Source organism: Winogradskyella costae (genome assembly GCF_013403865.1).
Lineage (GTDB): Bacteria > Bacteroidota > Bacteroidia > Flavobacteriales > Flavobacteriaceae > Winogradskyella > Winogradskyella costae.
Genome location: NZ_JABFDK010000008.1, coordinates 57,672 through 115,342 on the forward strand (window position 1 = coordinate 57,672; position 57,671 = coordinate 115,342).

Consider the following 57,671-nt stretch of genomic DNA (forward strand, 5'->3'; position numbering starts at 1 on the left):
AAATCGGATAGTAATCATCAATCAAAAAACAACAGAATTATGATCAATTTAGTAAAAGTAATTATCGAATTTATTATTGAAGTTGTATTTAGTTAATCAATCAATCAATCAATCAATCAATCAATCAATCAATCAATCAATCAATCAAATCAATCAAATCAAATTATGAAAAATTCAAACCAAACCAAACAAGACACTTTTCAAAAGCAATTGAAAACATTTGAAAAATTATTAATAGGAGCAAAAATGGCCAAGCTTTCGTCGTTTATCTTAATTGGAGTATCAATTGGGCTTGCCATTCGATACAGAGAAAATAACCTTTATGTTATGCTATTACTTATGGGCATTTTAGCCATAGTATTTTTTATAGATAAATTTTTATCCCTAAAAGATATTAAGCAAAAATCATATACACAAACCTCTTTAGTTTCAAGTATCTCTAAATTCAAAACCTATATGAACAATCGAAAAAAATATGAAATGTATTTTATCGCGTTTTGGGTGTTAACACTAATACCTTCAGCATCTATTCATTTTGACTCTAATGTTTCAGGTATTTTAAGTATATCGGCGTATATATCTTTCGTAGGTGTTTTTGGATATATATCATACAAAAAAACGGAAAAAGAAATAGCGTCGTTAGAAAGCACAATGGCATATGAACTACAGTTGCAATAAACACGTATTATCTCATATCTTGCAATTAATTATATCTCGGCTAAAGAAGAATAAATGAAGCTTATAACAAACCATAAATACTGGATTATTAATTTTTTTGGATGGATCTTGTTTGCACTTTTTATGCTCACTATAGACAAAATATCCTACGGAGATGGAGGTGAAGAATCAATTAATCGGGTTTATTACTTATTAACCGAAGGTGTCTTGTGTGGCTTATTAGGTTTTGTATTATCGTTTATTATACTATACTTTATCGAAAAGTACTTTAAAATAGGTGATTATTCTAAAAGTGATGTTTATAAACTTATAGCCGTAGTCGTAGGAACTCAAATTATTTATCATAGTGTACTTTGGCCTATGTTAATGATTCCTGCTAATTATTTTTTAAATGTCGATGTGGAATTAACCTTACTTCAAAAGTTAACAAACGTACCTCATTTTTTAGCCTATTTTGTGGTTTGGTTGTTTGTTGTTTTAACTTTGAAATTGGTGTATTACATTAATACCATTAAAGTAAAACAACTGGCGTTAGAAGCCAATTTAAAAGAAGCGCAACTCAACACGCTAAAAGGGCAGATTAATCCGCATTTTATGTTTAATAGTTTGAATAACATTCGTGGACTAATGCTAGAAGATGCAAATGTCGCCAGAAACATGTTGACCAATTTATCTGATACATTGCGGTATTCGCTAACCAAAAGTGAATTGAATTCTATTTCGTTAGAAGATGAATTAGAAATGGTAGAAAACTATGTTGAAATTTCTAAAATTCAGTTTGAAGACCGTTTGCAGTTTGAAACTCATATTGACGACGAATCCTTAAATAAACAAATTCCGCCAATGATTATTCAAATGTTGGTTGAAAATTCGCTTAAACACGGCATTTCAAATATAAAAAGTGGAGGTGAAGTTACTTTATCAACGGTTGTGTCGGATAATCAATTACAAATTGAAGTGACTAATTCTGGGAAATTACAGAAAAGCGAAAATTCTACACAGTTAGGTGTAAAGAACATAAAGAAACGTCTAGAATTGCTTTATGGTCAAAATGCTACTTTTACCTTAAAAGAAATAGAAAATAAAGTGGTTGCCACTATTAAAATGCCAATCTTATGAAAACACTAAAGGCCGTTATTGTAGAAGATTCACGTTTGGCTCGTAATGAGTTAAAAGAACTATTAAAAGTTCACCAAGAGATAGAGCTTGTAGGTGAAGCCGAAAATGTAGATGAAGGTTTTGAGCTAATTACTAAAGTAAATCCGGATTTGCTTTTTTTAGATATTAATATGCCTGAAAAGGACGGGTTTGAACTTCTCGAGATGCTAGATGACGTGCCAATAACTATTTTTACGACGGCTTTTGATGATTATGCCATTAAATCTTTTGAGTACAACGCATTCGATTATTTATTGAAGCCTATTAGTCAAAAACGGTTTTCGAATTCTATCACTAAGGTTATTGAAAAAAGCACTTCAGAACCTAATTCAACCGAAAAAAACGCAGGACTGCGTTTAGATAAACAGATTTTTATTAAAGACGGTGAACAATGTTGGTTGGTTAAAGTTCAGGATATTTCATTGTTTGAAATTGTAGGTAATTATACCCGTGTCTTTTTTGATTCAAATACCCCTTTAATTTATAAATCACTTGCGCAAATAGAAGAAAAATTACCTTCTGATGTGTTTTTTAGAGCCAACAGACAACAAATAATTAACATTAATCACGTTAAAAAAGTCGTCTCATGGTTTAATGGAAAACTAAAAATAGAAATGAATTCTGGAGAAGAAATTGAAATCTCCAGAAGACAATCCTATATTTTTAAAGATCAATTAAGTTTTTAGTCCACCGTAATTCTAACACCTTCACTATGACTACTAAATTCTGGTGCATACATACTCTGAATGGTGCTAATCCCATTACTCATGTCGCCAGCGTTATTAACACGTAAATCGTATTCAAACACATAAACCCCTTTTGGTAAATAATCCATAAAGAAATTGGTGGCAGCATCTTTTGTGCTTTCGTAATAACCCAATCCATCTTGCCATTTGTATTGCGATAGTACATTTACCGGTTCTAAACCAGCGGCACGCATATCTTTTAGATGTACAAATTCCATGGTACGATCGGTTCTTAATTCAATTCTAACTCTAATTAAATCACCAACCTTTAATTTTGAATTTGAAGTAATTTCAGTGATTTCTTCCCCTTTATCTGTATTCGATTTTAAGAACAATTTCTTGCTCAATTTTAATGGTGTCTCAGCTGAAGTTATTTTATCTAAATCCTCAAAATATTGCCAGTATAAGGCTCCCCAAGCAATACCTTCACCTTTTTTAATAACGGTAACATCGGCTTGTTCTGGTTTAATTTCAGAACCATTCCAAGACGTTTTATAATACCCAGTGCCAGCTTCTACTTTTACGTTTTCTAATGTTGAAGGTGAAATCGTTTCATTCCCTACTTTAACGTCCACTTGCTCTGTGACGCTTAGCCAATCGCTTCCTTGCAATAATAACGCATAAACGGCTTCGGTAGTCGCTTTAGTCGTTTTCCAACGATTCGTTTGCTTATTTTTAAGTAACCAAATTTTTAGGTTATCAATGACTTCAAGGTTCTTTGCTTCGCTCTGTATACGCGTTCCAACTTCAGAAAATACTTCCACCATTAAGGCTTGCGTTTCAATTGGTGCCTGGTACCAATGCCATGAGTTGGTGTTGGTTTTCCAATACATACCTAATTCTTCAGATGTGATACTGTTTTCCTTTAAGGATTTTACAATTTTACCAACCGTTTTAGCATCACCTGTTCTATGCATTGCTAAAGTCATTAAACCTTTCTCGTATAATGAACGCGATAACCAATACTTTTGAATCTGACCTTGGTAATACTCCATAATATTCTGAACTTCTTTCGAAGGTGTCATTTCAGGGTAAAAACTTCGTGTATATAAATAATGCAATTGGGTATGTGACAAATGATCTTTGCTTAAATCAGCGTCTTTGTTATATTTTCTGATGTCTTTATATTCTTGAACAAATTCAGCATCTAAATAGTCTATGGCGTTTTCGATCATAGTTTCTTCATCTGAAGTTGAAGAGACATTTAACTGTTTTAAATGTCCAAATCCAGCAATAATATGTTGGGTGATAAATCGATTATCACGACCGCCATTAAACCAAGGCCAAGCACCAGAAGCATGCTGATTATTCTTTAATTTACGAACAGCAGATTGCAATTCATTATTCATTTTATTAAGGTCGAATAATAAGGCAATACGTTTTTTCTGTTCGGTTTCGGATTCCGCATCACGCAACCAAGGTGTTTCTTGAATTAGTAAGGATTTTAATTCTTGGTTCTTTTCTAAGTTAGACAATAAAGCATCAGTCGATTTCCATTGATTGAAAACAGCTTCAATTCTTGGGTTTGAGCTAACAATATGTTGTGCTAAGGCATTCGCATAGTAACGTGAAAATGTCTGCTCATTACACTCATAAGGATATTCCATTAAATACGGCAACGCTTGTACCGCATACCAAGCTGGATTCGATGTCATCTCTAAGGTCAGCTTATGATGACTGAGCGTAGTCGAAGTATTATCTTTTAATTTATTTAAAGTAAATGTTTTAGTTTGGTTAGAACGAACCCACATCGGAAGTGTTTCAGTCACTAGCATTCTATTACTTAAAACAGGTAAGGCATTTTGCTCGCCATCACTAAAATCACCAGCTTTTGCAATCACTTTATATTGTACCGCTTGGATGTTTTTTGGAATATTCAAACTCCAAGATACTTGCGTATTGCCTTTCGCATCAACGACAAAAGAAGATGTGTTACTAGAATTTGAAAGTTCTGTATCAATCGATTTACCCGTCACAGCATCGGTCAAAATTAATTGAGCCATACCAGATAATTCATTGTCCGTAAGATTTGCAATTTTTGTACTAATAGTAATTTCGTCGCCTTCTCTCAAAAAACGAGGAGCATTCGGTATAACCATCAATTCTTTTTGCGTCACTGTTTCTAATTTCGTCACGGCACTTTCTAAAGTTTTAGTGTGTGCCAATAATTGTAACTTCCATTTGGTTAAGGCTTCTGGGGCTTTAAAGTTGAAGCTGACATTTCCTTCTTTGTCTGTTTGTAATTGTGGAAAGAAGAAGGCGGTTTCGTTTAGGTTTTTTCGGATTTTTACTTTTTGTAAGTCGCTAAGACCTTGGTTAGTTGTAATTATTATAACTCCGTTTTTACCTTTTTCGCCATATAGAGCAGTTCCTTCTTCAGCTTTTAAGATCGTATACTCTAAAATATCTGAAGCTTCGATAGATCTAAATTGTGTTTCTGTTGCTATGTTTCCATTGATTATAAAAAGAGGTTCACTGTTACCAGTTATAGATCCTGTGCCTCTCAAAATAATAGAGCTGTCGGATCCAGGTTGACCTGAACCAGATGCTATATTTAGTCCTGAAACTGCTCCATTCAAATTGTTCAAAGCCGTTTTATTTTCCGCAGCCTCACCATAACCAACAGTTACAACCTCTTCTAATTCTGCAGAATCTGAAACCATTGCCACAGCTTCGGGAGAAGAAAGCCTTTTGCTTTTACTTAAGTACCTGTAATTATTTCCAAAGTAAAATCCAAACCAATTTAATTCATCGTAACCTTGATATGGATATGTCACATCTGTATAAAAATTATTGAATACTCTAAAATTAGTGTTTCCGAAACTTTGTCTAGAATTTTTGCCTAATCGACCATGATAAACAGGGTTATTTATAGGATTAAAATTCCAATTGTGTGTTCTAAACTCGTCTAAAGAGGTGTCGTACATGCTAGCTAATAATTCAGCAGACACTTTATCTCCTTTAGAGCCCTTTATTTTAAAGCTCCAGGTTTCATCTTGTCCTGGTTGTAGTTTATCTCTAAACGTTGTGGTTTCAATATCTAAATCCGTTTTAGGATAAGGGACACTAACATTAAAACTCTGAGATTTAAATTCGTTGAACGCTGCAAAAGACGTATGAACAGCAAAACCTCCTACATCACTTGCTAAAACGGGAATTATAATTGTTTTTTTAGAATTATGAAGTTCAACTAATTGCGTCATTATAATTTTACCGCCTTTTTCAATTTCAACAGTAACGGTTATATGTTCTGCTGCAGAACCTAAAGTTAGTTTTGCCATAGAATTAATGTCGTAACTTTCTTTATCCAATTGCGCTTCATACAATTGATGGTCTGCAATCGTCTTGTCTTCAGTGCTAAAAACTAATGTAAAGACTTGATCCTTTATCGATTGTCCAAATTTATCTTGGCTTTCTGCAATAATAATATATTGACCAGAATCCCATTTGTGAAGACGTTTCAAGATAATCTCTTTTTCTTTTTCGGTATCAAATTCGGTGCTAAAAACCGCGTCACCTTGTTTCCAATTCATAAGTTGATGTTCATCATCGTAAGCGTCATGAGGAAATAACTTTTTAAATTCAGCTTCAGAAAGCGTTTGGTAATCTGGTGCTTGCCAAGGCCGTGTTCTTAAAACGCGATCTGGTGCCTTTAGTTTATATATTTTTAATTGTCCTTTTGCTGGTGTGAATTCACCATTAAGATTTTGTGATGCTAAAGTGAATTCTATTTCTTTTTGATCTTTATCAATTTTCTGAGAAGCCAGAATGTTGAGCGTCATAGCATGATAACCAACATTAACAATGGTAGATGTTGAACGTGTTTCACCGTTGATATCTGTAATGTCTGCTGTGATTTCATAATTAAAAACAGGAAGATTTTCTTTAGATACGCTTTCATCAGGAAGCGCTTTAAACGTAATTTCAAACTCTCCTTTAGCATTTGTTTTAGTCTCACCAAAAGTGATTTCTTGGGCTTCCACATTAAAATATGGACGTCTCCAATAATACCAACTCGGAAATTTCACATTTCGTTTTACACGATACACCACTTTAGCATCTGTAATAGTACTCCCAGCAAATGCGATTGCGGTTCCGTTTACTGTAATGCTGTCGTTTATTTTGTAAGTTTCTGTAATAGGTTGGAACTCTGGTTTAAATTTAGGGCGCTTGTATTCTTCCACAGAGATATTGGCATAACCATAAGTTTTACTATATACATTAATAGTGTAATTACCCGTTAATCCATCGTTTGGTATTATGAATTCCCCATGTAGTGAACCAAACTCATTAGTTATTAAATTTAGTTCTTTAACAACCTCTCCGTTTACATTCATTAATTTTACCGTTGCCGCAGCACTAGCTGAAACCGTTGTTTTTCCGTCTTTAGATTTGGTAGCAATACCTTTAAAATAAACGATTTGGCCTGGTCTGTAAATACTTCGATCTGTGAATAAAAAGTTGCGGTACTGCGTATCATTATTTTTATTTGGGTTGTAAGCTCTATTGATGTAATAATTACCAAAATAACCAGCATCGTCTTTAGAGTTGACTTCTATTTGAATGTTATTGTAATAGTTGTTGTCTTTTGTAAATTGAAATTTTCCATAACGATCTGTTATATATGATTTATTAAGTTGTTTGTTCTTATAATTAGAATAAGAGAGTTTTACTTTAGTATTAGCGTAAGGTTTACCGTTATGTCTATCAATAACTTGATAAACCTGCATATCATTTTCTAAACTCTCTACTAATGCTAAATTTGTAGCTTGTATATGCGCTGTAGCAAGAACATTTGTGTAATTGTTGTTACTGGTATTAGCTTTGATGATGTATAAACCATTATTTAGATTTGGTAATACAATTTCTGTACTATGTTTTTGGTAATCATTTTCTGTTGTTAAGACACTAGAAAAAGTTTCAACGGGAGTTAAACTTTTGAAGAAATCCTCTTTTTTATCAACTCTATAAATGTTATTGAAAAGCTCTAGTTGGTTTTGTGAAACTTTATAGACTTCAAAATCTAGATGTTCTAAGTTTTTATATGTCGCTAATAATTTTGAAGGAGAATTAATTCTAATAAATTCTTCAGTTTGAAGTTGTATGTCGGGTCTGCCAATTTGCGCTATTAAAAACTCGCATTTTTGAGCTCCAATACTATTTGGAAACCTTATCATTGCGGCATTGCATATAGCTACCGCTTCTTTAAGTTTCCATTGGTTTTTAGTGTTGCTCTCATTGTCAACTAGGGTGTGATTGAATAGGTTACCTTGTTTTTCATATACCTTAGCAATTTCATAATCGTATAACGTAGATAATTCTGAAGCCTGTAATTGTTTTGATTTAGATTGTAACGTCTTTAGAAGTTGGACTTCTAAATCGGAAAAGATGCCATGTTGCGCTACAAAATTTAAACGTTCAATATCTACATCTACAAAGGCTTTCGAAATTTTATCTTTACGATGAAATTTCAATAAACTTTGATAAATTTTTAAAGCATTGCGCTGCAGTGATAAAGTGTCTTTAGAAATTAGATTTGTGTTGATGAAAATGTCACTGTCTGCAATAAAATCATTGTTATCAATACTGAATTTATAGGCAGGTTGAGAAATGCTATTTTCGTCTGTCTTATAAAACTCTAAAGCGTTATGACTTAATAAATCAAATAATGTTGGACGATAATCTTTAGAGTTTTTAGGTTCATTTAAAAGTACTGAATAGTCATTTAATGATTCTTTTTGAAGTAAGTCAGTATTTTTAAGAGAACGTTGATAGTACATGTGTATTTCATTAAACAAGGTTTCTAAATCCCAAGTTCTAAAATCGTCACTGATTTTTTCAGACGTTTTAGTTCTGTTGTAAAATTGGTATCGACTTTGCTGAAAATATTGCCAATACATCGTTGCCAACATATTCTCTAAGATGTGTTTGGTAATCTCGCTTTTAGTCGCGTTGATTTCGCCTTTGTACCGATTAACAATAGAAAGTTGGGCATCTTCTTCTAATATGAGCATATACTTGCTGATATGTAATAATGCTTTGATGCGCTGCTGCGTATTGTCGGCTTCAACGGCATTTTTATAAATAGTTTCAACCAAATCGGCAGCACTTTTGGTGAGGCCGTTATATTCGAGTTTGCCCACTTCTTTCCACTGATCTTCAAAATCGTTTTGAGCATTAGAAAAGGAAATGATGCAAATTAGCATGAGTATAGATATATAGTTTTTCATAGTTTTGCCGCAAATGCGGTAATATTTTGATGAATCTGTTTCGATTAATATAAAGGTGAACACATTCTGTTAGCTATGCCAAAATACATTCAAAATGTATTCCAAAATAAGCATAATGAGTTAACGACTCATTTCGTTGAGTGAAGTTAACAATTTGTTGAGGAACCTGAGCGTTTAATAATTGTATTTTTGCTTAAAGCACCCACATTGTATGAATAGATTTTTGTTTATTTTGTTGTTATCGTCATTCTGTTTTTCTCAAACATCAATAGATAATGCAGAAGCATTTATTGCTAAAAAGGAATTTGTGAAAGCACAAACCGAAATGACACTGTTTTTAAGTTCTAATCCCAACGATTTAAAAGCTATCGAACTTTTGGGTGATGCCTATGGACATCAAAAGAAATGGGATGAAGCTATAGAACAATATCAGGTTTTAAAACAAAAACGTCCTCAGAACGCCAATTATCATTATAAGTATGGTGGAGCTTTGGGTATGAAAGCGTTAAGTATAAGTAAAGTTAGAGCACTTGGCATTATTGGTGATGTTAAAGATTCGTTTCACAAGGCAGCCCAATTAGATCCAAATCATATTGATGCCCGTTGGGCTTTGGTTGAGTTGTATGTATCATTACCAGGTATTGTTGGCGGAAGTTTCTCTAAAGCTTTAAGTTATGCTGAGCAATTAGAACAACTCTCAAAAGTAGATGGTTATTTAGCAAAAGGCTATGTTTACGAGTATGATGACGAACCAGAACTCGCTGAAAAGTATTATAGACTCGCCATAAAAGAAGGTGGTTCTGTAACCTGTTATGATAAGTTGACTAATTTCTACGAAGAACAAGAGCAACCCGAAAAAGCCATAGGAAATATTGAAGAAGCTAAGGATAAACACCAACGTAATGCCATGCATTATCAAATAGGTAAAGTTAGTGCAGATTATAATATTCAATTAGATAAGGGCGAAAAATGTTTAAAAGCATATTTGTCAAATCATTCCGCTAAAGATGGAGTGCCAAAAGAATGGGCTTATTATCGTTTATCACAGATTTATAAACATAGAAATAATTCTACAGAAGCGTTAGTTTGGATTAATAAGGCGATTTCTGGTTTGCCAGATATTGATGTGTTTCATGAATTTAAAGCGACGCTATAGATTAATTTCTGTTTCCGATGCATTTCTTCATTTTTCTTAACACTTCAAATAAATAAACATTCGAACTGATGCAGGTGATTAGTTTTATAAAATTGCTTTTGATTAGTATTTATGTCAGTTCGATTGATTTTTTCTTTTGAAAATCCTATCGAGAACCTTGTTCATAAATTCTCGTTTTAAAAAACTTATAGTATTTTTACATTACTTATTTTTAGAATACAATGAACGTACATTTTATAGCAATAGGTGGTGCCGCAATGCACAATTTAGCCTTGGCACTTCACAATAAAGGATATAAGGTCACAGGAAGTGATGATGCCATTTTTGAACCTTCAAAATCGAGATTAGATGCTAAAGGATTGTTGCCTGATGCTTTTGGTTGGTATCCTGAAAAAATCACCTCTGATTTAGATGCTATTGTTTTAGGAATGCATGCGAAAGCCGATAATCCCGAATTGCTTAAAGCTCAAGAACTAGGCTTAAAAATCTACAGTTATCCTGAATTTTTATATGAACAAGCCAAAAATAAAACACGAGTTGTTATTGGTGGAAGTCATGGAAAGACAACGATCACCTCTATGATTTTACATGTGATGCATTACCACGATCGTGATGTGGATTATATGGTTGGAGCACAATTGGACGGTTTTGATGTCATGGTAAAACTTACAGAAGACAATGATTTTATCGTTTTAGAAGGTGATGAATATTTAAGTTCACCAATTGACTTACGACCAAAATTCCATTTATATAAACCTAATATTGCCTTGTTGAGTGGTATTGCTTGGGATCATATTAATGTGTTTCCAACGTATGAGAATTACGTAGAGCAGTTCAGCATTTTTGTAGATTCTATTGTCACAGGTGGAAGTATTAATTATAACGAAGAAGATCCAGAAGTAAAGCGTGTCGTGGAAGCTTCCGAAAATCAGATTCGAAAAATAGCCTACAAAACTCCAGAATACACCGTTGAAAATGGTGAAACCTTATTAGAAACTCCAGAAGGGCCAATGCCAATTGAAGTCTTTGGTGCGCACAACTTAAATAATTTAGCTGGTGCCAAATGGATTTGCCAACATATGGGCATTGATGAAGATGATTTCTATGAAGCTATTTCTACATTTAAAGGTGCGAGTAAACGTTTAGAGAAAATTGCTGAATCTAAGACAAGTGTCGCTTATAAAGATTTTGCACATTCGCCGAGTAAAGTTGAAGCGACTACCAAAGCTGTAAAAGAACAATACAGCGACCGTACTTTAGTCGCCTGTTTAGAATTACACACCTATAGCAGCCTTAATGCTGAATTCTTGAAAGAATATAAAGGTGCTTTAGATGCCGCAGATGTAGCTGTCGTTTTCTATTCTCCACATGCTGTTGAAATTAAGAAGTTAGAAGAAGTTACAGAAGCTCAAATTGCCAATGCTTTTGAGCGCGATGATTTAATCATTTACACGAATCCAGAAGATTTTAAAAATTTCTTGTTCTCTCAGAAGTTTGATAACAAGTCATTGTTGTTGATGAGTTCTGGTAATTATGGTGGTTTGGATTTTGATGAGGTGAAATCACTTTTTTAAGTTCGCTATAATACTATTCTGTTTTCAACATAAAAAGGCCATCATAGAGAAGTGGTTCTATCATGGCTTTTTATAGGGTGACTTTAGAATTTTATGATTTATTTAGTCATTATAAATTCTAATAAAGTCTCCATGCATTTCAAACTCTAATTCAATACTGTTATTTAATTCAACTTGTTGGTGATTTAGTTCTAATTCCCAATCCGTAATAAAATTAGCCGGATAGTTAGTAGCCACATAACTTAATATGGCTTCTGGTATTACAGAATCTGGAAGTTGAGTTGCACTATCAATGTCAATAATTTCAAAGTTGCTATTAAATTCTAACTCAATATCTTCAGAAAGATAAATATCATAAGATGTGGTGTTGTTTTCCGTTTCTTGTTCTGCTAATACTATCGTACTAGAATCAAAATGAGTGGCAATGTATGTTTGAATAGCTTCAGGGATTTCTGCATCGCTTAAAATAATTTTATTCGAATTATTATCGTCATCACTACTACAAGATGTAAAGAATGCGAACAATGTTACAATTGCAAGTAGTTGTAAATTTATTGTCTTTTTCATAGTTATATAGGGATTAAATTAATTTGCCGTTTTTTGTGAACATAAGATTAAGTTCCTCTGTTCTGTTTTCTAATTCTACGCTATACGTGTCAATGTCATTTTCTATGATTTTTTCTGCATCATCGATATGGTAACCTGGATACTGGTTTTTAATAGCATTAAGGACGTCGATAGGTAAATCGCGTTGAGAAATTTCTAAGGTATATCGTATAAGCTTGCCAGTATTTGTAAACCAAGCCTCATAGTCGTTATCCCAGCCTATTTCAAATTCAACATTATAGCGGTCACCTTGTAATTCCCATTCTATATCATTGGCTTTAGGAAACTCTTTTTTAAAGGTGTTTAAAATTACAGACGGCACTTTGTGCATTGAAATGTCTTGTGCGGAAATCATACACGTACTTAATAGTAACACTGCTAGTAAAGGGATTGTTTTAGTCTTCATATTTATGATTTTTAAATTAATAATAGTACAAATGTAGAAGCCAAAACTGGAAAGAATTTGGAATTTAGTCGCGGGAGGTTATATTTTTAAAATTTATTTTAAAAGAATGTTGATTTTCTGAAAAAGAGTAAGATATATCACTAGCATAAGCATTGCAAATCGTCTTACAAATTGCTAACCCTAAACCTGTGCTGTTGGTTTTAGAAGCGTCTTTTTCAAAACGATTAAAAATAAGTTTAGAGTCTAATGAATTGGTCTCTCCTTGGTTGGAAATGATAAATTCTTGTTTGGTGATTTTTATAGTTATATTACTATGTTGCTTATTGTGAAAAATAGCATTTTTAATAAGATTTGAAATTAAAATTTCGGACAAAGCATTGTTCATATTAACAGAACACTGTTTGGTTTCTATAAACTGAACTGTAATCTGCCGATATTCTGTTAATTCTTTATAATGGGTGAGGAATTCTTTTGTAATCTTATTTATAGAAACAGTTTTAACGTCTAGGAACTGTTTATTTTCAATCTTAGCCATAAGTAATAAAGAATTGTTTAGCCGTTTCATTCTGCCTGCAATAGATATGACTTTAGCAATAGATTTTGCGTCATTTTCATTGAGGTATTCAGATTCTAATAATAATTCTAATTTATTAATGATTATGGCAATCGGAGTTTGAAGTTCGTGTGATGCGTTCTCTGTGAATTGTTTTTGAGAAATATAGGCTTTTTTAGAATGACGAAACAACGCATTGGATGCTTGTTGCAGCTGAATAAATTCTTTGGTTTTTGTTGGAATCATTAAGCTGGCTTCATCTTTGTCTAAACGGAATGTGTTTAAGCGTTCTAGAATATCATAGAATGGTTTCCATAATTTGCCGAGCACAATATTATTTACTATGAGAATACTGGCAATTAAAATGAGAAATAGCCAAATTATACTCCAAAACGAATCTTCAATTAAGTCATCTTCTTCAATTAATGAAGAGATAACTTTAAGGTGATAATAGTTGTCTTGATGCTCAAAAGCAGAGTGTAAAATCCGAACAGGTTCTAAATCATTTTCATTTAGCCTATACATTAAAGTGTCTTTGTATAAATCTCTAAATACAAGAGCTTTTTGTTTTGAAATAGGGTGGATTTCAAAATTATTTCCGCTAAACTCATCTTGGAAAAATAGAGAAGGATCTGTTTTTGTTTTCTGTAAAATCAATAACTTGTTATTATCTAATCCATCATCTATACTATCTCTTATTTCATCTTTTATATTAAAATAGAAAATAACAGACCAAATGCCAATAATCACTAGAAATGTTACTGATAAATACAGTAATGAGCGGTTAAGTAGTTTCATTTTTCACTCAATTTATAACCTATACCATAGATAGTATCTACAATAATTGAAGCTTCAGCGTTGTCTAGCTTTTTACGCAAATTTTTAATTTGATAATAAATAAAATCAAAATTATCAGATTCATCGATATGGTCTCCCCAAACATATTCAGCCAAGGCAGTTTTAGTAATAAGGCGGTTTTTATTAAGCAAGAAATAATAAAGGATATCAAACTCTTTTCTGTTGAGATGAATTAAGTTACCGTTTATAGTTAGTGTTCTGTCTTGGGTATGAAGTACAATATTGCCAAGCTCTATATAGTTTTTACCATCTAAATTATTTCTTCTAATCACAGCTTTTATACGCGCTGTAAGTTCTGCAATATGAAATGGTTTAGTCAAATAATCATCCGCTCCTAGTTCTAATCCTTTAATTTTATCACTAACCGAATTTTTAGCAGATATGATGATAACACTTCCGGATTTGTTCATTTTTTTTAATTCTTGAAGCAAATTCATACCACTTCCGTTAGGCAGCATAATATCCAGTAAAATACAATCGTAATCGTAGATTGTAATTTTTTCTTGAGCAGCATAATAATCTGAAGCCACTTCAACAGTATATTGTTCTTTTAGAAGTGATGTTTTTATTATGTTTTGTAATTCTATTTCGTCTTCAATTACTAAAATCTTCATAGAGCAAAAATAAACCTGAATTTTGGAAAGACTTGGGAATTTCAGCACTTATTTTTTAGCAAGTTTAAGAAAGGTAGTTGATGCAATTGTATAAATCTAAAGACTTATGAAGTTTGTGGGATTTTTACTCAAAGCAAAAATATACACGGAATTACTGAAAATTGAGCTTGATTTATGTGAAGTTGAAAGTGTATTATTATCATTATGCAACAAAGGAGCTCTGTTTAAAAGCTCCTTTGTCATTTAGTCTATATTTTTCTTTTTCAATTCATGCTTTATTTATAAGTCACCAAAACATCAGCTACCTTTTGTAAATCCGATTCTATAATTTCTGTTGTTGGTGCTAATGGAAATAATTGTTGACCAGGTCTGCTGATAAAGGCAGCTCTCCATCCTGCCCAAACGGCACCTGCAACATCCCAACCATGTGCGGCGATTAGCATACATTCTTCTGGTTTTATATTCATTTTACGTGCTGCCCATGCATAGGCATCAGTAAAAGGTTTGAATTTTCCTATATCTTCCACGCTTAGGCGTTCATCAAAAAAGTCGGTTAAACCGGCACTTTCGAATTGCTTTTTTACACCTGCGTTAGATGAATTAGTAAAGGACACTAATTTATAACCGTCTGCTTTTAGTTGCGTTAAGGCTGCTTTTACATCTGGATGTGCTGGTAATCCTCTCAAAGAATTTACGATGACGTTTCGAGCTTCTTTTTCAGAAATTGAAATGTCATTATTTGCGGCCACCATTTGTAATGCTGCTGCGCCAATATTACCAAAGTGTTCATATTGTCCACTTGCGGTAGTTACTAATGAATACTGTAACATTGTAGTAAACCAAAGCGATAATAAATCTTCTCTACCGTTTAGCGCCTCACCAACTTGCTTTTTCATTTGGGTAAGGTCTAAAAGTGTTTCGTTAACATCAAAAAATAATACTTTAGGTCTTGTTTGCTCTGTCATAATGTTTGTGTTTTCTTTTGTATTTCCTAATACTAAATTTGGCATCAACATTCCTGTTGTTCCCATAATTCCTAAGTTTTTAATAAAATTTCTTCTGTCGTTTTTCATTATCAAGCTTTAGATTGGTTATGCTATAAGTGTTGTGTTACTAATCGTGGAATTATAGTGCTGGTTGTTCAGCAATTAATTCAGAAAGCACTTGTTTAAAGGTGTCTACAGGTTGTGCTCCTGTAACTGCGCTTTTACGATTAAATACAATTGTAGGAACTGAATTTACACCTAATTCTTTCCAATAATTCTGTTTGTTTCTGATTTCTAATCGTGCTTCTTCGTTGTCTAATTTAGTTAAAGCTTCGTCTGCATTTAAGCCCACTTCTAAAAGAGCTTCTTTTAAAATGTCTTTTTTAGACACATCTTTACGGTCACTAAAAAAAGCTTTTGTTAATTGCATTTTCAGTTGCGTTTGCTTGTTAAAACCTTTAGCATACTCTAATAAAATATGAGCATCAAAGGTGTTTACCATACGCATCTCATCAAAATAATCGAATTTAAAACCTAGTTCTTCACCAGCATCTGCCATATGTTGTTGTGATGCTTTTTGCTGATCTAATGTTGAACCGTATTTTTCTGAAATATGCTCAATAACATTTTGACCTTCTACAGGCATATTCGGATTTAATTCAAAGGGCTGCCATTCAATGTCTATTTGATCTTCTAAACCTAATTCTGAAATCGCTTTTTCGAGACGTTTGTAGCCAATGGTACACCAAGGACACACCACATCGGAAACGATATCTATTTTTAATTTCTCTTTCATATTAAAATGGTATTAATTCACTAATTTGAAGTTCGGCCTCCACATTACTGTAATTTTTTACATCAGCAGCGAAGGTTGCTGCATGAGGTCCAAAAGCTTCTTGAAAAGTAGCAACATTATCAAAACGTAAATGTGCAATAGCAACATAAGGAGCAGATTCTCCAGGAACTCTACTTGCGATACCTAAATCTAATTCTAAACCCTTTAAGGAGCTCCCAATTAATTTTGCAACCATTGGTAAGTGCTTATTTTGGTAATAATCCGTATTAAATTGCACATCTTTATGGTTAGGATACATAACTGAAACTTTTATCATAATCGTAATTTTTAAAGATTAATAAACCTTCCGAATTAACGGAAGGTTTAAAGCTATTAATCAACCTGTGGTTTGGTTTATAGGGATTACTTAGCCACATTTTCTTTAGACCATTCAAACTTTTGGAATGGAGCGTCAACAGGTGTATGTGCAATATGGTTGACATAGTTACTTATTGTTTTTTGAGATAAGCCTAAGATGATTTCTAAGACTTGCGCTTCTCCATAACCAGCAGCATAAAATGCATCAAGATCATCTTGTGTAACGTAACCACGATTTCTAACAATAGTTAATGTCATAGTACGCAACGCTTCCAATTTTGAGCTTTCTAAGGGAGTTTCGTTACGTAATGCCTCTGTAATTGCATCATCAACATTCATCATTTTTGCGATACCTGTATGTGCCGGTACACAATAATGACACGCGTGTTCTACGTTAATAGTTTGCCATACAACTGTTAATTCATCTTCGTTAAATGACGAGTCCACAAATAGTTGATGTAAAGTTTGGTACGCCTCTAATATTTTTGGTGCTCCGGCTAAAACTCCATGTAATCCTGGTATCATACCAAAAGATTTTTGAGAGTTTTCTAATAGTGATTTGCTTCCTTCTGGTGCAGATTCAATATCGTGAATTTTTAAAGTTGTCATAATTTTTCTTTTTTATTATTAATATTTTTTTTCTAAACGTCCGTTTAGTTACTAGGTAAAAAAATTCGGTTATAAATTTTTGAAGGTCATTTCAATATAATCTTCAATTTCTTCTGTTGTATTAACACGAGCTGCAGCGGCTAGGCCATGCTTTGCTAATAGTAAATAATTAGCTTGTTTCATTATGGACGCTTCATCTTTCGAAGGATCCATTTGTAGTTTTTCTATAATCAAAGCTTTTAAATTACCCATAAAGGAAGTCATTTCTTCTTTTATCAGTTGGTCTTCATTCTCTGAAAATTCGTTGTAAGTATTAGTAACCAAACATCCTTTTTGATTTCCCAATTTAAAATTGGAACTGATAGTGTCGTAAAAAAACTGTTTAATGTCTTCAACTCCATTCGTACCGTTTTTAAATTTTAATAGCGTCGTACTGACTTTCGTTTTATAGTGTTTTAAACTTTTAAGAAACAAACCATGCTTATTACCAAAACTAGAATATATCGAGAACTTATTAATACCCATTTCTTTTTCGAGCATTTGCATAGAGGTCGCTTCATAACCATTTTTCCAAAAAAGGTTCATGGCTTTTTCTACGACGTCATCTTCGTTATATTGCTTTTTTCTTGCCATTATTTCTAACTACAGGACAAAACTAAACAATCGTTTAGTAATGAGAAAATATTTAACGTTTTATTAGAACTTGAGAACCTTATTTTAAAAGATTATCTTATTGGTAAAGTTTGGATGTCAGCTAAATATAGAGTGTTGTAGCGTTCGTTTTATGTACTACTCATTCTCAATTTTGTCAATCATTTCTCTGAATAGATTTAAGAGAAACGTTAATTTGCCGGCGTCACCAGCAGCTCTAAACCGTTGGTTTTGAATTTTTACACCATACCAATCTTGTTTTCCGTTTTCGTTAAGAATCCATTTGATATCGAGATTAGCAATAGATGTTTTTGAAATATCAATTTCAACGTCCCAACCTAACGGACTGTCGATAGTGGTAATTTGAATAGCATCACCTTTTTCCCATTCGCCATCGGCATTCTCTGCAAGCCAATCTTGTATCCATTCTAAAATTTCCATTGTGTTATAAGGTATTGAATTTGATTATTTGTTATTACGTCAGTTCGATAGTACGACCGTCAGTTCGAGTGATTTTTCTTTTTAGAAAAACCGTATCGAGAACCTTTTAATTATGAATGGTTCTCGATACATTTATTTATTTGTCGTTGCACTTCAAAAACGAAACACGCGAACTCACGCGCTAGGGAAGGTTTGGTGATTCCTAAATCTCAGAAACAAATTCCAAAAACACCGCTTTATGCTTTTCCAAATCCATATCTGGAGATAAGGACACACGTGCAATATAATCTTTGTCTCCTTCTTTGGTGGTGCCTTGTGTTGAGGTTGCCGGAATCGTCCAATAACAGCCTTTTAACTGTCCGTAACTCACGCAGTACTTGCTTTCATTAGGAATCTCAGTAATCATTAAATTAATTAATCGATGATTCAATGCTCTTTTGTACGTTTCTTTTTCTTCAGGTGTATTGCCTTTTGTTGGAAGATCTAATGAAAACACCGAAGGTGTAAATCCTTGAGCAGCTAATTCTTCAGATACAAAATTGATTTTCGCTTCTGGTAAAGTATCATGAATAAAATTCACAAACTCACGTGTGTTTTTATACGCCTCCGCAATACGCTGATTCATGGATGGCAATTGCTTAGCCAATATCTCATATTGAAGCGCAGTCGCCTCATTATCGCAAAGCGTCAAATGCAATGCTATTTTTTCCATTAAGGCATCTACTTTCGCATTTCCTACAATATAACCCGCTGTACATTTTCCTCCACTCGGGAATTTAGAACCACTAGCATAAGAAATCGTACGCATTGTAGATAGTATTTCACCTTCCCCTAAAAAGTGCACATTTGGACAAAACGTTTGGTCTAATATAAACACAGGTTCAATCGCGCTGTCTCCAGAAGCTGTTTTACGTTCTTCACTCAAAGCGTCTTTTAATTTTTGTAAATCCGGAACTTCAACACGTGGATTGGTTGGGATTTCTGCAATAATATACGGAATCGCGTCCTCGTGTGCAATTTTATCTAAAACGGTATGGATACTTTGCACCATATCATTATCACCATCTACAGGTAAATCTACCACTTCCACATTATCTAAACAGGCAGCCACACGTCTGGCTTGGTCATTGGTGCCTCCATAACAATTTGGTGGTACCACAAATTTAATCGCTTTGCCTTTATGGTGTTCTAAGGCATAGTCTACCAAGCCCATCATAATAGCATACTGAACCGATAATCCACTAGAACCGACTAACGGCTGAGACGTTGTGCCATTGATCTCCTTAATAGAGTTTAAAACGCTTGCTTTATTGGCTTCAAAATGATTGTCTAAATTAGTAATTGCAGTATGTGCTGTTAAGGCTTTTAAAGCGACTAAACAATTCGATGGAGTCATCGCAATCGTTTCGCGACGTCTCACATGCTGAATATCTGAAATATAATGATCGTTGTGACTGCCATTCACGACGAGTACGCTTCCAAGGTGTCCATGAAGATTGATATAAAAATCAATATTTACATTGTCCTCAAGATGTGAAATGTCCTCTTGCTGCGAGATAAAGACAGTACTGCCTTTAAACTCTAAAATAGCATCTGCACTATCCACTTTTATGACATCGAAATGATAGCCATAAACCTCCTTGATGATCTCAGCATCGAAAAATTCTGGAAGGTCGCCAGTATATACAATTTGGGTCTTTTTGTTTTCTAATAAATTTGTTCTTAAAATAGACAACACAGGCACCGTTTGTGACGAAAAACTAATCACGTTGTCTGCTTTAATGTCATTTAAATTCGCAATTCCCCATTCTAGAATACAAGATAACGGATGCCCTAAACGAATATAATCGTAAGCGGTTGGTAATTCGCTTAATGCCGAAGGATCTGAATTATTGTTTTTATATAGGTTCTCAAACGCATCTAAAAACTGTGTTTTAGCTAATTTCTCGTTGTAAATATCTAAACGATGCGTGGTTAGACCTAACCAGTCTGTTGGCATGTTGCTTAGAACGTCTTTTATGTAATTAAGGGTTTTATTGTTTTGCATGATTATCAATTTTCAATATGCAAAAATATGGATTAATTGGATGGATGAAGAAGGTTTAACATGACGTTTTGATATGGTGCGTTAAACCCATATTTTAATAAGTTTGATAATTATGGTGTTTAGGAATTAATGACTCTTTTTTATCTTCATATAAGTGCCGATTTCTGTCTTTTATTTAACTTGTTAGGATCTATTAATTGTATTTATTTATAAGACACTTTCTCTCAATAAATATCCATGTATTGAACCTCTCTCAATCATAAAGTCAAGTATTGGAATAACTTTGTTTTTTAATCTTATTTCTTTCTTGATTTTTTGTTTGTTAATAAAAATAAACTTTCTCATAAATCGCTCTAAATAAATTAAGGTATGCGATTCTAAGTCTTCAAGTTTTAGTAGGCTATTTTTTGATGCAATATTGTAAATCCAATCAATACCTTCTGTTTTAAAATGGCTTCCAATTGAATTTAATACTCTAGATATTGAATATAGGACAGAAGGGATATGACCTATATCGTTTGCTACTTTATTATAAAGCAATAAACTGTCACTTTTTAAACTATGCCATTCTTCTATTCCGTTAGTCCATGAACGCCATGCCAATAAGTAGTTTATTATTACTTCTTTTAAATGGTAATTACGAGGGTTTCCGCATATTGTTATGATTTTAGGATAAAGACTATTCCAAACATGCCAAAACTGCTCATATCTTTTTAGTTTATCTTCTGCGAAGATGAATTCACCTACAAAAGAAGCTGCTTCTTCCGTGGCTTCAAAATAATCAATAATTGGTTTAAGATATATATTTATGTCTTTTGTTTCTCTTAATAAAATAAAGGATGTTAGTTTTTTGAAAATATTATTCCGTAATACATAGATATTAGTGTCATCTCCAAATTCTCTATCATAGTCTCTTCTGTCCATCAATAAACGAGAAGCTAACATTGGTAATGTTTTAGTGATAATCTGTAAATGAATACTGTCTTCTGTATTGGAAGGGATTAATTGATATATAATTTCTAAATCATGTATGTCTAATAGGTCGATATCTACAATATCAAAAGATAATTTTGAAAAGGTAAAATCAGTAGTTTTTTTGTTAAACTCTTCTAATATTGAACTTTTAGGTATTCCTCTTCTATATCCTATTCCTTTTCTTTTTTCAGATTCTATATTTTTATAAATGGGTATAAATTTTATATAACCCAAAAATATTGATTGAGCTACTTTTGGGTTTTCTTCCCATAATTTCGATTTATGTATAGATTCAATCACATAATCACATATTCTTTTGTAATTACCGATAGATGATTTATCAAACAATGCCATGAGCATAATTGAAAGATAATCTTCTTTTTTATCTGGGAATTCTTGAATTAATTTAGGTATGGCATGAAAAGAAGCTTCAACGCCATCACTTATTTGATAGGTGTAATCATCAGAAAACAATCTAGATATAGATGACAAAATAATGTTTTTGCAAAAATCTTTATCCTCTTTTGATACTATTTTAGTATGTTCAATTATTAACTTCGAACAAACAAAAGATGGAATATCACTATCTAGACGCATTATCCTTTTACCTAATTTAAGCTCTTCAATAAGCTGTTTAGTTTCAATTAGAGCCTGAAGTGGATTGTTGTCATATTTTTCATATTTATTTTCTCCTGTATTATGTATAAAATTAGCCCATAATTTTAGAGGTGTATATTTGAATTCTTCATTAATTTGGCTAATGGTATCTTCACTATTCTTCCTGATTTTTTCCGGTAATTCCTTAGGTGTAAATTCTACTAAATAATTATTGTTTTCTTGTTCAGTAATTTTAGATTTAAGATTTCTTCTATCCATTCTAGATAAAACAAGAATGTTATGATCGTCTGAACTAGAACCTTTTGAATATATCAGTTTATGAGCATCAATTATACTATAAATTTTATTTATAAAATTTGTGTTTTCTTCTGATGTAAATCCTTTTACCCCATTAAATTGGTACATAAGGCATAAGCTTTCTAAACTCATTTTTCGATGTTCGTATTCTGAAGATTTTATTCTTTCATCTGTGTAAAGTGCGTCTTTAAGTTTATCTAATCCATATCCTATAGAAATCGTTGATTTTACATGAAATTCAGATGAATATCTACTTAAATCTAGTCTAAAGAGTTCTATAGTTTTAAATAAAATTATTGATGTTTCATGAAATTTGTCTGGATACGCTAATGTTATACTACAAATTATAGAAGTTAAAGAAGCTGATTTTGATTCTGTAAGAATTCTTAAAATAAGAGGTCTTAATTCTTTAGGCTCTAAAACTTCAGCAAATTCTAAAAGAGTTTTTTCAAGGGCCATATGGATACACTGCAATATACTTGGACCTGATAGACCTCTATACAAATCCCATAATGTTCCGTTTACATATTGTTCAATGAAATTTCCATCTACATCTAATTTAATTTTTATTAAATCACTATCTCCGTATGAAGATTTTTTATAATTTTCTAATGTTTTATTTGTAAAACGAATTATGAAATCTAGTGTTTCCCAGAAGTTACTTTGAAGTAACCAGTATATTGGTGTTTGATTTGCACTTGCTGGAAAATAATCAAAGCTATGATGTTGAGCTATTAAACCATATTTGTTTTCAATACTATCTCTATCATATCCAAAATCATCGAGTTTTTTCTCTCGTTTTTGCCAAAATATATTGCATAAATCAATAACTGATAAGGGAAGTGCTTTTATTACTTCCTTTGCTAAGTAAGGTTTCACTAAAATTTTTAAGCATAGACCATGATAAGGATCATTATGATTTAACCACTTATTTTTTTTAACTTTATCGAAAGTTTCTTTTAATTCTAACTTTATTTCGTTTGCGGCATTAAAAACTACTTTTAATATTTTTTCTTCTGCTTTGTCATGGATAAGAAATTTTTGCTCGCTTTCGGTTCTCTGAATAACACTTAATGCAAGTAAACCTGAGTATTTTGTAGTTTCACCATATTTATTATAATTACACCAATCAGTCAAAAGAGGTAAAACTAGGTTTAGATTGCCATCAAAAAAATCAGTTTTATATTTATAAATAAACCCAATCACTTCTTGCCAACCTTTACCTTTAGGCTTTATAATATCAATACTGTCAAATGCAGAAATATCTGTACAAGCTATCCTTAAAAGGAATAGTACTCTTTTTAAGATTTTGAATTCCTCGGCAATAATCTCATTTTCAAAAAACTTAAAGAACGACTCTGAATAATCCGAAAGCAATACAGAAATTAATAACTCATCTTTCCAAAATTGAACAATTGAACTATCACTAAAAGCTTCCTTGATAAAACCTTCAATTTCTTGACTGTTATCAGACAATTGATTGGATAACCATAATCTGAATGCCCTTCGTATTGGCAAAGAATTTCCTAAATCAACAAAAAAATCTTTAATATCTGAGTAGTTGGCATATTTACGAAATACAATTTTATCTAAAGTCCATTCTTCGTATATGTCATGGGTAATGAAAAAACCATTATGTATATCATCATATCCAATTATTTCATCTTGTTTTAATTGAAATAAAGCAGCTTGAGGTAAATCTTCAGCATTTATATAAAAGTGACCTGTCTCACATCTTTTTTCTGCAATATGAATTAAACATCTTTCTCTTTCAATGTGTAAGTTGTCTTTTTGAATAAGATTGTTTTGAATTCTTTTTTTCCAGAGTAAATCAATGAAGGATTTAAGGTTACCTTTTTTATCAATATTTGAATAAAATTGGGCATAATCACTTAGATAAAATAGGTTTCTAAGTCTTTCAATAAATTTATGGTTTTCAGGTAATGAGAAATCAAAATCTTCTGAAATTGATTTTAGTTCATCAATACTTATTAAAGGAATGTCATGAACAATGAATGATAATTTATAATTTTCTTTAATATGAAATGTTAAATCATTAAGGTAAGAATAACGAGTAGTAAATATTATATTCCACCCAGCCTCCTTAAGCTTTTGCATTAAAGTATTTAGAATATCGCTATTAGTGACTTCCGCTAGTTTTTCAGCAGAATCAATTGCGAATATTTTAGTAGGTTCGTTTTGATAAGCTTTAATAAACTGCGAAAAAGAATAATTGTTGTCGAATTTGAATAATTCATTGATATGATTAACATTCAATTCTGTGGCCTTAAAAATGCAGATAGGAATTTTCTTGTTTTGAAGACTATAAAACTCTTTAAAAAGAGCAGTTTTCCCACAACCTCCTTCACCGGAAATAATAATATTTTCTTTCTTATTTGAAGCTTTTATGATTTCTTCAATAATCTTACTTCTGTCAATCTTTATTTTTTTATTACCGAAAGGTATTTCTGTTTGAATTGCTTGTAAAATATTTTTATTATGATTTTTAATTTCATCAATTAATTTTCCCTCATTCGGTTCGAGGCTAAAAAAATCTTCGTAGATGTATTTATTTTCAGGTAACGCTAGTTGAAGTTCAAAATGGCTTGGTACACGCCAGACTATTTCTAATTTTTGCTTTTTAGCTTCAGACTCAATATCTATATGATATTTTGATTTTTTTTGTCTTTTTTTTGTGCTTTCTGAGAACTCTTGGTTTAAATAGAATAGAATCTTATTCAATTTAGGGTTTTCTCTTTTAGCTTTCTTAATTGACGCAATTATTTCTGATTTCTTACCCGAAAGTGGAACTGTGTAATATTTAGCCTGAAATCCAAAATACTGTCCATCCTTTTCTAGAGGTTCTGTTTCTATTCCAGTTTGATTTTTATAGCGGAATAATCCAATTCTATTTCCCATTTCAGCACAGAAAAGCAGATAGGACATTTGTTCAAATGCCCAATCTTCTCGTTTATCATATTTTAAACAGAAAATATTCCAATTCATATTTCAACTAACTTATATTTATTCATTGGCTGCCAGTATAATTATATAAATCGATTTCAATAATTATATATAATAACGTAAACGAATTTCGCTCAAATTTTTCAGAAAGTCAAACCATACGACAGTTAATGTAAGATTTTAATAAACAGAGGTTTAAATCCTATTCCCAAGAACCAAAGACCTTCTCCCACACCAAAACAACCTTACGTCTAATTTTAGCAGAATTCGATACCACAAAAGCAAAACCCATAGTAGTAACCAAAGCAATAAAAGCAAGTGCGCCAAGTGCACCTCCATAACCATCAAAGACGTGGCTTTTCGTAATGTAAATCCCAGTAAATAGCGTTCCTGCTATGGCAAGTAAGGTGTAACTTTTTAAGGTTTTAGCAGAGACCATCCCAATAAACGAGGTGCCAACAAATACAATAGGTAGGTGTTCGGTTAAATAGCCATTAAGTAGGTTCGGGAAGGCGTAAAAAAATAATCCTACAATAAGCGATAGCAATGCAGAGGCTTTTACAGCGCCAAAGCGCAAGTGTTCGCTAACAAAGTGGGTGAGTGTGGCGCCTAAAATTCCGGTGATGATGAGGATGAATGTATTCATACTAATAACGCATACATTAGAGTTGCTGTGATGACACCTGCAAATGCCATGGTGCCTAATTTTCCGCCAACACCAAGAAATAAGTTTTTAGACATCATAAAAAACAGACCTGCAAGTGTGCCTGCAGCAATTGCAAAACCAAGGGAAGGACTGGTTTCTACACTAGACATACCAACAAAAGCACCACAATAAATGCTTGCTGGCAGTTGTTTTAAGTAATTCGATTTTTTATTTAAAGACGGTATAAATGCCGCTAATGTTCCAACAATACCCATGGCTAAAATGCTGCCTAAGCCACCAGGAACATTTAAGAGGTAACACAACACGGCTCCGATAGGCACCCAAATAACGACGGATATTTTTTCGTAGGCGTAATCTTCGTGGTGTAAATCTAAGTAGCGATAGCCAAAAACGATGGTAAGTATAATAACAAGTGCGGCTATAATTATGGCTGCGTTGGTTTCGTAATGCGCGTTTACAATCATGGTTAAAAAGGTAACCTGTGTAAATAAAACAGTAGCGACCATTAAAAATCGAATGGCTTTATGTTTTCTCATTAAGAATTTTTAGAGGTTTTACCTTTGGCTGGGTGTAATCACTCAGTTTTAGATTTTACAAAGGTCTAAGAAAATTTTTAAGCGACAAATTGTAGCGTGTGAATTTAGAACAGCTTATCCATTTAGATCCAGATGATCATCATCTAAACCTTAGTTTCAAATTAAAAACGAACCAATTTCCATTTTTGCACAGTTATTTAGAAAACGCGTCACTACATTTTGAGAGATTAGTTTGAATTTTGCAGTATGAAACACATCTCAAAGTTCGGAATTTTCACATTGCTATTGGTGAGCAGTTTAACCATCATGGTTGGGACTGTTATCGCTCCGTCATTATCAAGCATCGTTGCACATAACGATTTAGGCTTTTCGCCCAGTTGGTTAATTACGCTGCCTTCCTTAGGTGTCGTGCTTTTTGCTCCTTTAATTGGTCGTTTGTTACATAAACTTGGAACGCTAAAATTACTAAGTTTAGGTCTTGTGCCTTATGCTGTTTTGGGTGTAGTCGGAGCCTTTATATCCAATGATGTGCTTTTAATTTTAGACCGGATTTTATTAGGAGCCGCAACGGTTGCTATTCAGGTGTCGGTGACGGCTTATATTGCGGAATTTTTTGTTGGTGAAGATCGAATGAAAATGATTGCCTATCAAGGTATGTCCATAGAATTAGGTGGAGTTGTCTTTTTGGCTATTGGTGGTATTTTGGGTGAATTGCATTGGCAATTTCCATTTTATATTTATTTAGTCGCTTTATTATGTTTGTTATTAGTGGCAAAAACCTTACCTAAACCAGAGAAGAAGGAGACGACGGAAGCTGAGTCAATTTCTGACAATGACAAAAGCAAAACCAAGGTAAGACTCATTTTTATAGCATCGCTATTTGCCATGATGTTGTTTTTTGTAGGATTTGTAACCTTGCCACTATACTTACCTGAAACCTTTGGCTTCAGTGAATCTCAAACCGGATATTTAATGGCGTTTATATCTTTGATTGCGATTATAACCGCGAGTCAGATGCCAAAAATGGTGAAGCTTTTGGGTGATGGGAAAACCGTTGCTCTCGGATTTCTATTTTTTATGTTGGGTTATTTGGTGTTGGCAATTACAGCGAGTTTACCGTTCTTGGTCCTCACAGCGATTTTTATAGGTATTGGTTTTGGATTTACCATTCCGTTGTTAAACCACATGATGCTCGAAGCAAGTACACCACAAAACCAAGGAAAAAATTTAGGTTTGTTTTCTATGGCTGTTTTTGGTGGTCAGTTTTTATCCACGTTTATTGAGTTTATTTCTAAAAATCATATGGCTATTTATGCGATTGCGTCGGGTTTAGCTTTAGTGATAGGAGCTGTACTTTATATTCGTTTTCAAAAGTTGACTAAGAATGAACTTGACTAAATTCTTCTTACTTTTGAGGGAGACCTTAACAGACGATGCACAAAACAGATTGGAAACATAAATTTCAAATCGGTAATAATTTTGAAACTATTGAAGGAATACTGTCTGGTAATTCCATGGGCATTTGTTTTGAATTTAAGCAAGATGCTAGTTTATGTATTCATTTTAAACCTTTGAATGAAGCGTTTAAAGTCGATATCCATAAGCTTGAAAACACGACCTTATTAAATTTTGAACGCGATCTTATTGATGAAGACGATATTGAGTATGCTTTGGATATTATGACGTTGTTTAATAAATTTCCACAATGTGTTGTTACGAACACGTCAGAAATTGAGCAACTAAAAAAAGTCATTCATTTACTTGAAGACGAGTACCAAAGTGATGCAGCATCGTATATTATGCTCAAAACGTTACTGAAGGTTTTGATGTTGCATCTTATCCGTTATCAAAACGATGGATTTTTAGAACAAGATTTAAATCAGAAGCGTGTCTTTCAGTTTTTAGAATTAATGGAAACACATTTTCTAAACGAAACGAATAGCAGCTTTTATGCGGAAACTATAGGTGTGAGTTCAAAACGTTTGAATCAAATTTTAAAAGAAAAACTCAATTTAACAGCGAAGCAGATTATTCAACAACGCCAGATTACCGAAGCCAAAAGACGACTTGTTAGAAGCGAAATTTCTCCAAAAGAATTGGCTTTTGAGCTTGGTTTTGATTCCCATAGTAGCTTTTCACGGTTTTTTAAAAAGAATGTCGGAGTGAGTCCTTCAACATTTAAGAAACATCACTAATTTTTGGTGTTTAGTGTCGTTCTATTTGTGATAACACTTTAAATATTATAATACCAGCAAACCAGAATCTCTCAAAATATCAATAGGTTTAGAATACCAAAACAATTCAAAATCTTCAAATTGGGTTTCGAAACTGCTTTTTAATTGCTTAAACGATTGTGGTTTATGTTGAGGAGTGATGTCTTCTAAAATATCTAAAAGCCAAAGGCCCTTCTCTTTTTCTAGTGTAATCTGAAAGCTATCTGCCGTATCATGAAACGTGAATTCTAAGAAGTCTTTCGTGGTTCCTTTTTTCGTTTTAGAAAATTCAGCCACTAAAGGCATGCTGCCTAACCAAACAATTTTTGCGGTTGGTTTAATGTTGAAAACAGGTTCTTGTGCTAAGGAATTATAGATAAAATCAGGATCGATTTCGGTTTCAGGAATGTCAAAGTCAAACCAATCTTGTAAAGGACTATCAAACCCAATACCATGCATAAAGTTGAAAAGTGATTTCTTTAATCCGTAACTAAATTGCGAATGGTCAATACCAGTTGAATCGGTAAAATCGACATCGTTATTGGCAAAACTGATGTTTTTATAATTGGGTGTAATGCCATAATCACTAGGATTTAATCCGACAGGACTATGCGCTGTTAAAGCAAATTGATGCCAAAATCCCGATTGTAACACACCAACTTCAAACAACTGACGCACCATTTCTAAACTATCTACCGTTTCTTGAACTGTTTGCGTTGGGTAACCATACATTAAGTACGAATGCACCATAATATTCGCTTCGGTAAAATTGCGAGTCACTTGCGCCACTTGCTCAACGGTTACACCTTTGTCTATCAATTTTAACAAACGATCTGAGGCGACTTCCAGTCCACCAGAAACGGCAATACAACCAGAGGCTTTCAATAAAATACAAAGATCTTGAGTAAAGTTTTTCTCGAATCTAATGTTGGTCCACCAAGTGACGCTGAGGTTACGCTTTAGGATTTCGAGCGCTAAAGCTTTCATCAACGATGGAGGAGCGGCTTCATCGACGTAATGAAATCCAGTTTCGCCAGTTTGCGCAATGAGTGTTTCCATACGGTCGACTAAGAGCGATGCCGCAACAGGTTCGTAAATTTTAATATAGTCTAAGGATATATCGCAAAAGGTACATTTTCCCCAATAACAACCGTGTGCCATGGTGAGTTTGTTCCATCTGCCATCGCTCCATAAACTGTGCATAGGGTTGGCGATTTCTATAACAGAGATATATTGGTCTAATAATAAATCTGAATAATCAGGAGTGCCAACATCGGCTTGTTTGTAATCTGGAGAGCTGCTGTTGTTTTTATAAACGATGGTTCCGTTTTCGAGAACAAAGGTGCGTTTGAATGTGGTGTCGTTTTTAAGCACCGCATTGTATAATAATTCAATAGGTAATTCGCCATCATCTAAGGTGATAAAATCGAAAAATTCAAAAACTCTAATGTCTGTAACAGACCGTAATTCGGTATTTGGAAATCCGCCACCCATCGCGATTTTAATTTCAGGATAATTGACTTTTATAAATTGTGCACAACGAAAAGCACTGTATAAATTCCCAGGAAACGGTACCGAAAAGCAAATGAGTTTGGGTTGGGTATCTTTAATCCGAGTCTCTAATAATTCTAATGTAATTTGATCGATGTAGGTTTCATCATCTTGCAACTGCACATAAAGTTCATCAAAGGCATTGGCACTTTGTCCTAAACGTTCTGCATACCGACTGAATCCAAAATCGGGATCAATACACTCCACTATGAAATCCGATAAATCTTCTATATAAAGCGTGGCTAAATGTTTGGCTTTGTCTTGCATTCCCATGGCACCAAACGCAAAATCCATATCGTCTAATTGTGCAAAACGCGAAGCTTGTGGTAAAAAGTTGGTGGTGCAAATCTGTCTGGCAAAGGTTTGATTTTTACCTTGAAGAAATAAGATGATGTCATCTAAAGACTTTAAATAATGATCTTTTAAAGCATAAATACGTTCACAGTTTTCAGTTTGAATACGATCATTTTCAAAAGCCAATTGAAAAATTTCTTCAAAGGTTTCTTTTTTAAACAACTCTAAAATCACTTCAATACCCAAATCCATTTGAAACGCCCCAATCCCTTTAGTATTCAGGAAACCTTTAAGATAGGCGGTTCCAGGATACGGAGTATTGAGTTGGGTAAATGGAGGTGTTATGAGTAAGAGGTCTTTCACTGGTTGAAGTTGAAATTGAAGTTGAAAATGAAATTGAAATCGAAACAGTTTGATGCAAATATAGTTTGAAATCTACCCATTCTTCAAAATCTCAGCAACCGCTTGTTGATACGCTCTTGGATTATTCGCCTTTTTAATTTTCTTAAAGGTCTTCCGTGGATCTGAAAACGACTGAGCAAAGTATTCCCAAAAGCCTTGCATTTTCATTTTTATCGGAGTTGGTCCAGATAAGGCTTCATCGTATTGCTGATAAATGGTATCATGGAATTCTCTAAAAATGTCCCATCGGTTTTCTGGATAGTCTGTCGTGTTGTTTTTAATCATGCTTGGTAAAAACGGATCAGCGATTAAGCCTCTGCCAATCATAAAATGATCGATACTTGGAAAACGAGCTTGCATTTCTTTCAACTTTGTAACAGAAGTAATATCACCGTTGTAATACAATTTGTGTTTGGTGCTTGCTATACATTTTTCAAAAGCCTCAAGATTTACTCCGCCTTTGTACAATTGTTTTCCAATACGTGCATGAATGGCAATGTTTTTAAGTGGATAGGCATCTAGAATAGGGAAGGTGTGTAAAATTTCTTCAGGGTTTTCATAACCCATGCGCATTTTCATAGACACCACAATGTCCGTTTCTTTATGAACGCGCTCTAAAATATGATTGATTTTTTCTGGGTCGCAAATGAGTCCAGAACCCATACCACGATTGGTTACCATGGGATAAGGACAACCTAAATTCCAGTTCAACTCTTTGTATCCTAATTCTTGAATATAATCGACTACGAATAAAAACTCATCAGCACTGTTGGTCATAATTTGTGGAATGACTTCTAATGTTGAATTGTTTTCGAGCTGTAAATCGAGTTTATAAGAGTTTTTAATAATCAACTTATTATTAAACCGAATGTAAGGAGCATAAAACGTGTCAATACCACCAAAATAGTGGTTAAACGCATTCCGAAATCGGAAATCAGTAAACCCTTGTAATGGTGATGATAACAGCGTAATTGGCATTTCGTTTTATGTTTTTATGTTGATTTTTTTGCAACCGCTAAATAACAAAAAACTAATGTATTATTCTGATGAATGAGTGAAGATTGTTATTTTAAATGTTCTTTAAAAAAAGCGATGGTACGTTTCCAAGATAATGTAGCTGCAGCTTTATCATATCGTGGTGTGGTATTATTGTGAAAACCATGATTCACTTCAGGATAGATGTAAGCTGTGTATTCTATATTGTTAGCTTTCAATATTTTTTCAAACGCTGGCCAGCCTGCATTCACTCTAGTATCTAATTCACCATATTGGAGTAGAAGTGGTGCTTTAATTTTTACAGCATCTTCAGCTTCTGGTTGTCTGCCATAGTAAGGTACTGCTGCACCCAAATCTGGTAAACGAACAGCCATCATATTAGAAATCCAACCTCCAAAGCAGAACCCTACAACTCCAACATTTCCATCACAGTGCTCGTGATTTTTAAGGTGATGGTAGGCGGCAATAAAATCTTCTAACATTTCCTGTTGGTTACGCTCTTTTTGCATCGTTCTACCGTCGTCATCATTACCTGGATAACCACCAAGAGGACTCAATGCGTCAGGAGCTAATGAAATAAAACCTTCCTTCGCTGTACGTCTACCAACATCTTCTATATAAGGATTTAAACCTCTGTTTTCATGCACCACAATAACACCTGGTAATTTGGTTTTGTTGTCCTTTGGTTGGGATAGTAACCCTTTTATGGTACCACCTCCTTTTGGAGATTCATAGGTGATAAAATCAGAATCTAGTGTTGGGTCATTAGGAGCGACTAATAAATTATCTATATAATTAGGGGATACAAAACTTAATAACGATGACACTGTTAAACCACCAACAGCATACAATGACAACTTTTCTACGAATTGTCTTCGGTTGAGTTTATTGTGTGCGTAATCATCGTAAAGGTCGAAAACTTCTTGTTTAATGTCTTCTTTTTTTAAGTTTTTCATAGTGCTTTGTATTAAACAATTATTGAGAGGTTAAGTTACGGGTTTTTAAAATATCTTCTCTAAAAACTGTTTAATATTTTTGTGATGGGATCGAATCAACTCTTCACGAGCCGCTGCAGTATCAATCGGTTTCTTATCTTGCGATAATTTAAATTTGCCTTCCCAATCTGTGATGGTGATTTCAAACATTTCAATATAACCTAAGTTTTTATCTAAACGTGGATTGTCTGACTCTAGCGTATATTTATGATCAGGAGCTTCTAAAAATTCAGTCATTTTAATTAATGATTGCTTTAAAGCTGTTTTACTTTCAATGGCTTTTACCGTTCCTTTGAGATGCACTTTAATATAATTCCAAGTTGGTAATTGCGTGGTGGAATAAATACTTGGTGAAATATAACATTCTGGGCCTGCAAAAATAAGAGTAACATCTTTTTTATCTTTCAGTAATTCAGCTTGTGGATTGTTTACATCAATATGGCCAATCAGTTTTCCGTTCTCGTAAATTAAAGGCAAATGAGTAATTAATGGCTCATTATCTTTTACGGAAATTACTGTTGCCAAAGGATACGTTTTTATCACTTCAATTAAATGATTTTTATCGTTGTCTTGATGTTGCTGTGGAGGGTAATTCATTTATTATTAGCCTAATTGGATTCAGATATTACTAATTTAATGCCAATTTAATGACCCTCTAAATTTACAATTTTTTATCTTTAGAGCATGGCAGAGAAACCAACTTCATTTTCAATTAAAAATTGGTCACAAGATGATCAGCCACGAGAAAAACTAAGAGACAAAGGTAAAACGACCCTTAGTGATGCTGAATTAATAGCTATATTGATTGGTTCTGGTAATAGAGACGAAAGTGCTGTAGCGCTCTGTAAGCGTATTTTTGCGAGTGTTGATCATAATTTGAATGCTTTAGGTAAACTCACTATTGCACAACTTATGGGTTTTAAAGGCATTGGTGAAGCTAAAGCCATATCTATTGTTGCAGCATTAGAATTAGGACGTCGCCGTCGTATAGAAGATGCCATGCAATTGGATAAAATTTCTTCTAGTCGTTCTGTTTTCGACCTCATGCAGCCTATTATAGGCGATTTACCACATGAAGAATTTTGGATATTATATCTTAATAACTCTAATAAAGTGATCCGTAAAAATCAACTAAGTAAAGGCGGTATTACAGGTACTCTAGTAGATATTCGCTTGGTGCTTAAAAATGCTTTAGAAGTTGGAGCAATTGCTTTAATATTATGCCATAATCACCCATCGGGTACTTTAAAACCAAGTCAGGCAGATAAAGACATTACAAAAAAATTAAAAACGGCTGCTCAAAGTCTAGATATATCTGTTTTAGATCATCTTATTATTACTGAGAGTGCCTATTATAGTTTTGCAGATGAAAACCAAATGGGTTAAAATTTAAAAATAGATTAATAGACAACCGTTATAATTAGAGCGTTTACGGTTGAAATTTGTTATTTTTATCTTTTGGAATTCATTATACTTTATGCTACTCGTTTATACACATAAAATCACACCGCGCGTTACCTACACGTTTAAGCATATATGCAAACGTATTTTGGGTATAGAGGTACTCTTTACGTCTAAAGTTGAGGATTTTATAGCGCACGATAGTCTTAAGATGTCTTATACCAAACAGCCATTGAGTAATGAGTTGTTTATAAGAAGTAATGAGTTGTTATTTGAAACAGGTCTATCTGATATAGATATTAATGTACAGCAATGGGAAAACACTAAAGGTTTTTTTGCAACGGGAGAACGCAGCGATTTGCCTTTTGATGTTTTTGCCGCTTCCTTTTATTTATTAAGCAGGTATGAAGAGTATTTGCCGCATGTAAAGGATGATTATGGGCGGTTTTTGGCCTCTGAAAGTCTAGCTTTTGAAAATAAGTTTTTACATCAACCTGTTGTGGATATTTGGGCGTATAAACTGAAAGATGTTTTAAAATTGCGATTTCCAGATTACGAGTTTCCTAAACGGCAATATAAAATACAGCCTGTAATTGATGTGCCAATGGCGTATTACTTTAAATACAAGGGGCTTTTAAGAACTATTGGAGGTACATTAAATGAGCTTCGTCGTTTGCAATTAAAACAGTTGTATTCTAGATATTCGGTGCTTTTTGGTTTTAAACGCGATCCATATGATACGTTTAAATGGATAATCAGAAAACAAAAACAGCATCCTTTTAAATTTATGGTGTTATTTTTAATTGGAGACTATTCAACCTACGATAAAAATATAAACACCAATAAAAAAGAGTTTGTTTCACTTATCAAATCCGTTGCTGATTATTGTGATGTGGGATTAAAAGCATCTTATTTTTCTTTAAATGACATTTCGATTTTAAAAAAGGAAAAAAATAAAATGGAATCTACAACACATACGGATTTAAAAGCTGTGCGTCATTCGTTTTCAAAATTGAACTTGCCAACATCGTATCGTAATTTGGTTGAATTAGAAATTCATCAAGATTTTACCATGGGGTATATTAATACTTTAGGTTTTAGGGCAGGTACGTGTACGCCCTTTCAATTTTATGATTTAGATTATGAAGTGCAAACACCATTGCAAATTAATCCATATCATTGTTTAGATTTTGCTTTGCTGAAGTACAACTCACAATTAGACAAAACAGAACATTTACAAAAAATAATTAATGAAGTAAAAGCGGTAAATGGTACTTTTACAACTGTATTTCATAATTACACCTTTAGTGATTTAGAACGCTGGAAAGGATTTAGGTCGTTATTTAATTTAATACTAAAATCAGCAGAATGAAAACCCAAATCAAACATGTTTTTTTCGACTTAGACCATACGCTTTGGGATTTTGATAAAAACTCAGGTTTAACTTTTGAAAAGATTTTTAATTTGAATAAAGTTAACGTAAATCTGAATGATTTTTTAACGGTTTATGAACCTATAAATTTTAAGTATTGGAAGCTTTACAGAGAAGAGAAAGTTACCAAAGCGGCATTACGCTATGGAAGATTAAAAGAAGCTTTTGATGGAGTAGGTGTTGTAGTCGAAGATGATATAATTCACCTTTTGTCTGATTCTTATATAGAACAATTGTCGTCTTTTAATCACCTATTTGATGGAACTCTTGAAATTCTAAATTACTTAAAAGACAAATATCAATTGCATATTATAACCAATGGATTTGAAGAAGCACAAGAGAAAAAAATGGTTACTTCAAATATAAAGCAGTACTTTCGAACAGTAACAAATTCGGAAATGGTTGGTGTTAAAAAACCAAACCCAAAAATTTTTAATTTTGCTTTAGGTTTAGCGAATGCTAAAGCTGATGAAAGTGTAATGATCGGAGACAATATTGAAGCAGATATTGAAGGTGCACATAAGATTGGGATGCACACTATACATTTTGATTATAACGATTCGCATAATAATCATAGTTATAATCGTATTACGAATTTAAAAATGCTTATTAATCACCTTTAAAGTTTAAATCGATGTTAAAAAAAATAGTATTTACCACCTTGTTTGTCATCATGAGTTATTTTGGACATGCGCAAAAAAATCTTAATGATTATAAATATATAATCATACCGCAACAATTTGAATTCTCTAAAAGTGATGATCAATTCCAACTAAATTCCCTGACTAAGTTTTTATTTAATAAGTATGGATATGAAGCTTATTTTATTGATGAATTACCAGAAGATTTAAAATTAAATCGTTGTTTAGGTCTAATTGCTGAGGCATCTAATGATGAAGGGAATCTGTTTAAAACTAAAGTTGAAATTACACTGAAGGACTGTTATGGTGCTATTATTTCTAAATCTCAAATAGGCGAGTCGCGAGTAAAAGATTATAATAAGGCTTATAATGAAGCTATAAGAGAGGCGTTTGAAACCTATAAAGATATGGATTATAAATATGATCCAAAAGAAAGCGCTAAATCCAAATCTGAGGAAGAGCAGCCTTTGTCTACTTCGGTTGAAGTCAAAGAAAAAAGTGAAATAATCGTAACTAAAGCTAAGCCTGTAGAAGAGAATAGAGAAACGGCAATACTAACGGATAACGAGACTAAACCAGAATTATATTATGCACAAGCCATAATAAATGGATTTCAACTTGTGAATTCAGAACCAAAAGTGGTAATGATTTTACTAAATACGCAAGCTGAAGATGTATTTATAGTAAAAGATAAAAATGCCATTGTTTTTAATAAAGATGGTCAATGGGTTTATTCTCGAAATGAAGGAACAAGCTTGGAAGTTAGAATTTTAGATATAAAATTTTAATAACCATATTTATCTTTCCAAAGCATTTTTAAATGATTGCGTTGGGCTTGTTCGCGTGCATTATTACCTGGGTTATATAATTTAGTATTAGCAATTTCTTCAGGCAGGAATTCTTGAGCTGCAAAATTGTTTTCGTAATTGTGCGAATATTTATAAGTATCGCCATAACCGAGCTCTTTCATAAGCTTCGTTGGTGCATTTCGCATCGCAATAGGAACTGATAAATCACCAGTGTCTTTCACTAATTGTTGTGCTCTACCAATAGCTTCGTAAGCGGCATTACTTTTTGGGGAGCTTGCTAAATAAGTTGCACATTGACTTAGGATAATACGCGATTCAGGATTACCAATAACAGATACGGCCTGAAATGTGTTATTAGCAATCACTAATGCCGTAGGGTTGGCATTGCCAATATCTTCGCTCGCGGAAATTAATAATCGTCTTGCAATAAACTTCACATCCTCGCCACCTTCTATCATTCGAGCTAAATAATACACTGCTGCGTTTGGATCGCTACCACGAATCGATTTTATAAATGCAGAAATAATATCGTAATGCTGCTCTCCAGCTTTGTCGTATCGAGCGGCTTTGCTTTGTACCTGTTTGGTCACTAAATCGTTAGTGATAACAATATGGTCACCATCAAATGATGCTACTAATAATTCAAAAATATTAAGCAGTTTTCTAGCATCGCCACCAGACAATCGGAGTAAAGCTTCAGTTTCTTTTAATTCAATATTTAATTTAGAAAGAGCTGTGTCTTCTTTTAATGCACGTTGTAACAAGGCTTCTAAATCAGTTTTACTAAACGCATTTAAAGTATAAACTTGGCAACGCGATAGTAATGCAGAAATGACTTCAAAGCTAGGATTTTCTGTGGTTGCACCAATTAGTGTTACCCAACCTTTTTCAACAGCTTCTAAAAGGGAATCTTGTTGTGATTTGCTAAATCTGTGGATTTCATCAATAAACAAAATCGGATTTTTTGTAGTGAACATCCCGCCACTTTTTTTAGCTTTATCTATGACGTCTCTAATGTCTTTAACCCCAGAATTTATGGCACTTAATTTAAAGAATGGACGGTCAGATTCATTAGCAATAATGTTAGCTAAAGTGGTTTTTCCAATGCCCGGTGGTCCCCAAAATATCATAGAGGGAATAACTCCACTCTTAATTTGCTGGTACAACATACCATCTTTACCCACTAAATGTTGTTGACTTAAATAGTCATTTAGTGTATGGGGTCTTAAACGTTCTGCTAAAGGAGTATTCATATTTCAAAATTACAAAATGCTTTTGTGATGTATTAATGAATTCTATGAAATTCATGTTAAAAACTAAAGCGCTGAATTCGCGTTTCTGCCATTATTTCAGACAAATCAATTTTGGCTATAAATTTGAAAGACTTTATTTAAATTTGAATATGAGTAAAACACAACATTTTAAATACTCTAACAATATTATTATCTATCCTTTGTTGATTTTATTTGCTATTTGGTTGGTGTTTTGGTACCAAGTAAGGATTGATAGTGGCATTAAGGCGTTTGGTATTAGACCTCAAAAACTAGAAGGACTTGCAGGTGTTGTTACAAGTCCATTTTTGCATGGAGATATAAATCATATTTATAATAATTCTTTTCCCCTTTTTGTATTAACTGTTGCTTTGTTTTATTTTTATAGTAAAATAGCATGGAAGGTTATTGGTTTTGGCATTTTGCTTTCTGGTTTTATGACCTGGCTTATTGCTAACTCAGGGAATCATATAGGAGCTAGTGGATTGGTATATGTCTTAGTTAGCTTTATATTTTTTAAAGGTATATTAGCTAAACATTACCGTCTGATAGCATTGTCGTTAATGGTTATCTTTCTTTATGGAAGTATGATTTGGTATGTGTTCCCAATAAAAACAGGAATGTCTTGGGAAGGGCATTTAAGTGGTTTAATTACCGGACTAGTATTCGCTTTAATATTTAGAAAACAAGTTGCAAAACCAGACCGTTATAAATGGGAACAACCCGATTATAACGAAGAAGATGATCCGTTTATGAAACACTTTGATGAAAATGGAAATTTTATTGAGTTTGAACCTGAAGTCGAAATCGAAAATGAATCTGAACTCAAAATTGAACCTGAAATAAAACAAGCTCAAAGAATCAATTACATCTTTAAGAAAAACGAAAACTAAATTTTATCAGCGAAAGAACAGCTAATGTGATTCAATGTGAAAAATGATTTAATTTCAATTTTACAATTTTTGCTAAAGGCTAAAGGCTAAAGGCTAAAGGCTAAAGGCTAAAGGCTAAAGGCTAAAGGCTAACTAACTACGTTGCCTAACAGCTTCATATAAAAACGCACCACAAGCTACAGAAACATTTAAAGATTCAATTTCTCCTAGTATGGGAAGTTTAGCTTGGTCATCAACTACTTTTAATACAGACGGATTAATACCTCTGCCTTCAGATCCCATGATTATGGCACAAGGTTCTTTAAACGATACATCGTATAGAAAGTGCTCTGCTTTTTCTGTTGCAGCAATAACTCTAATGCCAGAAGATTGCATATGAAAAACCGCATCTTTTATATGATCTACTTTACAAATTGGCATTTTAAAAATAGCACCAGCACTTGTTTTAATCGTATCTCCATTTATAGGAGCTCCACCCTTTTTCTGAATAATAATGCCATTAACGCCAGTACATTCTGCAGTACGGACTATAGCACCAAAATTTCTAACATCACTTAATTGATCTAATAAAAGGAATAACGGTGTTTTTCCAGATTCGATAACACTCATTACTAAGTCGTCAATATCATGAAACTCAATTGGGGAAATTTGGGCAACGGCACCTTGATGGTTTCCATGTGTTAAGCGATTCAACTTTTCTACAGGTACGTATGATGAATTGATACCTGCAGAACGAATAGCTTGTTCTAGTTCTTTAAACAATTCACCTTGCAACCCTTTTTGCATAAAAACCTTGTCAATAGTTTCGTTAGATTTAATGGCTTCTATAATTGCTCTAATTCCAAAAATTGTAGTTTCGTTTTTCATGCTATAAAAGCTAGGTTTTGTTTAAAAGTTATACTGCAAAATTAGTTTTTAATAGCGTAATAATTTAATATCTTTCACTAAAAGTTCTTAATTATGAAAATTAAAGTAATCTCTCTATGTTTCTTAGTGGTAATTGTATGGTCATGTAACAAAGAAGATAGTTATACTACAACTGAAATAATAGAAGAAGTAGTGCTTTCTGACGAGGTAGAATTATACGATTCAGATAAACTTGAAAACAGCTTAGTTCTTGGCGTTATAAATGGAGGTACGTATTCTTTTTTAATTGATAAAACAGGACGAAAACTAAAAGAATGGAATTTTGAAAATAACTTGGGTAATGATTTAGTAGTATTGCCAAGTGGCCAACTATTAGGTATTTTTAAGCCAGATGGTGATCTTGAGTTTTCATTTGGCGGATATGGCGGTGTCATTAAAATCATAAATACTGACGGTTCTATTGATTGGGAGTTTGATTATCATTCTAGTACATATTTAGCACATCATGATATAGAGATGTTACCAAATGGAAATGTTCTAATTTTAGTATGGGAGAAAGTTGTTAAAAGTGAGCTTCAATCGTATGGGATTAATGCTGTTGATGATGTTTATCCAGAAATGTTAATTGAGGTTAACCCAAGTAGTAATGCGATAGTTTGGGAGTGGCACTCTAAAGACCATTTTGTGCAAGATATTGATGAAACTTTACCTAACTATGGCATTATAGCAGATAACCCACAGCTGATTAATCCTAATTACGCCTTAAGTGATAATGGAGATATTATGCATGGTAATGGAATCGATTATGATCCTGAAAAAGATGTGATTTTTTTAAGTATCAATTTCTTTAGTGAAGTCTGGGTTATCGATCATTCTACTACTATCGCTGAAGCTTCTACTAATATAGGTGGTAATTATGAGAAAGGAGGAGATTTGATTTATAGGTTTGGTAATCCTGGTGCTTATAATAATTTGAGTGGTACACGATTATTTGATAATAATCATTTTCCAAATTTCCTAGAGTCTAATGAACCAGGTGCTGGAAATGTTCTAGTTTTTAATAATGGAGCAAGTCAGGGACAGTCTATTATTTATGAACTTGTAATGCCGTCTAATTATAATTTAGTGCCAAATTCTGATAATGAGCCAGAAGTAGCATGGAGTTTTACTCATGAAGATTTGTTTAATCAAAGAATTTCTGGTGCGGTGCGCCTCAAAAATGGAAATACGCTTATTTGTGAGGGAGATTATGGATTTTGGGAAGTGACTAGAGAAAAAGAAATTGTGTGGAAGTACAATGAAGTCGGTAGTTTTTGGAGAGCTTATAATTATTTGCCTACGGATAGTGCTATTTTAAATTTAGGACTGTAAAGGAATTACAATCAGTGATATTTGAATTAAACCAAATAAAATGATATTTGATTGTCATTTTAGAAAAATATTTAGCCTGTAATAAATATACTTTTAGATAATTTTTTAGAAGTATAGGACATAAAAAAACCGTTGAAAGTTAATTCAACGGTTTTTATTTTATGATGTAATTAATCTAATTTAGGTCAGTTTCGTTTATTCGGCACATAAAATTACCGAAAGTGGCCCGGCATCAGATCCTGCTTCAACAGCTAAAAGAAGCTGATCATCAGGGCCATAAATTTCAAATGAAATCTCACCATATTCATCACCAGGGTAAAACCATACCGCCGTTTCTACACCATTAGGAATGGTTAGAGTTGCAGTTCCATTACTAGGTTCGTCAACACAATCATAAGGAACGTCCACATAAGGATTGCATAATCCCACTTCTTGATCTAAAACGCCATCCAAAAATAATTGTAAGCCGTTACCTCCATTTGCATCATTTGTTTGCCATCCGTCTCCGTAGCTGTCATGCATTTCAACTCTGTAAGTACCTGGCTGGGGAGCACAGCTTACAGCATATTGCAGGAAGTAAGTGTTGTTGTCAATCTGATTGAAATCCGCTGCGTAATAATTTGTACTTCCATCACTGGTTAAGGTTTCTAAAACAGTACCGTCGCTTAAAGTAAATGCAGGATAAAAATAAAGGATGTCCCCGGCCATTAAGTCAGTAGGAGTACTCAACTCAGAGAAAGCGCTAATAACTTCTGCACCGGTAATGACATAATCTTTAGGGAAGGTTGTGACACCTGCGTCCAAAGTAATAGGTCCGTAAATATCCCCATTTACTGTCTTGTATAGCGCTCTCAAATCATATGAATTTGGATTGCCTATGGCTAAATCAACATTAAATTCAAGATTTAAGGTTGCAAACGTTGTGTTTATAATTGAGGTGGCGCTACCATCTACTATGGTTAAATTTCCTAATGCGCCATTTTTGTACCCTATTACAGAATCTCCACCGTCATTTTCGCAAGCGATATTGATGGCGCAAAATGCTAAAATAAAGGTTATAATTTTTATATTTTTCATGTCTTTTTTTTATTTAGTTATCCCAAAATATAGTGTATGTTGTTGCATCTTTTTGGTCAGGAGAGTTGCGGTTAACCTCCAATTCAGATTGTGGCCAGAATAGTGACACTTGGTAAGGTCGATTACTTTCAGTTTCGCTATCTTCTAAAGGTGCAAAATTACCAGGTACCTTAATATCTAATTGATATTCTGGCGATGGACCGTTGGGATCAGCTAAGATAGGGTAGCCTGTTCGTCTGTAATCGTTATACTGATCAAATGGGTCACCAAATGTAGCTACCCATTTTTGCGTCATAATAATTTCTAGCCTCTTTTCTGTTGATGCTGCGTCATATTCAGCTAATATACCATTAATAAACTCATTAGCGCGCGGTGTACCTGCTAATAATGGTACAGTTTGCGACGTTTGAGAGTTCGCAACAACCTTATCTACCTTAGTAAATGATGCCATGATTGCACTTTGTAAAGTGGCTCTGGCATCTCCCGTTACTAAACTGACATTGATAAGTTCTGCTCTAATAAATAAATATTCATCGTAAGTTAGTATTCTATGAGGAGCAGCACCTGTACCGGCGGTTACATCCGCAATTCCACCTAAGCCGTCATCATATCTTCCGCCAGCAACAAATATTCCTGGGTAGGTTGATGAATTTCTTGAAGAACCATCTCGATCCGGTCCTACGCTACCAAATCTTATAGAATGAAAACCAGAGGAAGAATCAAAATAATCTGCTTTGGGATCGCCTGTAGTTGGATCACCAACATCTGGTGGTAATTGTCCAGGAATCAATTGGTTAAAATAGTAATATGGTAATCTTGGATCTGCTACATTATTGTGAATTGTTGGATTCCAACCTTTTAATATTTCATAAAACCATGGACTTGCGTGGTGCGCTGTCTGACCTGTTAAATAAGAATCTCTGAAAAGAGGGTTGCGTTCTTCTGCTGGAGACTGTGTTGTAGAATAGTTAAATTGAAAATCATCTTCATAGCTATCCATAAAATTACCTTGCGAAATTAATGTGCTTAATTTACTTGAATCAAACAAAGATGAAAGTCTAATTTCATTATAGAGTTTTAATTTGAGTGTATTTACAAACTTGTTCCATTTGGAAATATCTCCACCATAATATAAATCTTGAGTTCCAGGATTTGATCCTTCACCACTATTAATGTTTACCAAACCTTGATCGATTAAATCTAAAGCATTTTGATATACAGCCATTTGTTCTTCGAACTCAGGGCTTAATATTCCAAGTTCTAATTGCGCAGCTTCGGTATATGGAGCATCACCCCAAATATCCACAATAATAGTAGTTGCGTAACCTTTTAACACTTGTGCCATACCAACAGTTATCATTTCATTTTCTTCGGTACCTTGCGCGATGATTTGATTTGTTGACGTAAATACAGAGTATGCTACATTCCATGTATTGTTTACAGTAATATTATCTTGCTTAGCACCATATTGATCTTGTTCTTCTCGGAATACGAACTGATGAATGTAAGCAGAAAGAACTTCTGCAGAGTACAACCTGAATTCCGTAATATCATTAAAGCTTATTTCAGCGTCTGTTAATAACTGTACTATTGGCACAGCAGTGGGGTTATTGGGGTCTTCATTAACATCTAAATAATCGCTGCAGTTATAACAAATAACAGAAATTAATGTTATACCCAACACCAAAATTCTTTTTGGATTTATTTTAAATATATTTTTCATAATTATTTTTTTTTAAAATGTAACATTAAGTCTTATTCCATAGCGTTTTGAGTTCGGTGCAGACTGCGTCTCAATACCTTGAAGATTACTGCTGCCATATGCGGTAATATCTGGATCAAAATTGGTGTACTTTGGAACGTTTGGCGCAAAGTACCAAAGATTATTTCCTATAATTGATACATTTAAAGAACCAATAAATGTTTTCTCTAAAAACTTTCTCGGAACATCATAGCCTAAGGATATTTCTCTTAAACGATACACAGTTCCATCATATATATTCGCTTCATCGACACTATTAATAGCGAAAGTATTAGAGTTAGTAGTAGGAGAGAAGTATAAATTATTCGCTGTCAATTGTGTTGTGTTTGGTATTTGATCACCATTTACATCTAAAATAGGTAAGCCTGATGTTGGATCACCATAGAAACCAGGAATAATAAATGTTCCTTCTCTATCTTCTGTGTCTTTAGTTACACCTCTACCTAAAAGGGAACTAATAGTAGAAGAAGAGATGTCTCCACCTTCTTTCCAGTCAATCTGTGCACCAAAAGTAAATCCTTTGTATTTAACCGTGTTGATAAAACCAATCTTAAAATCGGGAGTTGGATCTCCAATAACTTTATTGTCTAAAGCTTGTAGGACACCACCGCCGCCTTCTTCAATTAAAAAGTTGCCGTTTGCATCTCTCGCAAAAGCCGTCCCATAAAACACTCCAAAAGGTTGCCCTTTTTTAGCATACGCAATTTGATTAACATCAATAGCAAACTGATCTAAACCTTCGATTAATTCGTTTACAACATTTTTGTTTTTAGTAAAAGAGGTAAACATGGTCCATGAAAAGTCGTCTGTACGAATTGGAGTTAAAGTTAACCCGATCTCGTAACCTTTGTTTTCCATTTCTCCAATGTTTGTTAGAAACGAAGAATATCCAGTTGAGTTAGGCACATTTACAGGAGAAATTAAATCTGTTGTCGTTTTCGTGTAATAGGTGAAATCTAGAATAATCCGCTTATTAAAAAACTCCAAATCAGCTCCAATTTCAAACTCTTCAGTATTCTCTTTAGTTAGACTAGGGTTTCCTAGTGTCGTAGGGATAAATACATTTGGTTGACCGTCCCATACGGAACCTATACCAAAAACCTTATTAATTTGATAAGGTTGTGCATCACGACTCACGTTAGCCCATCCACCACGAATTTTACCATAGTTTAAAATTTCATTATCAATACCTAACGCATCCGTGAAGACGAAAGATGCAGATACTGAAGGGTAGAATGAGCTGTTATCGTCTAGCGGTAATGTTGAGGACAAATCATTTCTAGCTGTAGCGTTTAAAAATAAATAATCTTTAAAACTTAGCCCTAGATCTCCAAACATACCAACTAATCGTCTACGCGTAGTAATATCATAATCGGATGTAACATTAGCGGTGTTGTTAATAGTAAAAATATCATCTGCAATTAGTTCTGTACCTGTATAACCTACATCGTGGGTAGATTGCTGATTGACGTTGTTTCCTACAATGAAATTTAAATTGATGTCATCCGATAAATCGTAATTAAAATTTAGAGTTAAAGTAGATTCAATTTCTTCACTGTCATAATCTTCTGTAACAATACGTCCAAGAGTCGCAGCTGCTCTAGAGCCTTTATCCGTAATTTCAATTCTTCCTAGACTATATCTGTTGACCCCTAACTGATATCGTGCACTAATGTGACTATTGAAGTCATATGAGAAATTTACGTTAGCAACGGTTCTGTTTGTTCCAGTTCTGATTTGATTATGTTCCCAAGACCATAATGGATGATCCCAACCACCATTAGGTATTACAGGGGCGCCATTAGCATCTTCGTATGGTAGATTTAGATCCCAATTACGACCTAATACCAAAGTTCTAGCGAAAGAAGAAGCTGCACCAGCAAATTGATTTTCACCAAAGAAAGCACCGACTTGGTATCCGTCAGAATAACTTAAATTACCTCCAATAGTTAAGCCATTTTCTAATTTGGTATTTCCACCTACAGAAAAATTGGTTCTTTTGTAGGTGTTAAAAGGAATATAGCCTTCTTGATCTAGGTTCGAAATAGTAACATTGAAATTAGAATTTTCTCCATTAGAACTAAATGATACTGAATTATCTCTTACGAATCCTGTTTTAAATAGATCCTTCACGTTATTTGGTTTAGCTTCATAAGCTATTGTTGGCCCAAATTGATCAGGGAAAGCAGTGAGTAAAGTGTTCCATGTTGGAATGGTTTCAAGCGAGTCAAAACGAGCACCCCAAGATCCATTGAAATTACCGTAGCTGAAGTTGGTTCCAGGGCCATAAGTGTTTTGGTAATCTGGTAGGTTTGCTATTTTTTCAAAATATGCACCACTAGTTAAACTAACCTCAAACCCTTTTCTAGAATTTCCTCCGGATTTTCCAGATTTAGTTGTGATTACAATTACCCCGTCCACAGCCCTAGATCCGTAAAGAGCAGCGGCAACTGAACCTTTCAAGACTTGTACATCTGCAATGTTATTTGGGTCTAAGGTAGATATACCAGACTCATAGCCACCACCACCAGTAATTTGGCTTGATGTTGTGATTTGATCGTTGCTGTAAGGCGTGCCATCAACAATAAATAAAGGCTGGTTGGTTCCTTGAAAGGAAGTAGTACCTCTAATCGTGATTTTGTTGGAAGCTCCGGCAACTCCAGTGGAAACGTTAACGTTTACACCAGGGACTTTACCGTTTAATGAACGGATTAAATCTGGTTCTGAGTTGTCTACAATTTCTTCGGATTTAACTGCTTTAACAGAATAACCTAGGGATTTTGCATTTCTTTTAATACCCAAAGCAGTGACAACTACTTCATCTAATGAAGATGCGTCTTCTTCTAATGCAACATTAATAGTATTTGAACTACCAACTACGACTTCTTCAGTTTTAAGTCCTATGTAGCTAATTATTATAATATCGCCTACATTAGCCTTTAACATAAATTTACCATCAAAATCGGTTTGTGTTCCGGTTGTAGTCCCCTTGATAATGACATTTACTCCAGGTAAGGGTAGCCCTGAGACATCAGACACCACGCCCGAAATTGTTTTCTCTTGCGCAAATGTGAGTTGTACAAGAAACACTAATAGTAGTGTTAAAAGTCCTCTGAATTTTGTTTTCATATTTGTTATAGATTAGATGTGATTGTTATCAAATATGATAAAATTTTGTTAAAAATCCTATAATTATGAGATAAATTTTATTTTGTTCAATAAAATGTGTTTTGTAATAATTTGTTAAAAAAGCCTTCGTAATTTATGCTAGGTTGCTGCCTTTTAAAGGTGCTTATAGTAAAAGTGAATTTGTGCTTTTAGTTGTAGATATTTATAGTAGAGACAATTACTATTTATGTAAGATTAACTTCGATTGTTTTACTGCTATTTTTTTTGTTTAAGATAGGATGTCTTATTGTATTTTAAATAAAAATACTAGCATGTTTTAGTAGAACTAAATTTATGAATATAGTTGTATCTATATTTTTTAACTTAATAATAAGAGGTAGGACCTCGTGGCTTTATTCAGTTTGCTTACAGATGGCTTTTCTGATATGCCAGGGAGAAGTGGTCAGAAAGTGGCTGTTAAACTAAGATGAACTTTTGAATCCGATAATTTAAATTGTCGATTTTCTGTTTTTCCACTAGAGTAATTAAGACGAAAAAGGCCTGCATTGGTAAGTAAACCCAGGCCAAAACCAAAACCAAAGAGTTTTTCTTTATTATCTGTAAGTTTATTTTCAAAATAAGCAGCATCTAATACGGAATGTACATATAGGCTAGTGCTTAGTCGGTAGCGATATTCTGTACTGAGAACTCCATATAAATTAGCCACTAAACTGTTTTCTTCAAACCCTCGTATAGAATTGATGCCACCAAATCGAAATAACTCATTATCTAAATAAGTGTCTGAAGCTAATGTTGCACTATTTATCCGAGCATAAAAGCTATTTTTATTATTGAGGTTAAAGATTTTGTAGGTGTCTAAAGTGAACACGGTTTGGTTTTGTGTTCCTAGATTGTTCGTTCGGCTTCCAAGTCCAGATGAAAATTCGAACCAAAAATTGACAGGAAATAATGGGTCGTAGGTCTGAGATTTTATATAATTATAATGAAGTGTATAGTAATTCGATTTGTAGTCGTTTAAAATATCAGTGTCATTCTCTAACAAATTAGTGGAGGTTGTCGTATTAATTCCAATGCCAACCTTATGCTGTGCGTTAATGAGGTAATTAATTTTAGCATATTGCTTAGCATTTAGAAATGTAGAGTCTTTTCTAAAGATATTGAGTCCAACTTGAAGCCCTATAGGAGAGCTAAATAAATAAGGTAAGTCTGCATCGACCATAAAGGTTTGTTGGTCTATTTCGTCACTTTTATATAAGAGATTTAGTGTTTCTCCAAAATTAAGGTTGTTAATGAGTCTTAAGTCTAAGTAACCATCAAATTCAATTTTATTGGTGTTTTCGTTGGTGCCAAAACCTAAAAATCCATCAAAGCTGTTTGTTTTTGTTTTTTCTACATAAATATATAGTGTCGTAGAATCTTGAGTAAAGAGTACTTCAGGATCTTTAATTTTAGAAGCAAAGCGCAGGTCGTTTAATAACTCTACTTTTTCTTTTATCGCATTGAGGTTAAAAGATTTTCTGGTCTTCAACTTCAAAAAATGTTTGATATAAGATTTCGGGAACTTTTCATATCCTTTTATAACAATCTTATCGATGCGCCTCTTTTCATTATAAACTATTTTTAAATTTGCTGATAGTAATTGGGGGGTCAACTTGGAAATATTAACGAGTTGTAATGTTGAAAACGGATCACCTTGTTCGGCAATTCTAGAATTTAAACGTTTTAAAAAGGTTTCAGTTTCTATTATATTAAGTTCGAAGAAGTTTTCATTTTTTAAATTCTTGTTTAATTTTAAAAGTTGAATATCAAAGCTAGAATCATAATACACACGGATTTTACGTATTTGTTTCCCTAAACTGAATCGTGCTTCGAATAATGTATCATTTTGTTTGCTTACACTTTCAAGTATGGTGTCTATATAACCTTGCTTATTAAGTTTTTCATTTATTAAATTGATTTCTGATTGTAAATGATTGTAATTGCTAAAGTCTTTTATATAGCCAATAGAGTCAATGACTCGAGATGCTGCTTCATTTTCGCCAACAATATTCAAATTAAGAGATTGCGCCATGCATTGATTTGATAAAATCAAGAATGAAGCAATAAAAAGAATTCGGCTCAAAAACAGCATTGGCATTAAATGGAATAACTCACTATAGTAACGTAAAAATAGGGTATAATATATAGGTCTAAAAAAAAACTTTAGATATAAATGAAAAATTAATACACAACTGTTTGAATTATAGATATTAATTTCTACCTTTGCAGCCCTCAAAAGTGAGGGTTAATAAAATTTTATATAGAAATATATGCCAACAATTTCACAATTAGTACGAAAAGGAAGAGCCAAAATAACCAAGAAGAGTAAATCGGCTGCTTTAGATTCGTGTCCTCAAAGACGTGGTGTATGTACTCGTGTTTATACAACGACACCTAAGAAACCTAACTCAGCAATGCGTAAGGTAGCAAGGGTTCGTTTAACAAACGGAAACGAAGTAAATGCATACATTGGTGGAGAAGGTCACAATTTACAAGAGCACTCGATAGTATTGGTTAGAGGTGGAAGGGTAAAAGATTTACCAGGAGTTAGATATCACATCGTTCGTGGTGCTTTAGATACAGCAGGTGTATCAGGAAGAACACAACGTAGATCTAAGTATGGTGCAAAACGCCCTAAGAAGTAATTAAAAACTTTAAGAAGAAGACATGAGAAAAAGAGCAGCAAAAAAGAGACCGCTTTTACCAGATCCAAGATTTAATGATCAGTTAGTAACACGTTTTGTTAACATGATGATGTGGGATGGTAAGAAGTCTATCGCTTTTAAAGTATTCTATGACGCAATTGATATTGTTGAAGAGAAAAAGAATGATGACGAAAAAACAGCTTTAGAGATTTGGAAAGAAGCTTTATCTAACGTAATGCCTCACGTAGAAGTGCGTAGTCGTCGTGTTGGTGGTGCTACATTCCAGATTCCAATGCAGATTCGTCCAGACCGTAAGGTTTCTACAGCAATGAAATGGTTAATTAGCTTTTCACGCAAAAGAAACGAAAAATCTATGGCGCAACGTTTAGCAGCAGAAGTATTAGCTGCAGCTAAAGAAGAAGGAGCAGCTGTTAAGAAAAGAACAGATACTCATAAGATGGCAGAAGCAAATAAAGCATTCTCACACTTTAGATTTTAAGAAATGGCAAGAGATTTAAAACTTACAAGAAATATAGGGATTGCAGCTCACATTGATGCTGGGAAAACTACTACTACGGAACGAGTTCTTTATTATACAGGAGTTTCACATAAAATTGGTGAAGTTCATGATGGTGCTGCAACTATGGACTGGATGGAGCAAGAGCAGGAGAGAGGTATTACAATTACATCTGCTGCAACTACTTGTGAATGGGTTTTTCCTAAAGAAAATGCAGAGCCTACACCGGAAGCGCAGAGCTACCATTTTAATATTATTGACACACCAGGTCACGTAGATTTTACGGTTGAAGTAAATCGTTCATTACGTGTACTTGATGGTTTAGTATTCTTATTTAGTGCAGTTGATGGTGTTGAGCCACAATCTGAAACTAACTGGAGACTTGCTGATAACTATAAAGTGCCTCGTATTGGTTTCGTTAATAAAATGGACCGTCAAGGATCTGACTTTTTAGGTGTTTGTCAACAAGTAAAAGATATGTTGAAGTCTAATGCGGTGCCAATCGTTTTAAACATTGGTGACGAAGAAGATTTTAAAGGTATTATAGATTTAGTAAAGAATAGAGCTATAGTTTGGCATGATGAAACTCAAGGGGCAACTTTTGATGTTATTGAAATCCCAGAAAATCTTAAAGCTGAAGCTAGAAAATATAGAGCTTTACTTATAGAAGAAGTAGCTGGTTACGATGAGAACCTATTAGAAAAATTCATGGAAGATGAAGATTCTATTACAGAAGACGAAGTGCACGCTGCACTTAGAGCTGCTGTAATGGATATGGCAATTATTCCTATGATTTGTGGTTCTGCTTTTAAAAATAAAGGTGTGCAGTTTTTATTAGATGCTGTTTGTCGTTATTTACCTTCTCCAATGGATAAGGATGGTATCGTGGGTGTGAATCCAGATACTGAAAAGGAAGAGCTTCGTAAGCCAAGTGTTAAGGAGCCTTTCGCTGCATTAGCATTTAAAATTGCAACAGATCCTTTCGTAGGTCGTTTAGCATTTTTTAGAGCATATTCTGGTCGTTTAGATGCAGGTTCTTACGTGTTGAACAATCGTTCAGGTAAGAAAGAACGTATTTCTCGTATTTATCAAATGCATGCTAACAAACAGAATGCAATTGATTTTATAGAAGCTGGTGATATTGGAGCTGCTGTTGGATTTAAATCTATCAAAACAGGAGATACTTTAACAGACGAAAAGCATCCACTAGTTTTAGAGTCTATGGACTTTCCAGATCCAGTAATTGGTATTGCGGTTGAGCCTAAGACGAAAGCAGATGTAGATAAATTAGGGATGGGCTTGGCTAAGTTAGCAGAAGAAGATCCAACATTTACTGTGCGTTCAGATGAAGCTTCAGGGCAGACTATTATTTCTGGAATGGGGGAATTACACTTAGATGTAATTGTAGATCGTTTAAAAAGAGAATTTAATGTAGAGGTTAACCAAGGTCAGCCACAAGTTGAATATAAAGAAGCTATTACACAATCTGCAGATCATAGAGAGGTTTATAAGAAACAATCTGGTGGTCGTGGTAAATTTGCTGATATCGTATTTACGATTGAACCAGCGGATGAAGGTGTGGTAGGATTACAATTTGAATCTGTAATTAAAGGTGGTAACGTTCCTAAAGAATTTATCCCTTCAATTGAAAAAGGATTTAAAATGGCTATGCAAAATGGACCATTAGCTGGTTTTGAAGTAGATGCAATGAAAGTGACATTGAGAGATGGATCTTATCACGATGTCGATTCAGATCAGTTATCATTCGAATTAGCAGCTAAGCTTGGATTTAAAAATTCAGCAAGAGCAGCAAAAGCAGTTATAATGGAACCGATTATGAAACTTGAGGTGATTACACCAGAAGAGAATATGGGTGATATTGTAGGTGATTTAAATAGAAGACGTGGAATGATGGAAGGTATGGGTGACCGTGCAGGTGCTAAAACAATTAAAGCTACAGTACCGCTTTCTGAAATGTTTGGTTATGTTACTACATTAAGAACATTATCTTCAGGTAGAGCGACATCAACTATGGAATTTTCACATTATGCTGAAACTCCAGCAAACGTGTCAGCAGACGTAATCAAAGCAGCTAAAGGAGAAGAATCTTAAAAAGTTAAGAAAATGAGTCAAAAAATTAGAATCAAATTAAAGTCTTACGATCATAACTTGGTAGATAAGTCTGCTGATAAGATTGTAAAAACAGTAAAAAGTACAGGTGCAGTAGTAACAGGACCAATTCCATTACCAACACACAAAAAGATTTTCACTGTATTACGTTCACCACACGTAAATAAGAAGTCTAGAGAACAATTTCAATTAAGCTCTTATAAGCGTTTATTAGATATTTACTCTTCATCTTCTAAAACAATTGACGCTTTAATGAAACTTGAATTGCCAAGTGGAGTTGAAGTTGAGATTAAAGTGTAATTACACAGTAACATGTCCCGAGCTGCGAGCGAAGGAAAAACGGTAAAAATACAATTCAAGGCTGAAACGTATTTTCGGCCTTGAATTTTATATATGTATGGACAATTCGCGAGTTGTCCCAAAAAAACAAAGAATGGCAAGTCGCGAATTGTCACAATAAAAACAAAAAATTATGTCTGGGTTAATTGGAAAAAAAATCGGTATGACCAGCATTTTCGATGAAAATGGGAAGAACATTCCTTGTACAGTAATCGAAGCTGGACCATGTATCGTTACCCAAGTCAGAACTGAAGAAGTGGATGGTTATTCAGCCCTTCAATTAGGTTTCGATGACGCGACAGAAAAAAGCGCTACTAAAGCAGACTTAGGTCATGCTAAAAAAGCGGGTACTTCTGTAAAACGCAAAGTTGTTGAATTTAAAGGTTTTGATGCGGAGTACAAATTAGGTGATGCTATTACAGTAGAACAATTTATTGAAGGTGAATTTGTGGATATCGCAGGTACGTCTAAAGGTAAAGGTTTTCAAGGTGTAGTAAAGCGTCATGGATTCGGTGGTGTAGGTCAAGCAACGCATGGTCAACATAACCGTTTAAGAGCTCCAGGTTCTATTGGTGCAGCTTCTTATCCTGCGAGAGTATTCAAAGGAATGAAGATGGCAGGTAGAATGGGTGGTGACACAGTTAAAGTTCAAAATTTAAGAGTTTACAAAGTAGTTCCAGAAAAGAACTTACTAGTGGTAAAAGGATGTGTTCCTGGTCACAAGAATTCTTATGTAATCATTGAGAAATAATGAAGATAGCAGTTTTAGATATAAACGGAAAAGATACGGGTAGACAAGCTGAGCTTTCTAAAGACGTATTCGCTATAGAGCCTAATAATCACGCAGTCTATTTAGATGTTAAGCAATTCTTAGCAAATCAAAGACAAGGGACGCATAAGGCAAAAGAAAGAGCAGAAATCTCTGGAAGTACACGTAAGATAAAGAAACAGAAAGGTACTGGTACTGCAAGAGCAGGTAGTATTAAATCTGGTGTATTTAAAGGTGGTGGTCGTATGTTTGGTCCTAGACCAAGAAATTACGGTTTTAAGTTAAACAAAAACCTTAAGCGATTAGCACGTAGATCTGCACTAAGTATTAAAGCAAATGATAAGTCAATTTTAGTAATGGAAGATTTCAATTTTGATGCTCCAAAGACTAAAAATTTCCTGAATGTTTTAAAGGCTTTAGAAGTAGAAAACAAAAAATCTCTTATTGTGTTGGGTGGTACAAATAATAATGTATATTTGTCCTCACGCAATTTTAAAGGTTCTGAAGTTATAACAGCTTCAGAATTAAGTACTTATAAAATTATGAATGCTAATAAAGTAATTCTAATTGAAAGTGCTTTAGAAGGAATTGAATCGAATTTAAGTAAATAGAACAGATGAGTATCTTAAAAAAACCTATAATCACAGAAAAAGCAACCATGCAAAGTGAGTTGTTAAATGCGTATGCATTTGAAGTGAACACTAAGGCGAACAAGGTAGAAATCAAAAAAGCGGTGGAAGCTGCTTATGGAGTTTCTGTTGAAAAAGTTCGTACAATAAATGTCCGTCCAGATCGTAAGACCAAGTTTACAAAAACTGGTGTTCAACATGGTAAAACAAATGCAATTAAAAAAGCAATTGTACAACTGGCGGAAGGTGAAACAATAGATTTATACACTAACATGTAATTTTAGACATTAATGTCAGTAAGAAAATTAAAACCGATCACATCAGGTCAGCGATTTAGAGTAGTAAATGGATTCGATGCCATTACTACTGATAAGCCGGAGAAAAGCTTGCTTGCTCCGAAAAAGAGATCTGGTGGTAGAAACAATCGAGGAAAAATGACAATTCGCCAAGTAGGTGGAGGTCATAAGAAAAGGTATCGTATTATCGATTTCAAACGTAACAAAGCTGGGATTCCTGGTGAAGTTAAGTCAATTGAATACGATCCAAACAGAACAGCATTTATTGCGCTTTTAAACTACCAAGATGGTGAGAAACGATACGTTATCGCTCAAAATGGTTTGCAAGTAGGGCAAAACATAGTTGCTGGTGAAACAGGTATCGCTCCAGAAATTGGAAATGCAATGCCTTTAAGTGAAATACCATTAGGAACAATTATTTCTTGTATTGAGTTACGTCCTGGTCAAGGTGCTGTAATGGCGCGTAGTGCTGGTGCATTCGCTCAGTTAATGGCAAGAGGTGATAAATTTGCTACAGTAAAGTTACCGTCTGGTGAAACTAGAATGATTTTAGTGACATGTATGGCTACTGTTGGTGCGATTTCAAATTCAGATCATCAATTACTAGTATCTGGTAAAGCAGGTAGAAGTAGATGGTTAGGAAGACGTCCAAGAGTAAGACCAGTAGTGATGAACCCAGTAGATCACCCAATGGGTGGTGGTGAAGGTAAATCTTCAGGTGGTCATCCAAGATCTAGAAACGGTATTCCTGCTAAAGGATTTAGAACACGTTCTAAGACGAAGGCGAGTAATAAGTATATTGTAGAACGTAGAAAGAAATAATTAAGATAGTATGGCACGTTCATTAAAAAAAGGACCTTATATCCACTATAAATTAGATAAGAAAGTTGCAGAAAATGTAGCTTCAAACAAAAAGACGGTGATCAAAACTTGGTCTAGGGCTTCAATGATTTCTCCGGATTTCGTTGGACAAACTATAGCAGTTCACAATGGTCGTCAATTTGTTCCAGTATTTGTTACTGAAAATATGGTAGGTCATAAATTAGGAGAATTTTCACCAACACGATCTTTTAGAGGTCATGCAGGTGCTAAGAATAAAGGTAAAAAATAAGAATCATGGGAAGTCGTAAAAAACAAATGGCGGAAGCTATTAAAGCCGAGAAAAAGCAGGTTGCTTTTGCAAAGCTAAATAACTGTCCTACTTCTCCAAGAAAAATGCGTTTAGTAGCGGATTTAGTAAGGGGAGAAAAGGCAGAGAAAGCTCTTCAGATTCTTAGATTTAGTCAAAAAGAAGCGTCACGTCGTTTAGAAAAACTTGTTATGTCTGCTATCGCAAACTGGCAAGCTAAAAACGAAGATGCAGATGTTGAAGAAGCTAAATTGTTTATCAAAGAAATTAGAGTAGATGGTGGTTCTATGTTAAAGAGATTGCGTCCAGCACCTCAAGGTAGAGCACACAGAATTAGAAAGAGATCTAATCACGTAACAGTGGTTGTAGATGCAATAAATAAAACACAAAGCTAAGATAGAGATATGGGACAAAAGACAAATCCAATCGGAAATCGCTTAGGAATTATCAGAGGATGGGAGTCTAATTGGTACGGAGGAAACGATTATGGTGATAAACTTGCCGAAGACGATAAGATTAGAAAATACGTTCACGCGCGTTTATCTAAAGCTAGTGTAAGTAGAGTAATTATTGAGCGTACGCTTAAACTTGTAACCGTTACTATCACTACTGCCAGACCTGGTATTATTATCGGTAAAGGTGGCCAAGAGGTAGATAAGTTAAAAGAAGAGCTTAAGAAAATTACTGGCAAAGAAGTTCAATTGAACATCTTTGAAATTAAAAGACCTGAACTAGATGCATTTTTAGTAGCAGCAAGTGTTGCTCGTCAAATTGAAAGCCGAATTTCATACAGACGTGCAATAAAAATGGCTATCGCCGCTGCCATGCGTATGAATGCTGAAGGAATTAAAATTCAGATTAGTGGTCGTTTGAATGGTGCTGAAATGGCACGTTCTGAACATTATAAAGAAGGACGTATTCCTTTGTCTACTTTTAGAGCTGATATTGATTATGCTTTAGTAGAAGCACATACTACTTATGGTAGATTGGGCATCAAGGTTTGGATAATGAAAGGCGAAGTATATGGAAAAAGAGAACTTTCTCCATTAGTCGGTTTATCTAAACAACAAAAAGGTAAAGGTGGACGTGGTGGAAACAAGAACCAATCTCGTCGTAGAAAGTAATTTTTTAAAGAAAAGACAAAATGTTACAGCCTAAAAGAACAAAATTTCGTAAGCAGCAAAAAGGACGTATGAAAGGAAATGCAGGAAGAGGTCATTTGTTATCAAATGGTACTTTCGGTATTAAATCATTAGAATCAACTTTTATTACTGCACGTCAAATAGAAGCAGCGCGTATTGCCGCTACTCGTTACATGAAAAGAGAAGGATCGTTATGGATTAAAATATTTCCAGACAAGCCTATCACAAAGAAACCTCTTGAAGTACGTATGGGTAAAGGTAAAGGTGCCGTTGAATATTGGGCAGCAGTTGTAAGACCAGGACGTATGTTATTTGAAATAAGCGGTGTGCCATTAGAAACAGCTCAAGAAGCGCTTCGATTGGCAGCACAGAAACTTCCTGTAAAAACTAAGTTTATCATAGCTAGAGA

General features: G+C 33.8%; 50 protein-coding genes (1 of these 50 only partly in view). 25 read left to right on the plus strand and 25 right to left on the minus strand.

Features of this window, described 5'->3' with window-relative positions:
- Positions 1 to 165 precede the first annotated feature (165 nt).
- From HM986_RS14510 to HM986_RS14520, 3 genes are read left to right on the plus strand one after another with little or no spacing between them, the layout of a single operon-like run.
- On the plus strand, positions 166 to 678 hold the full coding sequence (locus tag HM986_RS14510) for a hypothetical protein (RefSeq protein WP_179335768.1): 513 nt from the start codon (positions 166 to 168) through the stop codon (positions 676 to 678).
- Positions 679 to 732: 54 nt separating this feature from the next.
- A complete protein-coding gene (locus HM986_RS14515) occupies positions 733 to 1,797 on the plus strand; it encodes a sensor histidine kinase (protein ID WP_179335814.1) in 1,065 nt (354 codons plus the stop codon).
- Positions 1,794 to 2,522, plus strand: coding sequence for a LytR/AlgR family response regulator transcription factor (locus HM986_RS14520; RefSeq protein WP_179335815.1), 729 nt, complete (start codon positions 1,794 to 1,796; stop codon positions 2,520 to 2,522). Before HM986_RS14515 ends, HM986_RS14520 begins: the two co-directional genes overlap by 4 nt.
- On the opposite strand, the gene HM986_RS14525 is transcribed toward HM986_RS14520, so the two are convergent.
- Positions 2,519 to 8,812: an alpha-2-macroglobulin family protein gene (locus tag HM986_RS14525; protein ID WP_179335816.1), complete on the minus strand. Its 6,294-nt coding sequence runs from the start codon at positions 8,810 to 8,812 to the stop codon at positions 2,519 to 2,521. The two genes, HM986_RS14520 and HM986_RS14525, sit on opposite strands and share 4 nt — an antisense overlap.
- Before the next feature lie 211 nt (positions 8,813 to 9,023).
- Here HM986_RS14525 and HM986_RS14530 point away from each other — a divergent pair, with 211 nt between their 5' ends.
- On the plus strand, positions 9,024 to 9,968 hold the full coding sequence (locus HM986_RS14530; protein WP_179335817.1) for a tetratricopeptide repeat protein: 945 nt from the start codon (positions 9,024 to 9,026) through the stop codon (positions 9,966 to 9,968).
- A gap of 221 nt (positions 9,969 to 10,189) precedes the next feature.
- A complete protein-coding gene (locus tag HM986_RS14535) occupies positions 10,190 to 11,542 on the plus strand; it encodes a UDP-N-acetylmuramate--L-alanine ligase (RefSeq protein ID WP_179335818.1) in 1,353 nt (450 codons plus the stop codon).
- A gap of 102 nt (positions 11,543 to 11,644) precedes the next feature.
- Here HM986_RS14535 and HM986_RS14540 read toward each other — a convergent pair whose 3' ends face one another.
- The 14 genes from HM986_RS14540 to HM986_RS14605 all read right to left on the minus strand — a co-directional run bounded on the left by HM986_RS14540 (position 11,645) and on the right by HM986_RS14605 (position 26,523).
- On the minus strand, positions 11,645 to 12,109 hold the full coding sequence (locus HM986_RS14540; RefSeq protein WP_179335819.1) for a PepSY-like domain-containing protein: 465 nt from the start codon (positions 12,107 to 12,109) through the stop codon (positions 11,645 to 11,647).
- A 13-nt stretch (positions 12,110 to 12,122) separates the two neighbouring features.
- Positions 12,123 to 12,554 (minus strand): PepSY-like domain-containing protein, encoded by a 432-nt coding sequence (locus HM986_RS14545; RefSeq protein ID WP_179335820.1) that lies wholly within the window; start codon positions 12,552 to 12,554, stop codon positions 12,123 to 12,125.
- A gap of 64 nt (positions 12,555 to 12,618) precedes the next feature.
- Positions 12,619 to 13,905 carry a sensor histidine kinase gene (locus HM986_RS14550; protein ID WP_179335821.1) on the minus strand — a complete coding sequence of 429 codons (1,287 nt, stop codon included), beginning with the start codon at positions 13,903 to 13,905 and terminating at the stop codon, positions 12,619 to 12,621.
- Positions 13,902 to 14,579: a response regulator transcription factor gene (locus tag HM986_RS14555; RefSeq protein ID WP_179335822.1), complete on the minus strand. Its 678-nt coding sequence runs from the start codon at positions 14,577 to 14,579 to the stop codon at positions 13,902 to 13,904. The genes HM986_RS14550 and HM986_RS14555 overlap by 4 nt, the downstream gene beginning before the upstream one ends.
- A gap of 275 nt (positions 14,580 to 14,854) precedes the next feature.
- Positions 14,855 to 15,652 (minus strand): haloacid dehalogenase type II, encoded by a 798-nt coding sequence (locus HM986_RS14560; RefSeq protein WP_179335823.1) that lies wholly within the window; start codon positions 15,650 to 15,652, stop codon positions 14,855 to 14,857.
- A gap of 52 nt (positions 15,653 to 15,704) precedes the next feature.
- On the minus strand, positions 15,705 to 16,361 hold the full coding sequence (locus HM986_RS14565; protein ID WP_179335824.1) for a DsbA family oxidoreductase: 657 nt from the start codon (positions 16,359 to 16,361) through the stop codon (positions 15,705 to 15,707).
- Between the two features lies 1 nt (position 16,362).
- Positions 16,363 to 16,677, minus strand: a complete 315-nt coding sequence (locus HM986_RS14570; RefSeq protein ID WP_179335825.1) for an EthD family reductase — start codon at positions 16,675 to 16,677, stop codon at positions 16,363 to 16,365.
- Between the two features lie 86 nt (positions 16,678 to 16,763).
- Complete coding sequence (locus HM986_RS14575; protein ID WP_179335826.1) at positions 16,764 to 17,327, minus strand: carboxymuconolactone decarboxylase family protein; 564 nt, start codon at positions 17,325 to 17,327, stop codon at positions 16,764 to 16,766.
- A gap of 69 nt (positions 17,328 to 17,396) precedes the next feature.
- Positions 17,397 to 17,960 carry a TetR/AcrR family transcriptional regulator gene (locus HM986_RS14580; RefSeq protein WP_179335827.1) on the minus strand — a complete coding sequence of 188 codons (564 nt, stop codon included), beginning with the start codon at positions 17,958 to 17,960 and terminating at the stop codon, positions 17,397 to 17,399.
- Between the two features lie 156 nt (positions 17,961 to 18,116).
- The gene (locus HM986_RS14585; RefSeq protein WP_179319246.1) at positions 18,117 to 18,419 is read right to left on the minus strand and encodes an immunity 53 family protein; all 303 of its coding nucleotides are present in this window, start codon (positions 18,417 to 18,419) and stop codon (positions 18,117 to 18,119) included.
- A 202-nt stretch (positions 18,420 to 18,621) separates the two neighbouring features.
- Positions 18,622 to 20,466, minus strand: coding sequence for a PLP-dependent aminotransferase family protein (locus tag HM986_RS14590; protein ID WP_179335828.1), 1,845 nt, complete (start codon positions 20,464 to 20,466; stop codon positions 18,622 to 18,624).
- A 207-nt stretch (positions 20,467 to 20,673) separates the two neighbouring features.
- Positions 20,674 to 25,362, minus strand: coding sequence for an AVAST type 4 anti-phage nuclease Avs4 (gene avs4, locus HM986_RS14595; RefSeq protein WP_179335829.1), 4,689 nt, complete (start codon positions 25,360 to 25,362; stop codon positions 20,674 to 20,676).
- Positions 25,363 to 25,522: 160 nt separating this feature from the next.
- Positions 25,523 to 25,966 carry a hypothetical protein gene (locus HM986_RS14600; RefSeq protein WP_179335830.1) on the minus strand — a complete coding sequence of 148 codons (444 nt, stop codon included), beginning with the start codon at positions 25,964 to 25,966 and terminating at the stop codon, positions 25,523 to 25,525.
- A complete protein-coding gene (locus HM986_RS14605) occupies positions 25,963 to 26,523 on the minus strand; it encodes a hypothetical protein (RefSeq protein WP_179335831.1) in 561 nt (186 codons plus the stop codon). Before HM986_RS14605 ends, HM986_RS14600 begins: the two co-directional genes overlap by 4 nt.
- 246 nt (positions 26,524 to 26,769) lie before the next feature.
- Here HM986_RS14605 and HM986_RS14610 point away from each other — a divergent pair, with 246 nt between their 5' ends.
- Both HM986_RS14610 and HM986_RS14615 read left to right on the plus strand, forming a co-directional pair.
- Positions 26,770 to 27,921 (plus strand): MFS transporter, encoded by a 1,152-nt coding sequence (locus HM986_RS14610; RefSeq protein WP_179335832.1) that lies wholly within the window; start codon positions 26,770 to 26,772, stop codon positions 27,919 to 27,921.
- 35 nt (positions 27,922 to 27,956) lie between these two features.
- Positions 27,957 to 28,718 (plus strand): helix-turn-helix domain-containing protein, encoded by a 762-nt coding sequence (locus tag HM986_RS14615; RefSeq protein WP_179335833.1) that lies wholly within the window; start codon positions 27,957 to 27,959, stop codon positions 28,716 to 28,718.
- A gap of 45 nt (positions 28,719 to 28,763) precedes the next feature.
- Here HM986_RS14615 and HM986_RS14620 read toward each other — a convergent pair whose 3' ends face one another.
- The 4 genes from HM986_RS14620 to HM986_RS14635 form a co-directional block, all read right to left on the minus strand.
- Positions 28,764 to 30,944, minus strand: a complete 2,181-nt coding sequence (locus HM986_RS14620) for a B12-binding domain-containing radical SAM protein (RefSeq protein WP_179335834.1) — start codon at positions 30,942 to 30,944, stop codon at positions 28,764 to 28,766.
- A 72-nt stretch (positions 30,945 to 31,016) separates the two neighbouring features.
- Positions 31,017 to 31,961: a tRNA dihydrouridine synthase gene (locus HM986_RS14625; RefSeq protein ID WP_179335835.1), complete on the minus strand. Its 945-nt coding sequence runs from the start codon at positions 31,959 to 31,961 to the stop codon at positions 31,017 to 31,019.
- Positions 31,962 to 32,047: 86 nt separating this feature from the next.
- The gene (locus HM986_RS14630; protein WP_179335836.1) at positions 32,048 to 32,935 is read right to left on the minus strand and encodes a dienelactone hydrolase family protein; all 888 of its coding nucleotides are present in this window, start codon (positions 32,933 to 32,935) and stop codon (positions 32,048 to 32,050) included.
- 45 nt (positions 32,936 to 32,980) lie between these two features.
- Complete coding sequence (locus HM986_RS14635) at positions 32,981 to 33,571, minus strand: FMN-binding negative transcriptional regulator (RefSeq protein WP_179335837.1); 591 nt, start codon at positions 33,569 to 33,571, stop codon at positions 32,981 to 32,983.
- 87 nt (positions 33,572 to 33,658) lie between these two features.
- Between HM986_RS14635 and radC the strand changes: the two genes are divergently transcribed.
- The 4 genes from radC (at position 33,659) to HM986_RS14655 (ending at position 37,236) form a co-directional block, all read left to right on the plus strand.
- On the plus strand, positions 33,659 to 34,360 hold the full coding sequence (gene radC, locus HM986_RS14640; RefSeq protein WP_179335838.1) for a RadC family protein: 702 nt from the start codon (positions 33,659 to 33,661) through the stop codon (positions 34,358 to 34,360).
- Positions 34,361 to 34,451: 91 nt separating this feature from the next.
- Entirely contained in the window at positions 34,452 to 35,747 is a 1,296-nt protein-coding gene (locus HM986_RS14645; RefSeq protein ID WP_179335839.1) for a polysaccharide deacetylase family protein, read from the plus strand.
- Complete coding sequence (locus HM986_RS14650; RefSeq protein ID WP_179335840.1) at positions 35,744 to 36,430, plus strand: YjjG family noncanonical pyrimidine nucleotidase; 687 nt, start codon at positions 35,744 to 35,746, stop codon at positions 36,428 to 36,430. Before HM986_RS14645 ends, HM986_RS14650 begins: the two co-directional genes overlap by 4 nt.
- Before the next feature lie 11 nt (positions 36,431 to 36,441).
- On the plus strand, positions 36,442 to 37,236 hold the full coding sequence (locus tag HM986_RS14655) for a hypothetical protein (RefSeq protein WP_179335841.1): 795 nt from the start codon (positions 36,442 to 36,444) through the stop codon (positions 37,234 to 37,236).
- Here HM986_RS14655 and HM986_RS14660 read toward each other — a convergent pair.
- Positions 37,233 to 38,510 (minus strand): replication-associated recombination protein A, encoded by a 1,278-nt coding sequence (locus tag HM986_RS14660; protein WP_179335842.1) that lies wholly within the window; start codon positions 38,508 to 38,510, stop codon positions 37,233 to 37,235. The genes HM986_RS14655 and HM986_RS14660 overlap by 4 nt on opposite strands.
- Positions 38,511 to 38,659: 149 nt before the next feature.
- Here HM986_RS14660 and HM986_RS14665 point away from each other — a divergent pair, with 149 nt between their 5' ends.
- Positions 38,660 to 39,421 (plus strand): rhomboid family intramembrane serine protease, encoded by a 762-nt coding sequence (locus HM986_RS14665; protein ID WP_179335843.1) that lies wholly within the window; start codon positions 38,660 to 38,662, stop codon positions 39,419 to 39,421.
- A gap of 132 nt (positions 39,422 to 39,553) precedes the next feature.
- On the opposite strand, the gene rlmB is transcribed toward HM986_RS14665, so the two are convergent.
- Complete coding sequence (gene rlmB / locus HM986_RS14670; protein ID WP_179335844.1) at positions 39,554 to 40,288, minus strand: 23S rRNA (guanosine(2251)-2'-O)-methyltransferase RlmB; 735 nt, start codon at positions 40,286 to 40,288, stop codon at positions 39,554 to 39,556.
- 93 nt (positions 40,289 to 40,381) lie between these two features.
- Here rlmB and HM986_RS14675 point away from each other — a divergent pair, with 93 nt between their 5' ends.
- A complete protein-coding gene (locus tag HM986_RS14675) occupies positions 40,382 to 41,659 on the plus strand; it encodes an aryl-sulfate sulfotransferase (protein WP_179335845.1) in 1,278 nt (425 codons plus the stop codon).
- Between the two features lie 195 nt (positions 41,660 to 41,854).
- On the opposite strand, the gene HM986_RS14680 is transcribed toward HM986_RS14675, so the two are convergent.
- From HM986_RS14680 to HM986_RS14695, 4 genes are all read right to left on the minus strand, one after another.
- Positions 41,855 to 42,736 (minus strand): hypothetical protein, encoded by an 882-nt coding sequence (locus tag HM986_RS14680; RefSeq protein ID WP_179335846.1) that lies wholly within the window; start codon positions 42,734 to 42,736, stop codon positions 41,855 to 41,857.
- Between the two features lie 13 nt (positions 42,737 to 42,749).
- On the minus strand, positions 42,750 to 44,459 hold the full coding sequence (locus HM986_RS14685) for a SusD/RagB family nutrient-binding outer membrane lipoprotein (protein WP_179335847.1): 1,710 nt from the start codon (positions 44,457 to 44,459) through the stop codon (positions 42,750 to 42,752).
- Positions 44,460 to 44,471: 12 nt separating this feature from the next.
- Complete coding sequence (locus tag HM986_RS14690) at positions 44,472 to 47,627, minus strand: SusC/RagA family TonB-linked outer membrane protein (protein WP_179335848.1); 3,156 nt, start codon at positions 47,625 to 47,627, stop codon at positions 44,472 to 44,474.
- A gap of 442 nt (positions 47,628 to 48,069) precedes the next feature.
- Entirely contained in the window at positions 48,070 to 49,698 is a 1,629-nt protein-coding gene (locus tag HM986_RS14695) for a POTRA domain-containing protein (RefSeq protein ID WP_179335849.1), read from the minus strand.
- A gap of 238 nt (positions 49,699 to 49,936) precedes the next feature.
- On the opposite strand from HM986_RS14695, the gene rpsL reads away from it, so the two are divergent.
- The 12 genes from rpsL to rplP form a co-directional block, all read left to right on the plus strand.
- Entirely contained in the window at positions 49,937 to 50,311 is a 375-nt protein-coding gene (gene rpsL, locus HM986_RS14700; protein ID WP_019386263.1) for a 30S ribosomal protein S12, read from the plus strand.
- A 22-nt stretch (positions 50,312 to 50,333) separates the two neighbouring features.
- Positions 50,334 to 50,810, plus strand: a complete 477-nt coding sequence (gene rpsG / locus HM986_RS14705) for a 30S ribosomal protein S7 (RefSeq protein WP_020897658.1) — start codon at positions 50,334 to 50,336, stop codon at positions 50,808 to 50,810.
- A 3-nt stretch (positions 50,811 to 50,813) separates the two neighbouring features.
- Entirely contained in the window at positions 50,814 to 52,940 is a 2,127-nt protein-coding gene (gene fusA / locus HM986_RS14710; RefSeq protein ID WP_179335850.1) for an elongation factor G, read from the plus strand.
- A 12-nt stretch (positions 52,941 to 52,952) separates the two neighbouring features.
- Positions 52,953 to 53,258 carry a 30S ribosomal protein S10 gene (gene rpsJ, locus HM986_RS14715; protein WP_007650482.1) on the plus strand — a complete coding sequence of 102 codons (306 nt, stop codon included), beginning with the start codon at positions 52,953 to 52,955 and terminating at the stop codon, positions 53,256 to 53,258.
- Positions 53,259 to 53,430: 172 nt separating this feature from the next.
- The gene (gene rplC, locus HM986_RS14720; RefSeq protein ID WP_040756786.1) at positions 53,431 to 54,048 is read left to right on the plus strand and encodes a 50S ribosomal protein L3; all 618 of its coding nucleotides are present in this window, start codon (positions 53,431 to 53,433) and stop codon (positions 54,046 to 54,048) included.
- Positions 54,048 to 54,677, plus strand: coding sequence for a 50S ribosomal protein L4 (gene rplD, locus HM986_RS14725; RefSeq protein WP_179335851.1), 630 nt, complete (start codon positions 54,048 to 54,050; stop codon positions 54,675 to 54,677). Before rplC ends, rplD begins: the two co-directional genes overlap by 1 nt.
- Before the next feature lie 5 nt (positions 54,678 to 54,682).
- Positions 54,683 to 54,973 (plus strand): 50S ribosomal protein L23, encoded by a 291-nt coding sequence (gene rplW / locus HM986_RS14730; protein WP_179335852.1) that lies wholly within the window; start codon positions 54,683 to 54,685, stop codon positions 54,971 to 54,973.
- Between the two features lie 12 nt (positions 54,974 to 54,985).
- Complete coding sequence (rplB, locus tag HM986_RS14735; protein ID WP_179335853.1) at positions 54,986 to 55,813, plus strand: 50S ribosomal protein L2; 828 nt, start codon at positions 54,986 to 54,988, stop codon at positions 55,811 to 55,813.
- A gap of 10 nt (positions 55,814 to 55,823) precedes the next feature.
- Positions 55,824 to 56,102 (plus strand): 30S ribosomal protein S19, encoded by a 279-nt coding sequence (gene rpsS, locus HM986_RS14740; protein WP_020897652.1) that lies wholly within the window; start codon positions 55,824 to 55,826, stop codon positions 56,100 to 56,102.
- Positions 56,103 to 56,107: 5 nt separating this feature from the next.
- Positions 56,108 to 56,515, plus strand: coding sequence for a 50S ribosomal protein L22 (gene rplV / locus HM986_RS14745; protein WP_092446804.1), 408 nt, complete (start codon positions 56,108 to 56,110; stop codon positions 56,513 to 56,515).
- A 9-nt stretch (positions 56,516 to 56,524) separates the two neighbouring features.
- On the plus strand, positions 56,525 to 57,244 hold the full coding sequence (gene rpsC / locus HM986_RS14750) for a 30S ribosomal protein S3 (RefSeq protein WP_179335854.1): 720 nt from the start codon (positions 56,525 to 56,527) through the stop codon (positions 57,242 to 57,244).
- Positions 57,245 to 57,264: 20 nt separating this feature from the next.
- A protein-coding gene (rplP, locus tag HM986_RS14755; protein ID WP_020897649.1) for a 50S ribosomal protein L16 crosses the window boundary here: on the plus strand, positions 57,265 to 57,671 show its 5' portion. Its footprint extends 13 nt past the window's final position; the window shows 407 of its 420 coding nt (coding positions 1-407); its start codon is at positions 57,265 to 57,267; its stop codon lies beyond the right edge, outside the window.

What these genes read in the sequence shown, in the direction of transcription:
- HM986_RS14515 (WP_179335814.1), top strand. Translation starts at nt 733, where the DNA reads ATGAAGCTTATAACAAACCATAAATACTGGATTATTAATTTTTTTGGA.
- HM986_RS14520 (WP_179335815.1), top strand. Translation starts at nt 1,794, where the DNA reads ATGAAAACACTAAAGGCCGTTATTGTAGAAGATTCACGTTTGGCTCGT.
- HM986_RS14570 (WP_179335825.1), bottom strand. Translation starts at nt 16,677, where the DNA reads ATGATAAAAGTTTCAGTTATGTATCCTAACCATAAAGATGTGCAATTT.
- HM986_RS14560 (WP_179335823.1), bottom strand. Translation starts at nt 15,652, where the DNA reads ATGAAAAACGACAGAAGAAATTTTATTAAAAACTTAGGAATTATGGGA.
- HM986_RS14660 (WP_179335842.1), bottom strand. Translation starts at nt 38,510, where the DNA reads ATGAATACTCCTTTAGCAGAACGTTTAAGACCCCATACACTAAATGAC.
- rplB (WP_179335853.1), top strand. Translation starts at nt 54,986, where the DNA reads ATGTCAGTAAGAAAATTAAAACCGATCACATCAGGTCAGCGATTTAGA.
- rpsJ (WP_007650482.1), top strand. Translation starts at nt 52,953, where the DNA reads ATGAGTCAAAAAATTAGAATCAAATTAAAGTCTTACGATCATAACTTG.
- HM986_RS14665 (WP_179335843.1), top strand. Translation starts at nt 38,660, where the DNA reads ATGAGTAAAACACAACATTTTAAATACTCTAACAATATTATTATCTAT.
- HM986_RS14525 (WP_179335816.1), bottom strand. Translation starts at nt 8,812, where the DNA reads ATGAAAAACTATATATCTATACTCATGCTAATTTGCATCATTTCCTTT.
- HM986_RS14550 (WP_179335821.1), bottom strand. Translation starts at nt 13,905, where the DNA reads ATGAAACTACTTAACCGCTCATTACTGTATTTATCAGTAACATTTCTA.
- rpsS (WP_020897652.1), top strand. Translation starts at nt 55,824, where the DNA reads ATGGCACGTTCATTAAAAAAAGGACCTTATATCCACTATAAATTAGAT.
- HM986_RS14530 (WP_179335817.1), top strand. Translation starts at nt 9,024, where the DNA reads ATGAATAGATTTTTGTTTATTTTGTTGTTATCGTCATTCTGTTTTTCT.
- HM986_RS14585 (WP_179319246.1), bottom strand. Translation starts at nt 18,419, where the DNA reads ATGGAAATTTTAGAATGGATACAAGATTGGCTTGCAGAGAATGCCGAT.
- HM986_RS14630 (WP_179335836.1), bottom strand. Translation starts at nt 32,935, where the DNA reads ATGAAAAACTTAAAAAAAGAAGACATTAAACAAGAAGTTTTCGACCTT.
- HM986_RS14650 (WP_179335840.1), top strand. Translation starts at nt 35,744, where the DNA reads ATGAAAACCCAAATCAAACATGTTTTTTTCGACTTAGACCATACGCTT.
- HM986_RS14635 (WP_179335837.1), bottom strand. Translation starts at nt 33,571, where the DNA reads ATGAATTACCCTCCACAGCAACATCAAGACAACGATAAAAATCATTTA.
- HM986_RS14600 (WP_179335830.1), bottom strand. Translation starts at nt 25,966, where the DNA reads ATGAATACATTCATCCTCATCATCACCGGAATTTTAGGCGCCACACTC.
- HM986_RS14685 (WP_179335847.1), bottom strand. Translation starts at nt 44,459, where the DNA reads ATGAAAAATATATTTAAAATAAATCCAAAAAGAATTTTGGTGTTGGGT.
- HM986_RS14645 (WP_179335839.1), top strand. Translation starts at nt 34,452, where the DNA reads ATGCTACTCGTTTATACACATAAAATCACACCGCGCGTTACCTACACG.
- avs4 (WP_179335829.1), bottom strand. Translation starts at nt 25,362, where the DNA reads ATGAATTGGAATATTTTCTGTTTAAAATATGATAAACGAGAAGATTGG.
- rlmB (WP_179335844.1), bottom strand. Translation starts at nt 40,288, where the DNA reads ATGAAAAACGAAACTACAATTTTTGGAATTAGAGCAATTATAGAAGCC.
- HM986_RS14545 (WP_179335820.1), bottom strand. Translation starts at nt 12,554, where the DNA reads ATGAAGACTAAAACAATCCCTTTACTAGCAGTGTTACTATTAAGTACG.
- rpsL (WP_019386263.1), top strand. Translation starts at nt 49,937, where the DNA reads ATGCCAACAATTTCACAATTAGTACGAAAAGGAAGAGCCAAAATAACC.
- HM986_RS14675 (WP_179335845.1), top strand. Translation starts at nt 40,382, where the DNA reads ATGAAAATTAAAGTAATCTCTCTATGTTTCTTAGTGGTAATTGTATGG.
- radC (WP_179335838.1), top strand. Translation starts at nt 33,659, where the DNA reads ATGGCAGAGAAACCAACTTCATTTTCAATTAAAAATTGGTCACAAGAT.
- rpsC (WP_179335854.1), top strand. Translation starts at nt 56,525, where the DNA reads ATGGGACAAAAGACAAATCCAATCGGAAATCGCTTAGGAATTATCAGA.
- HM986_RS14555 (WP_179335822.1), bottom strand. Translation starts at nt 14,579, where the DNA reads ATGAAGATTTTAGTAATTGAAGACGAAATAGAATTACAAAACATAATA.
- rplV (WP_092446804.1), top strand. Translation starts at nt 56,108, where the DNA reads ATGGGAAGTCGTAAAAAACAAATGGCGGAAGCTATTAAAGCCGAGAAA.
- HM986_RS14605 (WP_179335831.1), bottom strand. Translation starts at nt 26,523, where the DNA reads ATGAGAAAACATAAAGCCATTCGATTTTTAATGGTCGCTACTGTTTTA.
- HM986_RS14535 (WP_179335818.1), top strand. Translation starts at nt 10,190, where the DNA reads ATGAACGTACATTTTATAGCAATAGGTGGTGCCGCAATGCACAATTTA.
- HM986_RS14625 (WP_179335835.1), bottom strand. Translation starts at nt 31,961, where the DNA reads ATGCCAATTACGCTGTTATCATCACCATTACAAGGGTTTACTGATTTC.
- HM986_RS14510 (WP_179335768.1), top strand. Translation starts at nt 166, where the DNA reads ATGAAAAATTCAAACCAAACCAAACAAGACACTTTTCAAAAGCAATTG.
- HM986_RS14540 (WP_179335819.1), bottom strand. Translation starts at nt 12,109, where the DNA reads ATGAAAAAGACAATAAATTTACAACTACTTGCAATTGTAACATTGTTC.
- HM986_RS14695 (WP_179335849.1), bottom strand. Translation starts at nt 49,698, where the DNA reads ATGGCGCAATCTCTTAATTTGAATATTGTTGGCGAAAATGAAGCAGCA.
- HM986_RS14580 (WP_179335827.1), bottom strand. Translation starts at nt 17,960, where the DNA reads ATGGCAAGAAAAAAGCAATATAACGAAGATGACGTCGTAGAAAAAGCC.
- HM986_RS14690 (WP_179335848.1), bottom strand. Translation starts at nt 47,627, where the DNA reads ATGAAAACAAAATTCAGAGGACTTTTAACACTACTATTAGTGTTTCTT.
- rpsG (WP_020897658.1), top strand. Translation starts at nt 50,334, where the DNA reads ATGAGAAAAAGAGCAGCAAAAAAGAGACCGCTTTTACCAGATCCAAGA.
- HM986_RS14590 (WP_179335828.1), bottom strand. Translation starts at nt 20,466, where the DNA reads ATGCAAAACAATAAAACCCTTAATTACATAAAAGACGTTCTAAGCAAC.
- rplW (WP_179335852.1), top strand. Translation starts at nt 54,683, where the DNA reads ATGAGTATCTTAAAAAAACCTATAATCACAGAAAAAGCAACCATGCAA.
- HM986_RS14615 (WP_179335833.1), top strand. Translation starts at nt 27,957, where the DNA reads ATGCACAAAACAGATTGGAAACATAAATTTCAAATCGGTAATAATTTT.
- HM986_RS14610 (WP_179335832.1), top strand. Translation starts at nt 26,770, where the DNA reads ATGAAACACATCTCAAAGTTCGGAATTTTCACATTGCTATTGGTGAGC.
- rplC (WP_040756786.1), top strand. Translation starts at nt 53,431, where the DNA reads ATGTCTGGGTTAATTGGAAAAAAAATCGGTATGACCAGCATTTTCGAT.
- HM986_RS14565 (WP_179335824.1), bottom strand. Translation starts at nt 16,361, where the DNA reads ATGAAAGAGAAATTAAAAATAGATATCGTTTCCGATGTGGTGTGTCCT.
- fusA (WP_179335850.1), top strand. Translation starts at nt 50,814, where the DNA reads ATGGCAAGAGATTTAAAACTTACAAGAAATATAGGGATTGCAGCTCAC.
- HM986_RS14680 (WP_179335846.1), bottom strand. Translation starts at nt 42,736, where the DNA reads ATGAAAAATATAAAAATTATAACCTTTATTTTAGCATTTTGCGCCATC.
- HM986_RS14575 (WP_179335826.1), bottom strand. Translation starts at nt 17,327, where the DNA reads ATGACAACTTTAAAAATTCACGATATTGAATCTGCACCAGAAGGAAGC.
- HM986_RS14655 (WP_179335841.1), top strand. Translation starts at nt 36,442, where the DNA reads ATGTTAAAAAAAATAGTATTTACCACCTTGTTTGTCATCATGAGTTAT.
- rplD (WP_179335851.1), top strand. Translation starts at nt 54,048, where the DNA reads ATGAAGATAGCAGTTTTAGATATAAACGGAAAAGATACGGGTAGACAA.